Below are 56,919 nucleotides of genomic sequence, written 5' to 3'. Positions count from 1 at the left end.
ACATGGCGGTCCGGGGCCAAGCTGCCCTATCATGAGGGCTGTGCAACCGTCTTGCTTCGTCATATCCCCACCATGATTGTTAGACCCACTACTTCTTGGCTGCGCCTGTTGTTCGTCTGGCACGGCTCGGTGCTGCCGCGCATCATGCCGCGCCTGCTGTTGGTTTTCCTCATTTCCATCGTCACCGCCGCGGTGCGCGGCTGGTGGCTGAGCGAGCACGCGGATTCCGCGCTCAGCATTCCCGCCTTCACGCTGATGGGGGTGTCGCTGGCCATCTTCCTGGGTTTTCGCAACTCGGTCAGTTATGAGCGCTTCTGGGAGGCGCGCAAGCTGTGGGGCAGCCTGTTGATCGTCAATCGTTCACTGGCGCGGCAGGCGTTGTCGCTGGCGCCGGACAACGCCGACGCGCAGCGGCTGATAGATGGCTGTTGCGCCTTCGCCTACGCGCTGAAGGCGCAGCTGCGCGGCGATGACGCCGACGCCCATCTGCGCCGGCTGCTGCCGGAGGAAATACTGTCCAAGGCGCTGGCTGCGCGCTTCAAGCCGGCGCTGATCCTGGCCTGGCTGGGGCAGCTGACCGCGCGCATGCGCCGCGACGGCGCGCTGAACGACATGCAATGGCATGCGCTGGACCGCAACCTGAATTCGCTGTCGGAAGTGCTGGGCGGCTGCGAGCGCATCGCCTCCACGCCGATTCCCTTCACTTACCGGGTGCTGCTCAACCGCACCGTCACCGTTTACAGCCTGCTGCTGCCGGCCGGCCTGGTCACCAGCATAGGCTGGTTGACGCCGGCGATCGCGGTGTTCATCGCCTACACCTATCTGGCGCTGGAGGTGATAGGCGAGGAGTTGGAGGAGCCGTTTGGCAAGGAGGGCAACGATTTGCCGCTGTCCGCGCTTTGCCACGGCATCGAGGCCTCGCTGCGTGAAATGCAGGGCGAGACGGTGGACGCGCCGACGCCGGCGCCGCAGGGGATTTATCTGTATTGAGCCATTGAGCAGCAGATCGTAAACAGGCTCTTAGAACCTGTTCAAAGTCTGCTGCGCTTCGGCGGGATGGATAGAAATGGGCGTTGAAACCGGCTTCGAAATGCTCATGTACCACTTGTACATTCCGCTTTCTCAGCGGTTTTCGCCTTGTCTCGCTCTTGCTCGCGAGACTGTGAACAGGTTCTTACAGCGCGGCCAGCTCGTCTAGACGGATGACGCGGGCTATCGTCGCCAGCTGGCGCATTGAAACCTGGTGTTCTTCCTCGCTGGCGGCGGCGCAGCCGTCTTCCAGCACCAGCACTTGGTAGTCGCGGTCGTGAGCGTCGCGCGCGGCGGCCTGCACCGCCCAGGTGCTGCTGACGCCGGCCAGGATCAGGCGCTCGATGCGATGGGCGCGCAGCACCGCTTCCAGCGAGGTGGCGTAGAAGGCGCTGACGCGCGGCTTGATCACGATGGCGTCTTCCGGTCTTACGTCCAGCTCCGGGTGGAAGGCGGTGCCGGGGCCGGACAGGTCCAGCGCGCCGAATTCGTGAGCGCGGCCGAACAGCGGCGAGTGCTTCGGCTGGTCGACATAGGACGGCGCGAAGCCCACTTTCACTTGCGCCACCAGCCAGCCGCGGCGGCGCGCCTCGGCGATGGCCTGGTTGGCGGCGGCGATGACGCCGCGCTGGCTGGCGTGTTCGGCGCAGCGCGCCACCTTGCCGCCGGCCACCATGATGTCGTGAATGTAATCCAATCCGACACTGTGTTTCTGAGGGGGTGGGGTGCGGGGGTTTTGGGGGTAGTGTTCCGCGGGGGGGGGGGCTGGCCCCGCCCCCCGCGGCGGCTTATTGCGGTTTCATGCAGTTGCTCATCCAGCGGATGCCGAAGCGGTCCACCAGCATGCCGAAGCGCGCGCCCCAGAAGGCTTCCTTCAAGGGCTCGGTGATCTGGCCGCCTTGGGCCAGGGCCTGGAAGATCGCGGTCTGTTCCGCTTCATCGTCCAGCGCGATATTGAGAGTGATGTTCTCTCCGTGTTGCGGGATGCGGCCCGGCATGCCGTCTGAGGCCATGAAATGAACGCCGCCAGCCTTGAATTCGGCGTGCAATATCTTGTCCTTCGCTTCTTCCGGGCTGGGAAAGTCGGCGTCGCCAAAGCGCATCATGGCGACGACTTCGCCATTGAAGCACTGACAGTAGAAGGCCAGCGCTTGTTCGCATTGGCCGTGGAAGTTGATATAGGGTATCAGCGTTTTCATCGGAAGCTCCTGGGTGGGGCAAGGAGAGAAGGCGCGCGCCGGCTTCACGCCGGCAGGCATAGCCGCAGCGCGTCGCGGATCGCGTCCACCGATGCCGGCCGCGTCAGGCGGGCGGCTTCCTGGCCATGTTTCAGAAAAATCAGCGTGGGCCAGAGCTTGACGCGGTAGCTGCGTCCCAGCCGGCGGCCCGGCCCGTCCTCGATCTGCAGGTGACGGACCGCGCCGGCATCGGCCAGCGCCTGCTGGATCAACTCCTGAGCCGCCTGGCAGTGTCCGCACCAGGGCGCGCCGAATTCCAGCAGGGTAACGCCGGGCTGGGCGTCCAGTTCGGCGCGTTCCGGCGCGGGGTCGCGGTAAAGCTCGGGCATGGCAGGGAAACCGGGGCAAGGGTGGACTTTCAATATGCCAAAGCGATCGCGGTTTCGCCAGCGTCTTATTTGACCGGACGCCGGCGGCCGGGCTTGCCAAAAGCGGGTAAAACCGCGACGATGCAGGCCCACATCAGCCATGGCCAGGTTTTTACATCATGAAATCGCGCAACGCTTCCGGCGGCCTGGTGTATTCCACCGAATTTGGCCGCATGTGCCCGCAATGCCGGCAACCGTCAAGCCAGTGCCAATGCGCGTCGGTCGCGGCCATACCGGTCGGCGACGGCGTGGTGCGGGTGCAAAGGGAAACCAAGGGCCGCAACGGCAAGGCGGTGACCGTGGTCAAGGGCGCGCCGTTGGGCGCGCTGGAGTTGGCGCAATTGGGCAAGCAATTGAAAAACGCCTGCGGCAGCGGTGGCACGGTCAAGGACGGTGTAATTGAAATCCAGGGCGATCATTGCGATCAAGTCATCGCCATCCTCGCGCAGCGCGGCTGGGTGGTGAAGCGCGCCGGCGGCTAGGCCGGCGTCCACGCCTTGCAAGCCGGCCGGTTCGCGGCCGTCATTTCCTACAGTCTTGCCTTTTTAATTGTTTGGCATTTTTTGCCGGCAATTATCTTTTTGGCAATGCCGGTGTTTTAGGAAATTTCTTATATTCGCGCTCATAACAGCTCCAATACGATATTCAAATGGATATCAAACGTTTGGTGCTTCGGCCATGGTCAATTCTACAGCCGGCGGTTTCCAGCATGGCATGGCTATTGGCTGGGGCGCTGCTGCTGTGCGCAATATTCATTTCAATTATTCATTTGTATGTCCAGTTCAATCGCCTGGTCGCGGAGCACCGCATTGCCATCAGCGAAACGGCCTATACCGCTAAGGCGGTTCTTAATCTTCGTGAAGAATTCCTGAAACATGTGGCCGGGCCGGTATTGATCGGCCCGCCGCGTCGCGACGCCACCATGCAGGGTGGGGAACCGGTTTACCGTGAGCTCAAGCCCGGCTTCTTCCTGGCTTTGTCGCCAGCGGATCTGCGCCAGGCAAGGCGCCTGCATGTGAATCTGCTCTTCATGCTGGGCCGCGAGCAATTGACGGTCCGTCGGCTGGAAAGTGGATTTCCGGCTGAGACGCCGGTGCCGGAGCGGGTGCAGCGCCAACTGCGGGAGCGCACCGAATGCATGGAGGCGTGCGAGCCGGCGTGGCTGTCCGACCGGAGAGACCCGCTGCGCCGCATGTATATGGCACTGCCGGTGTTGCGGACCGTCGAATTGGACAAGGGCGAACAGGCTTGGCTGGCGTTGGAGTTTCAGCCGGCGGAGTTGCTGGCTAGCCAGGCCGCCAGCGGCTACGAATTCACGCTGAGCGACGCCGCAACCGGGATGGAGATTTCCGCCCCGGCGGCGCGCGATCAGGCACCCGGCTGGCAAGGCTGGCTGGGTGCTATCTTGCCCGGCGGCGGCGTGCAGGCGCTGTTCGCGCTGGAGTCGGGATGGACGCTGAGCTATCGCTATCCGGCGGCGGCGCTGCTGGGCGAAATGCGCGGCGCGGCGCTGAACAGCCTGTTGCTGCTGGGCTGCACGTTCTTGCTGCTGGCCTTGTGTGGCTTGTGTCTGCTGCGTCGTTTCGTGTTGCCGGCCCAGCGTAGGCTGCGGCAGCAGGCTGATAGCGAAGCCTTCCTGCGTTCGGTGTTCGATGCCGCGCCGGTTGCCCTGTGCGCGCTGCGGCGGCGCGATGGCCAGATGGTGCTGGAAAACCAACTCGCCCGCGACTGGTTACCCGCTGCCAAGCCGAACTGGAAATCGGCGGAGTGGGTGGAGCGGGTCTACCCGCGCGCGCGGCCGCTGCCGGCAGGCGGTGTTGGCGAAGAACTGCTCACCGTGGACGGCCGTCATTTGTTCGCCAGCCTGGTGCCCAGCCGCTACCGAGGCGAGGAAGTGCTGCTGTGCGCGCTCAGCGATATCAGCCTGCGCAAGCAGGCGGAGCAGGAACTGGAGCGTGCCAAGCAGCTGGCCGATGCCGCCAATGAGGCCAAGACCGCCTTCCTGGCCATCATGAGCCATGAAATCCGCACCCCCTTGTATGGCGTGTTCGGCAACCTGGAATTGCTTAAGCACAGCGCTCTTGATCCGCAGCAGCAAGGCTATGTGCAGGCCATTCAGAATTCTTCCGCCACGCTGCTGGGTCTGATCAACGATGTGCTGGACGTTTCCCGGATAGAAGCCGGTCAACTGCGGCTGGAGGCGGAGCCTTTCAGCCTGTTCGACCTGGTGCACGAGACGGTGCACGGCTATGCCGCCTCGGCGCTGAGCAAGGGTTTGTGGATCTATGCCTGCGTGGATCCTCGGTTTTGCCTGCCGGTGCGGGGCGATCCGCACAAAGTGCGCCAGATTCTGAACAATCTGCTCAGCAATGCGGTGAAGTTCACCGACAGCGGTCGCATCGTGGTGCGTTGCAGCGTCTTCAACGGAGAGAATGACGCCGGCTGGGCGGCGATACAGGTGGCCGATACCGGCGTCGGCATTGCCGCGGCGGATCAGGCCAGCCTGTTTCAACCGTTTTTCCAGGCGGGCGAAGGGCGCGGCAAGGCTGGCGGCGCGGGACTGGGCCTGCCGATCTGCCTGCAACTGGCGGTGCTGATGGGAGGGGATATCGATGTGGTCAGCGAACCCGGCCTTGGCAGCAGTTTTACCCTGCGCCTGCCGCTGAGCCCGGAAGCGGGTGCCGTCGCGCCGCTGCTGGCGCGGCGTTTGATCCATGTTTGCGCGCCGGTGCGGGAACTGGCGGACAGCCTGAGCGATTGGCTGAATGCGCTGGGCGCCCAGGCCGCCGTGTGCTCGGCGGAGGAGTTGCCGCGCGATGGCTGCTGCGTGGAAGTGTGCCTGGACGGCGGCCCGAGGCGGCGCGCCAACTGGCCGGGCGCGCGGGTGTGGCGCGGCGGCGAAGCGGCGCGCGCCGCCGCCGTCTGGGTTTCGCTGTACGAGCCGGCGGCCATTCTCCATGCCATCGTCGCCGAGTTGGACGGGCTGGCGGCGCGCGCTCCGCCAGCCTGGGACGCCGCGATGCCGGGCCGGCTGGAGCTGCGGGTGCTGGCGGTGGAAGACAATGAGGTCAATCGGCAGACCCTGAGACAGCAGCTGGAAATGCTGGGCTGCCGGGTGCGGCTGGCGGCGGATGGCATGGATGCCTTGCAGCAATGGAACGCGCGCGACTTCGACGTGGTGCTGACCGATATCAATATGCCGCGGATGGACGGGCTGCGGCTGACACGGGCCATCCATGAGCGGGAGCCGGGGTTTCCGGTGGTGGGCACCACGGCCAGCAATCTGCCGCAAGACCATAATCAGGCGCGCGCGGCTGGCATGGCGGCGGTGATCGTCAAACCGGTGGACTTGGCCGGCCTGTTTCAATGCCTGGGTGCATTGGAGCGCAGCACGACGCGCGGTGATCTATCGCAGCCTGCCAATTGAGGGCGGCCTGTTGTCATGACGGCCGGTATGGGCGGACGCGTCTGCGAGAAGAAATGAAGCGATGGCAAAACAGATGCGTTCCATCGACACGCTGACCCGCTTGTCCTGGCAGCTGAACGCGGGTCTGATCCTGGGTCTACTCCTGATCTGGAGCGCGCTGGCGGCCAGCTATTGGATGGCTGAGCTATGGCTGGACGAAAAACAGAACAATGCGCAGCGGCATTTCGATTGCATAAGCGGGGTGATCCGCGAGCAAGAGATCTTCCTCAGCCGTGGCGCGCGGCGTAATCCGGCGATCCCCGGCGTGAATTGGTCGGCGTTGTCGGGAGAGGGCGCGCGTTTTGACGACTACCTGGTGCAGGAGGGCCGCGGCTCGCCGTATGCGATGGCTTTCAGCATCGGCTATCCGCAGGGCTACCCACCGGCGCGGCGGGACGCGCTGGCGGCTTTGGGCGCGATGGGCGCGGATTATTTCAGCGCTTATTGGGCCTTGGCCAAGAGCGCCGCGCCGCAGACCTTCTTGCTGGCGCTGAATGAGGAAGCGGCGCTGGCGGTGCCGGCGGCCGGCCGGCTGGAGGGGGCAACGGCGCTGACGCCAGCTGATTTCCGGACCAAGGCGGCTGGCCTGCGCCGGCTGGCAAGGCAGGCCGCGCTGGCGGGCGACGGCAAGCTGCGCTGGGCCGCGGGCCGCGACGCGCCGGAACTGGGGGACTCCCTCATCGTCGCCTTGGTCCCGGCTTTTGTCGACGCGCGCTTTCGCGAACTGGAGCCGGTACTGGCGGTGTCCCTGCTGGATCCGGAGCGCGACTGCGCGGCGGAGGCGCCGGAGCTGCGTGGCTTCGATACTGTCAGCCTGATCGCGCCGGATGGCCGCGCGCTGCTGGGCGCCGTTGCGCCGGCCGGTTTGCGCGCGGGCCTGAATTTCAGCCGCCAAGGGCTGCTGTTTTACTTTCCGCCTGGGAAGGGGCAGGGCTGGTCCGCGCTTTACCGTGTGGATTACCGGCGTTTGCCGGCGACGGATCTATGGGCGCTGGCTCTGCCTTTCGGCGCGCTGCTGCTGGCCCTGGCCGGGGTGTGGGCGGCGCGCTGGCATCGCCAGCGGGTGTTGGCGCCGGCCTTGGCGCTGGCCGAGGGGGAGGCGTTCTATCGCACGCTGACACAGCGCGCGCCGCTGGCGCTGCTGGCCTTGGACGCGCAGCTGAGGCCCTTGCTGGAGAACGCGCTGGCGGCGGCGTGGTTCGAGCGCGAGCGCGACTATCCGCAGCTGGCGGCATTTTGGGACGAGGCGGCGGCCGCGGACGAGGCCGGCGGGCTCTCCGTCTGCCTGAGGTTGGGAGGCCGCTATTTGCAGGCCAGGCTGGCGCCGGCGCGTTACCGCGGCGTCGCCGTCATATTGTGTGTCTGCAGCGATGTTTCGGCGGAGCGGTTCCGCGTGATGGCGCGTCAAGCCGCCCGCAGGCAGGCGCGGCGCGCGAGCCGGGCGCGCTCCGGCTTTCTTGGCCTGATGCGCGCCCAGATCCGCGCGCCCTTGCATGGGGTGCTGGGCGCGTTGGAGTTGCTGCAGCAATCGCCGCTGAACCCGCGTCAGCGCGCCAGTCTCGATACCTTGCAGCAAGCCTCCGCGCGATTGCGGCAGGTGATAGGGCTGGCATTGGACCTCTACGGCATGGAGGCTGGCCTGGCGCAGCGTGAAGAGGTGGAATTCTCGCCCTTGCAACTGGCAGAGGCGGCGGTGCGGGCCGCGGCGGAGCAGGCCAGACGCAAGGGTTTGCGCTTGTATGTTTGCGTTGCCGTCCAGGCGCCGGAGCGAGTGCGCGGCGATGCGCGGAGCATTCGCAAAATACTGGATCAGCTACTGGATAACGGTATTCAGTTCACCGAGTCGGGTTGGGTGATTTTGCGAGTGAACGCTGTGAGGCGCGGGCAGGGGGAGGTGGAACTGGAGTGGCAGGTGGCGGATACCGGCGTCGGTATGGACCAGCGGCGTCAGCGCTTGCTGTTTGCTCCGTTTTCTGCTGACACAGCCGGTCTCGGCCTGCCAAGCTGCATGCAGCTCAGCCGGCTGCTGGGCGCGACATTGCGCGTGGTCAGCGAACCCGGCCTGGGCAGCAGCTTCAGCTTGAAGCTGTCGATGGATGTGACCGCGGCGACGGAGCCGACGCCGCACCCGGCGCTGGAACGGGCCGAGGTGCTGTTGCGCTCGCGGCAGCGGGAACTGGGCGAGAACTTGATGGAACGGCTGCGGCGGCAGGGCGCCGGCGCGCGCTGGTTCGACGCCGCCGCGCCGCCGGCGGGCACCGGCGTCGTGGTGCTGGACCTGGACCCGGTGGATCAAAGGCCACCGTCAGGCGGCGTCCGTGTATTGGCGGTGCCTGGCGGGCCGTCGCCGGCGCAGGCGCGGCTTGACGGCTGGCTGGTGGACATCCACGACGTGCAGGCGATGCTGCTGGCGGTGAGTCTGGCGCGGCAAGGGTTGCCCGGCCGGGGAGAAGAAGCGCCGCCGCCGGTTTTTCCGCGAGGATTAAAAGTGCTGGCGGCGGCGAACAAGCCCTTGAACCGCCAACTGCTGCGGCAGCAGCTGGAACAGCTGGGCTGCGAGGTCTGCATGGTGGACAACGCTCAGCAGCTGCTCCAGCACCGGCTGCTATCGGGCTGTGATCTATTGATCCGCGACGCGGACCGGCCGGCGGAGGACGCGCATCAGTTGGCGCGCGCCTTGCGCGAGCGGGGCGCGCGAGCGCCCATCGTCGTGCTGGCCGCCAGGCCTGATTGCGGCGTGACGTCCGGCGATATCGACGCCTGGCTGGCCAAGCCGGTGCGACTGGATGAACTGCGCGCCATCCTGGGTCGCCTGCTGGCGGCCGCTGCCGTGCCGCCGCAGGACGAGGCCGCGGTGCCCGCCGAGATGCGCGCGCTGTTTCTGCAAATCATGGGCAGCGACCTCGTGGCTTTGCGCCAGGCATTGGCGGCGGGTAAGGTGCGCGATGTCGCCGCGCTGCTGCATCGCATGAGCGGCGCGTTGGCGGTGGTGAGCGCCACGCGCCTGGTGCGCGACCTTCAGGCCTTGGAAACGGACCTGGCGGAGACGCTGGATTTGGAGGCGGAGCGGGCCAGGATAGAGGCGGCGGGCGAGCGCATCGCCGCCATCATGCGCCGTGCCGCCGGAGACTAGGCATGCGCCGGCGCCGAGCGCCAAAGAATTGCAAACCATGGGCAGGGAAAAGTATGAACAAGCTATCCGTATTGATTACCGATGATCATCCCATCGTGCTGATGGGCATACGTGGCATGGTGGAGAGCACCAGCCAGTTCGAGGTGGCCGGCACCGCGCACAGCGCCACCGAACTGATCGAGATGCTGACCCGGATGCAGCAGAGTTCGGTGCTGCCGCCCATCGTGGTGACCGACTACAATATGCCCGGCGACGAAACCCACGGCGATGGCATCAAACTCATAGGCTATCTGCTGCGGCGCTTCGCCAGCGTCAAGCTGCTGATCTACACCATGGTGTCCAATCCATTGATCATTGCCAGCCTGTACGACCTGGGCGTGGCCGGCGTGGTGCAGAAAACCCAGCCTTTGACCGAACTGCGCAAGGCGCTGGAATGCGTGGCGGGCGGGCGGATTTACCGGCCGGGGCTGCGCGCGACGCCGGACGCGGCGGACAAGATCAGCAGCAAGGTGGAGAGGTTGTCGGCGCGCGAGTTCGAGGTGCTGCGTCACTTCGTCGCCGGCATGTCGATGGGAGAGATCGCCAAGATGCTCAACCGCAGCGTCAAGACCATCAGCGCGCAAAAAGTGGCCGGCATGGGCAAACTGGGCGCCAGGACCGACCAGGAACTGGTGGCCCTGTGCGTGGAGCTTGGCTTGTTCCAATAAGACCCGCTAACAAAGCCACTGATCCTGCGTTGCGCTACTGTACTGCCTGCGTCGGCGCGCCTTGGCTCAGCTACGCTGCGCGGGCGGCCCTAGGCGTTGTCCGCGGCCATGAAAAAGGCCTGCGGCGCGCCGCAGGCCTGTGTGAGTGCCGAAAGCCGGCGCTCGGATCGTAAACAGGTTCTCAGAACGGAATATCGTCGTCCATATCGTCCAGCTGCTTCGGCGCCGGGCGCTGTTCCTGGCGGCGCGGCGCGGGCGGGGCTTCCTGGCGCGGGGCCGGCGCGTTGTAGCCGTAGCCGTCGTCCATGCCGCCGCCGCTCATGCCGCCGCCGGAACCGCCCATTTCATTGCGGCCGCCTTGCAGGCTGAGTTCGTTGACGCGCACGTCCGGGGACAGGCGCTTATTGCCTTCCTTGTCCTGCCATTCGCGCAGGGTCAGTTGACCGTAAACGGTCACCTGCTGGCCCTTGGCCAGGTAGTTCTTCAGCGATTCACCGCGCTTGCCCCATACCTGGCAGCTAAACCAGTTGGTGCTCTTGCGCTCGCCAAAGCCGATGTCGCTGGCTACGCGGAACGACAGTACCGGCTCACCGCTGGGGGTGTAGCGCAGTTCGGCGTCGGCGGCCAGACGGCCGTCAAAGGTGATGCTGTTCATCGATGTCTCCGAATAAAAATCTAAATATCTGGCCTGTTGCCGCGACGTGGCGGCGTTTCTTGGAGCCGTTGCTCAGAAAGTGGCCCCGATCAGGCCTTGCACCGCCGCTTCGTCCCATTGCTGTTGGGATACCTTGAGGTAGGCGACGCGGTCTGCCAGCACCACCACGGCTTCATGCACGCCGGCCACGGCGGCCAATTGCCGGGATAAGTCGCCGGCATCGCCGCGCCAATCCTCGCCGATGTGGAACATCACCGAGCGCACCGGCATCGGCGGACGCATGGCCAGCGACCACAGCAGCCAGCTTAGCATCAGCAGGCTGGTGAAGCCGAACACGCCGGTCGGGCCAAAGCGGGTGTACAACCAACCGCCTAGGGCCGCGCCCAGGAACAGGCCAAGGGATTGGGCGGTATTATACACGCCAATCGCGGTTCCCTTGGCATCCGCCGGCGCGATCTTGGAAATCAAGGACGGCAGCGTGGCTTCCAGAATATTGAAGGCGATGAAATACAGGCCCAGCCAGCTGACGATCTGCCAGAAGCTGTCCAGCGCCATCGCCATGCCCAGCTGGGCGGCGGCCATCAGCGCGATGGCGCCGACGAACACCTGCTTGAGCCGCGCCTTTTTCTCGCCGTAGATGATGGCCGGCACCATCAGCAGGAAGCCTATCACCGTCACCGGCAGATACACCTGCCAGTGCTGGGTCTTGTCCAGGTGGGCGGTCTTGATCAGCGCGAAGGGGATGGTGACGAACATCGCCATCTGGGCCGCGTGCAAGGCGAAGATGCCGTAATTGAGCTGCAGCAGCTGCGGGTCTTTCAGCACCGCCGGCAGCCGCTTGGCATTGGCCTCGGTGTCGGAGTGGAAACGGGAACTGACCGGGTCCGGGATGATCAGCCACACGCCTATCAACGCCGCCAGCGACAGCGCGCCGGTGAGCGCGAAAATGCCGTTGACGCCGATGTACTTGGCCAGCAGCGGCCCCAGCACCAGGCTGGCGGCGAAAGTGGTGCCGATGGACATGCCTATCATCGCCATCGCCTTGGTGCGGTTCTCCTCGCGGGTCAGGTCCGCCAGCAGCGCGGTGATGGCGGCGGAAATGGCGCCGGCGCCCTGGATCACCCGGCCCACGGTCAGGGTGGCGATGTCGTGCGCGCCGGCGGCGACGAAGCTGCCCAGCGCGAATAGCAGCAAGCCGCCGTAAATCACCTTCTTGCGGCCTATCTTGTCGGACAGCATGCCCAGCGGCAGCTGCAACAAGGCCTGGGTCAGGCCGTAACTGCCCAGCGCGATGCCGATCAGGGTATGGTTTTGCGCGCCGTCCAGGGTCTGGGCGTAGAGGGCGAATACCGGCAGGATCAGGAACATGCCCAGCATGCGCAGGGCGTAGATGCCGGAAAGGCCAAGGCTGGCCCGGAGTTCTGTTGCGTTCATTCTTGTGTGCGTCGTTTGCGTTGCTGACGGGCGGCGGCCGCGATGGCCGCGCCCAATGGTTCTAGTAACGACTCGGCGTCGTTCCGGATGACGCCGCGTGTAAAGACTGGTGGAGTCAGACTTGCCAAGTCAGGTATATTAACAGGTTCCCTGACCGACGGTGAGTAACGGCTCCAATATGGACAGCATTCGCATTCGCGGCGCACGCACGCACAATCTGAAGAACATCAACCTGGACTTGCCCCGCCACCAGCTGATCGTGATTACCGGCCTGTCGGGCTCTGGCAAATCCTCGCTGGCCTTCGACACCCTGTACGCGGAAGGGCAGCGCCGCTATGTGGAAAGCCTGTCCGCCTATGCGCGCCAGTTTCTGCAACTGATGGAAAAGCCGGACGTGGACCTGATAGAAGGCCTGTCGCCGGCGATCTCCATTGAGCAGAAAGCCACCAGCCACAACCCGCGCTCCACCGTGGGCACCGTCACCGAAATCCACGACTATCTGCGCCTGCTGTACGCGCGCGTGGGCGAGCCGCATTGCCCGGAGCACGGCGTGCCGCTGTCCTCGCAAACCGTCAGCCAGATGGTGGATCACGTGCTGGCGCTGCCGGAAGAGAGCCGGGTGATGATCCTGGCGCCGGTCATCGTCGGTCGCAAGGGCGAGAACCTGGATCTGTTCGAAGACCTGCGCGCCCAGGGCTTTGTGCGGGTGCGCGTGGACGGCGAAGTATTTGAAATCGACGCCGTGCCCAAGCTGGACAAGAACAAGAAGCACACCATCGAGGTGGTGATAGACCGCCTGAAAGTGCGCGCGGACATGAAGCAGCGGCTGGCGGAAAGCTTTGAAACCGCGCTGCGCCACGCCGAGGGCCGCGCCATCGCCGTGGAAATGGACAGCGCCAAGGAACACTGGTTTTCCGCCAAGTTCGCCTGCCCGGTGTGCTCCTACAGCCTGCCGGAGCTGGAGCCTCGGCTGTTCTCCTTCAACAACCCGATGGGCGCCTGCCCCAAGTGCGACGGCCTGGGCGAAATCACCTTCTTCGACCCGCGCCGCGTGGTGGCGCATCCGGAACTGAGCCTGGCCGCCGGCGCGATCAAGGGCTGGGACAAGCGCAACCAGTTCTACTTCCAGATGCTGATGGCGCTGGGCGAGCATTACGGCTTCTCCGTGGCCGAGCTCGCCTTCGAGGACCTACCGGAAAAAGTGCGCAATGTGGTGCTGCACGGCTCCGGTCGCGACAGCATCGAATTCAGCTATATGTCGGAGAAGGGCACCAAGTTCAGCCGCGCGCATCCGTTCGAGGGCATCATCCCCAATCTGGAGCGCCGCTATCGCGAAACCGACTCCTCCGCGGTGCGCGAGGAACTGGCCAAGTACCAGAACAACCAGCCCTGCCCGCACTGCCAGGGCTCGCGGCTGCGCCTGGAGGCGCGCCACGTCTTCGTTGGCGAGAAAACCCTGTACGAGATCAACCAGATGCCGTTGAAGGAGACCGCGCTCTTCTTCGCCCAACTGGCCTTCAGCGGCCAGAAACAGGCGGTGGCGGAAAAAATCGTCAAGGAAATCAGCGAGCGGGTGTCCTTCCTCAATAATGTGGGCCTGGACTACCTCAACCTGTCCCGCTCCGCCGACACCCTGTCCGGCGGCGAGGCGCAGCGCATCCGCCTGGCCAGCCAGATCGGCTCCGGCCTGACCGGCGTGATGTATGTGCTGGACGAGCCGTCCATCGGCCTGCACCAGCGCGACAACGACCGCCTGCTGGCCACGCTGATGCGGCTGCGGGACCTGGGCAATAGCGTGATCGTGGTCGAGCACGACGAAGACGCCATCCGCGCCGCGGATTACCTGGTGGACATGGGCCCGGGCGCCGGTGAGCATGGCGGCGAAGTGCTGGTGGCCGGCACCCCGGACGAAGTGGCCGCCTGCGCCGGCTCCATCACCGGCGACTTCCTGTCCGGCCGCCGTCGCATCGCGCTGGGCGGCGAGCGCCGCGAAGTGGACCCGGAGCGCATGCTGCGCCTGATAGGCGCCAGCGGCAACAACCTCAAGAACGTCACGCTGGAGCTGCCGCTGGGCATGCTGGTATGCATCACCGGCGTGTCCGGCTCCGGCAAATCCACGCTGATCAACGATACCCTGTACAAGATCACCGCGCGCGAGCTCAACGGCGCCAGCGAAGAACCGGCGGCCTACCAGGACATCCAGGGTCTGAAGCAGCTGGACAAGGTGATCAACGTCGATCAAAGCCCGATCGGCCGCACCCCGCGTTCCAACCCGGCCACCTATACCGGCCTGTTCACGCCCATCCGCGAGCTGTTCGCCGGCGTGCCGCTGTCGCGCGAGCGCGGCTACGGCCCGGGCCGCTTCTCCTTCAACGTCAAGGGCGGCCGTTGCGAAGCCTGCCAGGGCGACGGCATGATCAAGGTGGAAATGCACTTCCTGCCCGATGTCTACGTGCCCTGCGACGTGTGCCACGGCAAGCGCTACAACCGCGAAACGCTGGAAGTGCAATACAAGGGCAAGAGCATCCACGAAGTGCTGGAAATGACCGTGGAACAGGCGCTGGAATTCTTCAGCGTGGTGCCCACCGTGGCGCGCAAGCTGCGCACCCTGATGGACGTGGGCCTGGGCTATATCCGCCTGGGGCAGAGCGCCACCACCCTGTCCGGCGGCGAGGCCCAGCGCGTCAAGCTGGGGCTGGAACTGTCCAAGCGCGACACCGGCCGCACTCTGTACATTCTGGACGAGCCCACCACCGGCCTGCATTTCCATGACATCGACCTGCTGCTGCAAGTGCTGCATCGGTTGCGCGAAAGCGGCAATACCGTGGTGGTGATCGAGCATAATCTGGACGTGGTCAAGACCGCGGACTGGCTGATCGACCTGGGGCCTGAAGGCGGCGCCGGCGGTGGCCAGATCATCGCCACCGGCACGCCGGAACAAGTGGCGGCCAATCCGGTCAGCCATACCGGGCGCTATCTGCAGCCTTTGTTGCAGCGCGAGCGCCCGTGATGGCAATCAAGTACAATGCGCGGATAGGCTGCTTGCTGTTATAAAGAATGACCGGTGGCGGCAAGGGGTAGAGGGGGCGCCGCCCGGCAGGACGGCCCGCCGCCCCGCGCCGTCGCATCAAAAACAATAGAGGAAGTCATGCTGACTTTAGGCAAGATCGATCACATCCACATTCGAGTGACTGATGTGCCCAAGGCCCTGAAATGGTATCAGCGCGTGCTGGCCATGGCCCCGGACCCGCGCTACAAGCATATGCGCGAAGGGCCGCACGGCGCGGTGATGCTGGTCAACGCCAACGGCGCGGTGCGCCTGGCGGTGAGCCTGGCGGTGAACGAGGATAAGAGCGGCAATGTCAGCCACCAGGGCGCCATCGCCTTTGTCGTGGGCGGCCAGGATTTCCTGGAATGGATAGACCAGCTGGCCGGCGAGCGCGTCACCAATAGCGAAGGCCAGACCATCGCCCGCGATTCAGTGCGCGACCATCGCTTCTTCTGCTCGTTGTCCTTTGTCGATCCCTTCGGCAACCCGTTCGAGATCGTCAGCTACGACCACACTTGGCTGGTGGGCAAACTCAAGCTGAATGGACAGCTGGAGTGAGCCGCGCCGCGCCGCCGCATCCAACCGCTCGCTTGCGAGCGGTTTTTTAATGCCGGCCAGGCCGCTCACTTCTCCATCAAGAGGCCGCATCGCCATGAGCAAGGATCAAATCAGGGAAGACGAGGGCGCGGCCGGGCCGGGCCGCTTGCCCTCGCTGCGGCTGCTGGCCGGCTTTGAAGCCGCCGCGCGGCTGGGCAGCGTCTCCCGCGCCGCCGAGGCGCTGCACCTGTCGCAGTCCGCTGTCAGCCACCAGATCCAGCAGCTGGAAGCCTTTGTCGGCCAGCCGCTGTTCCAGCGTGTGGGCCGCGGCATCGAGCTGACCTTTGCCGGCCAAATGCTGCAACAAAGCGTGCGGCGCGCGCTGGACACGCTGCGGCGCGGCTTGGATCGCATCGCGGTCTACACCGATCCCGGGCTGGTGGTGCTGGTGGGACCGGCCTTTGTGCTGCATGGCTGGCTGCAGGGCCGGCTGGAACGGCTGCGCGCCGTCCATCCCGACATCGTGCCGCTGCTGTCCACCGACGAAGAACCGGGCCAGGCCGACGAAATCGATGTCGACATCGTCATCGGCCGCCAGCCGCTGGCGATGGCCGGCTGGGAAGATGCGGCCTGGCTGCGCGAAGACTGGCGCTTCGTCGCCGCGCCGGCGCTGGCGGAACAGCTGGCGGCGCTGCCGGCCGAGCGCCACCCGCAACAGGCGCGGCTGATCTGCCTGGAAAAGACGCGCATGCCGGAAGCGGCGGAAGCCGCGCTGCAAGCGCTGCTGCCGCGTTTCGGCATCGCCGCGGTCTACGACGCGCCGCAGCTGGCGCTGGACGCGGCCCTGCGCGGCCACGGCATCGCCTGCCTGCCATCGCTGGCGCTGGAGGAAGCATTGGCCGACGGCCGGCTGCGCGAACTGGCGGGCTACCCGCGCCAGCCGGGTGCGCAATGGTGGCTGTCGCGGCCGCGCGATACGCTGCGCAGCGAGGCGATGGCGAATCTGTTCGATTGGCTGCGGGCAGAGGGCGGCGCTGGGCGCTAAGAACCTGTTTACGATCTGCTGCGCGTCGTGAGACGTGACGCGGTGAGTACCGCTTCGAAATGCTCATGTAGCACTTGTACATTCCGCTTTCTCAGCCGTTTTCGCCTTGTCTCGCCTTAGCTCGCGAGATCGTAAACACGCTCTAAAACCGGCTCGGCTCGCCAGCGGTTAGGGGTGCTCCATGATTTGGTTTTGTTCTTCCTCGGACAGCCAATTCCAGACCACCTCGTAGTAAAGCTGGTGGATTTCCGGGTAGTTTTCCTCGCCAAACCTTTGAAAATTCTCCATGGTGTAATTGTCCGGCTGATGGAATAGCTGCTGGATATTCTCAAGCAAGGCATACACCCTCAGCACATCATGCGGCTTGATTTTGGGTTCCATATGGCTCCTGTTTGCGGCCTCTTCGTTGGACCGCATCGTGGCGCCGGAGGCGCGAAGCGTGGCTTGGGCGGAGGATGGCGTTCAATTCATGGGCAGTGTCGATGGATGCTCCACTGGAATGATGGCGGTGTGGGGGCCGGCTAAAATGGCCAGCTCCGCAAAAAAGAACTCCAGATCGCTGGAGAACACATCAAACGCGCCATGGCCATATTCGCCGGCCAGTTTTGCCATGCAAACATAATGGCATGAATGGGCGAGCAGTTCGTAAACCTGGCTATTGATCTCCGTTTGCGGCTCATCCAGGAAGGCGCTGAGCAGCGGTTGGGATGGCGGCTTGCTTTCACGGTGCCGAGACAGGATGGCGTGCTTCTTGAGTTCCTGCTTGAATTTCATGTGCTCGTCATGAAGCGCCTTGAATCTTCCATTCTTATCCCGGAACAGCATGCGCGGCAGATAGGCCAGCGGCGTTTTTGGCGGAGGGCAGAGCGCGTTTTGGACATTGAAGTGGAAGCAATGTGAAATCAATGCCTTGAGCAAATTGCCGCTTGCCGCGCACTGATCAAAGCCAATGCCGCCATCCTGGCTTTTAGCCATGACGAGAGCAAACTCGGCCGCATCCGGCGCGCCAATGCGCTCCGTTCTTGTGCTGGAACCATGCTTGAATTGGTCAAAGCAGGCTGTGTGATAAAGGATGCTGTAGTCAGTCATGGGCTAGGTTCTGTGTGTTTCAATCGCCTCGCTCAGGCCATCGTCCTCAACATGGCATAAGAACCTGTTTACGATCTGCTGCGCGTCGGCGATACGGCGTTGAAAACCAGCTCAAAATGCTCATGTACCACGTGTACATTCCGCTTTTTCGCTCGTTTTCGCCTTGTCTCGCCTTAGCTCGCGAGATCGTAAACACGTTCTAAGAGGGCCGGGCCCCTCCGAGGCCGGCCAAGCTTAGAGCCGCTAACAAAACCTCGCAGAGAACCTGAGCCAAGGCGTGCCGACGCAGGCAGTACAAGTAGTACGACAAGGAGGCACAACGCAGGATCAGGGGTTTTGTTAGCGGGTCTTATTGCAGATCCTTGGGGATCACCGGGTTTTGCTGGCCCGGCGGCGCTGGCGGCAGCTCCGGGTCTTTGTAGTCGCTGACGATGGGAATGCCCTGAGCCTTGAGGGTGGCTTCCTTGATATTCCGCTCTGACCTTAACTTCCTGGCAATGGGAATCCATAGCTGGCGCCAGTGATCGCGTTCCTTCTCATCCACATAGATTCTTTGCACTTCTTCATGTGGTTCTATGGTGAAGCTCATGATGTAAGCGCCGGGTTTGTTGGGGTCCAGATGATCTTGATCCCGGTCCACCGTCACGTGCATATAAGTATGATTGAGATAAAGCTCCCAGTTTAGAGAGCCATCAAGTTGCATCCATTCCGCGAAAGACAGCTTGTAGTTTGGGTCCAGAGCATCCGCGCCATAGTAGTTCAAGGCATGAATGCCACTTAGTCTGGGTTTATTAAAGGAAAATGCTGCTTTCCAGCCTAAAGCGGTGAATTTTTCAACGAGATCCAGGATGTAGAGCCGGGCTTCATCATGAGACATTGCTCCGCCGTTTTTGACTCGGGCATGGACGTTTATGCGTGTTATGCCTAGGCCACGGGTCTTGTTTTCCACTCCCATGATACTTAAGGCTTTGGGGATAACCGTCTTTACTCCGCCTGCGTCTATGGTGACCGTAGGGAGGGCATTGGCATCGAAATCGATGCTGTTATAAAAATTCAAGCCAAAGTTTCTGGTTTCAGCGATGACGGCGGTCGGGTATTGCTTTTCCCAGTCATCACCACGTTGATACAGCGCCAGTTCTATATGCACAGGATAGGCCGGCTTCGCCTGCACTTGGCGTGGCGGCTCAGCGCGGGACGTGATGCCGACGATGCCACCGATGATGGCAAGAAGTACGGCCAGTGTGATGATGGCGGTTTTACTCATATTGATCCGTAGCATCAAAAAAGACGGCCCTATCCGAGGCCGGCCAAGCTTATTGCAAATCCTTGGGGATCACCGGGTTTTGCTGGCCAGGTGGTGCTGGCGGCAGCTCCGGGTCTTTGTAGTCGCTGACAATGGGAATACCCTGAGCCTTGAGCTTGGCTTCCTCGATATTGCGTTTGGACCGTAACTCCCTGGCAATGGGAATCCATAGCTGACGCCAATGATCACGCTGCTTTTCCTCCACATTTCTTCTTTGTGTCTCCTCGTGTGGCTCTATGGTCAGGCTGATGATATAGGCACCGGGTTTATTGGGGTCCAGATGGTCTTGATCCCGGTCCACCGTCAAACTCATATAAGTATGATTGAGATAGAATCTCCAGTTGAGAGACCCTTTAAATTGCATCCATTCTGCCAGAGACAGTTTGTAGCTTGGGTCTAGTGCAAAAGAACCATAGTAGTTCAAGGCATGGACGCCACTTAGCCTGGGCTTGCTTAAGAAAAATGTGTTTTTCCAGCCTAAAGCGGTGAATTTTTCAACGAGATCCAGGATGTAGAGCCGGGCTTCATCATGAGACATGGCACCGCCGTTTTTGACTCGGGCATTGATGTCGATAATGGTTATTCCTACGTCACGATCTAGATCATCGGTAGCCATGATGCTTAAAGCATTTGGGATGACAGTCCTCACGCCGCCAGCATCCACGATGGCGGAGGGGAGAGCGTTGGATTCAAATGGCTGTGTTTTGTAAATGCTCACGCCGAAGTTTTTAATTTCCGGCGCCAGAGCCGTTGAGTATTTTTTTTGCCAATCTTCACCACGCTGATACAGCGCCAGTTCTATATGCGCAGGATAGGCCGGCTGCGCCTGCTCTTGGCGCGGCGGCTCAGCGCGGGACGTAATGCTGGCGATGACCCCGATGATGGCAAGGAGTGCGGCCAGTGTGATGAGGGCGGTTTTACTCATATTGGTCCGTAGCATCAAAAAAGACGGCCCCATCCGAGGCCGGCCAAGTTTATTGCAGATCCTTGGGGATCACCGGGTTTTGCTGGCCCGGCGGCGCTGGCGGCAGCTCCGGGTCTTTGTAGTCGCTGACGATGGGAATGCCCTGAGCCTTGAGGGTGGCTTCCTTGATATTCCGCTCTGACCTTAACTTCCTGGCAATGGGAATCCATAGCTGGCGCCAGTGATCGCGTTCCTTCTCATCCACATAGATTCTTTGCACTTCTTCATGTGGTTCTATGGTGAAGCTCATGATGTAAGCGCCGGGTTTGTTGGGGTCCAAATGGTCTTGGTCTCGGTTAATATTCAGCGTTATAAAGGTATGATTGAGGTAGAGCTCCCAACTCAGTATTCCCTTAAGCTGCATCCATTCCGCGAAAGATAGCTTGTAGTTTGGGTCCAAGGCATCCGCGCCATAGTAGTTCAAGGCATGAATACCATTCAATCTAGGTTTGTTTAAGGGAGTCACCATTTTCCAGCCCGCGATGGAGAGCTTTTCGATGATGTCTAGGATGTAGAGCCGGGCTTCATCATGAGACATTGCTCCGCCGTTTTTGACTCGGGCATTGATGTCGATAATGGTTATTCCTACGCCACGATCTTTATCATCGGTAGCCATGATGCTTAAAGCGTTTGGGATGACAGTTCTCACGCCACCTGCATCCACGATGGCAGAGGGGAGAGCGTTGGATTCAAATGGCTGTGTTTTGTAAATGCTCACGCCGAAGTTTTTAATTTCCGGTGCGAGAGCCGTTGAGTATTTTTTTTGCCAATCATCACCATGTTGGTATAAGGCCAACTCTATGTTTTTTGGATAGGTGGGAGTCATTTTTTTGCGATTCTCTTGGATTTTTTCTGGGGCTTTGAATGCGATGGCAGTGATGGCGGCGATCGCAATCAGCAAGCCCAGAATGATTTTTGTTGTCCTAGTCATTGCCGCTATGCCAGCCTGCCATGGTTTTCAATTCGGCCTCCATAAAGGTTTTCCTGGTTTCCATTAGATTATGAAAAGCTTTTGCAGCCTCCATTATCCAATTCATTCTGCTGTCATAATCCTCTAGCTTGGTGCCAGTTGGTGGGACAGACTTCAATTCCTTTTGATCTGTTTTGCAGGCATGGGTGAAGACCAGCTCGATATCTGGCAGAAGCGGGTTGAGCATGGTGTCCTTGATCATCTCCTTGCCTTCGCGCTGTAGCTTGACCCAACTCTTGAAGGCGGAATTTTCATACATTAACGGCTGCAAGATCTCTTTTTGCTCATGTACTGCAATAAATGTAAGGTGCTTCAATTGCAACTGAGCTCGAGTGCGGGGGCTGGTTTCTTGCTCTATTTGCCTAACCAGCTTAAATCCTTCGATGACACTAGGGGTGGCCGCCAGATAGTTTATTTGCGGGAGCACTTCCGCGCCTTGTTCCATGCGCTCCAGATTGTCGATGACTTGCTTGTGCAGGTTCTTGCAGCTGCGCGATGGCACGCACTTATCGAAGTGTTCCGGGTAGCGGCTGTAGTACCAGTGGAAGGGGGCGATGTCCTGGAACAGCCAGAAATTGCCCAGTGCCAGGTGGCGTCTGACAAAGTCGGTGTCGGCGGCATTGGGCAGATAAGAGAGGGATATCACCTGTCCGGCGGTGGAGTGCCAAGAGTCAATGGTGCAGGCCACGGTTTTGCTGGCGAAGGCGCCCAGGGCCATCCAGTAATAGCGGCCCTTTTTCTTGATATTGCCGTGCTCCTCAATTTCTAGATAAAAGCGGGCGTAAGTGGCGGCAATCACTCTTGCTCTGTCACCGTAATTGTTGAGGATGCGGCGTGACTCGGGGCGTTTCTGCTCTTCGGTGCTGGAAAAAATACTTGAAAGCAGGCTTGGACGCGAGACACGCAGGTAGGCGAAAGCCTGGGCCTGTGACAGCGGGGTTTTGCAGTCGGCCTTATTGGTGCAGACGGAGCCCTCGGTGGTATTGGTATTGGCTTTGTAAGCGGTGCTGTCCGCCATCTCACGGTTCTCCTTCCGGTGGCTGCATGTCTTCGGATGGCAGTATCTCATGCCATACCAGGCTGGCCTCCAGCGGTGTCGATTGTTGGGTATGGACGCGCTGGGTGCTGCCGTCCGACCTGGTGTGCTGGAGCAAGTGCTGCTGTCCGTCGCTGATGGCCAGCATCAGGCCGGACAGGGGCTTGCCGGTGGGGCCCAGAATGCGGAATTGCTCATCATAGCGTTCCGCGCTGGGAAAGCCCTGCATGTTCACGCCTATGCTGGCCGGGCCGCTCAGTTTGTGGCTGGCGCCCTTGATGCTGACTTCGCCCGGGCAGTGCACTTCGATATTGCCGCCCTTGAGCCGGATATAGCCGCCGCCGCTGGTGAGCAGGATTTCCTGACCGGCGGCGATTTCCACCTTGCCCTTGCAGGCGGTGACGGTCACATCCTTGTCCGCGGTGACCTCGATGCTGTCGCTCTGCGCTTGAACCTGCACCTTGCCCTTGGCGGCGATCAGCTTCAGCGCGATCTGGTCCTTGACCCCGGCGACGAACAGGCTGATGTGCTGGCCCACATTGTGGAGCCAGCGCCGGCCCGAGGTTTGGTTGCTGTCGCGCTGTGCCACCAAGTCCAGATTAGTGCCGGCGGCCACGGTCTGGCTTTGCTGGCTCAGACTGGCGATACCGGCCGGCGCGGACAGAACCAGCAAGGGCTGGCGGCCGGTCTGTTCCTTGGCGGTCTTGCCGTCTTTGTCGGTGTTGGAACCGGCTTCCCAGGCTTTCAAGGCGGCGGCCTGGTGTTGCAGATGGCCTTCGGTTTTCTTGGCGGCCTTGGCGTTGTCCGGGCCGATTTCCTCCGGCCCGGTTTCCATGGTGTCGGCCTGCTGGCCGCTGGCGGTGTCGCCCAGGCTTTGGCTCAGGGCCAGGGCTGCATCGAGCTGGCTTTGCGCCTGTTCGCGCGCCAGTTGTTTACCGGATGCGCCGTTCTGCGCTTCGGTGCTCAGCAGCAGGCCGTGGCCGGCACGGATCGCGCCGTGATGGTCGGTGCGCAGTTCGAAGCCATCGCCGCGCGGTTCGGCCTTGCCATTGCTGCGCGGCTGGGTGAGGAAGCCTTGATTCAGCTGGGTCTTGCCGGGTTCGGAACTCAGCTTGGCCCGAACTTCACCCGGGGTGTCGTCGAACAGCAGTTCGTTGTACAGGCCGCCCTGGTATTCCTTGGACTTGATGCCGGACAGCGTCTTGTTGGCTGGCAGCGCGCCAGCGCCGCTGAAGTCCGGGGTGGCATGGCTGCCGTTGTAGAGCACGCCGGTAATCACCGGGCGGTCGATATCGCCTTCGATGAAGTCGACCAACACTTCCTGGCCGATGCGCGGGATGAATTGATGGCCCCAGCCGGCGCCGGCGCTGGGCATCACCACCCGCAGCCAGCAGGAGGATTTATCGTCCATCCCCGCGCCGATGCTGGGGTGTTCGTCCGGCCGCTGCCAGTGGAACTGCACCTTGATGCGGCCGTGCTGGTCGGTGTGGACTTCCTCTCCTTGCGGGCCCACCACGGTGGCGGTCTGCACGCCACGAGACTTGGGCTTGGCCAGTTCGGTATGGGCGTAGGCCGGGGTCAGCGGCACGCCGCGGCGCTGGGCGTCGAAGTCAGCGCGGAAGGGTTGCGCTTCCTTGCCATCCTGGAAAGCCTTGAGATCCGCCGGCAGATTGTTGCGCGCGCTCAAGGTCTGGCGGGTGACCACGAATTCGCGCTGTTCGCTGCTGTCGCCGTCGTGGGCCGGGTGTTCGTCCAGGCGGAACCACTGGCCGGCGGCCAGGCCTCGCACCGAGCCGCCGCCGCTGAACTGTTTGGCCTTGAGGTCATGCGCCTGCTGGCGCAGCTGGGCGTAGTGGCTGAGCTGGTCGGCGTCGCCGGCGTAGTACAGCGATTGCGGGTCGTAATCGTGCAAGGACGATTGCAAGGCCTTGCCGTTCTGACCCTGGTCGATGCGGCTGTCGTCGCCGCTGTGTTGGGTCTGCACCGGCTGGTAGTCGAAGCTGGCCAAGGCCACCGTGCCGGGCACGATCTGGCGCTGCGCGTTCCACTCGGTCAGGCCGTCCTCGGCTTCGGTGGCGTCGCTGCGGTGGAAGCGCACCCGTTCCACGCCGGCCGGCGGCAGGCTGTAGGGGTCGTCGAAGGCGACCAGCTGCACCTGGGGGGTGTCACCATCGACATGATCAAAACGCCAGGCATAACCCTCTTCGTGCAGCAGCCGCACGATGAAGTCGTAATCGGATTCGCGGTATTGCAGGCAGTAGCTGCGTGGTGAGGCCGGGCCGGTCTTGAACTCCAAGGTCTGCACCCGCGCGAATACCGGGTTGGCTTGCTGATGCTCGGCCAGGATCTGTTTGACGATGTCCGGCACCGACAGGTCCTGGAACACCCGTGAGCTGACGCGATGGCGCAGCAGCGCGAACGGCGGTTCGATGGTCAACTGGTAGCGGCTGAAGCCGCCATCCGAGCCTAGGCTCTGCACCTTGGACACCACGCCGCAGCGCAGGCTCTCCGCGCCGGCGGCATCGAGAATGCCGAGGCGGGCCGGCAGGCCGAGCAGGGTCTTGAGTTCGATCGCGCCGTCCGGGGACAGACACACCAACTGGTAGGCGTAAGGCCGGGACACGCCTTCCTCGCCGGCCAGGCTCAGCGGCAGCAGTTGCTCGGCCGCCACGCTGCCGTCGCCCAGGCTGAGGGTGAGCAGGCGCTGGTCTTGGTTGAAGGCGGAGGCGAAGCTGGCGAGCAGGGTGCTGAGGTCCATGGCGGTTTCCAAACGCAAAAATAAAAGCACCCCCATGAGGGGGTGTCCGAGAGATGCTTTCGGCTCAGAGAAGCTGTTTACGATCTGCTGCGCGTCGGCGATGCATCGCCGGCGCGCAGCAGACTTTGAACAGTTTCTTAAAGATAGATAGTGGCGGGATTCTATGGCCTGTGCGGGCGGGCAACAAGACGCAGAAGGCTCTGAACAGGGGTTTGGCGGGTTGCACCTGTTCTAATTGCCAGCTAATGACGGGGCGAGGGCTGCTTCATCGTCAGCCGCGTTTGCTGGGAGCTTGAGTTGAGTGCGGTTGCAATATGCTCATCTAGCGGAGGCGCGAGCCGCCTTTGCCGTGGCTTGCCATGCCTTGCGCTCGCTAGGCGTTGAACCGGTGTTCACTCCGTGCTGATCTTGTATTTCGTTTTCAGCCCATCGAGTTGTCCCGATGCCCTGATCGTCTCCAGGCCGGTGTTGATCGCCCGGACCAGGGCGTGAGCGTTGGGATTGCTCCTGCCCACGCCGATGACGATGGTCAGCGCTTGCTCCAGGCAACCGGCTTTGCGCAGGCTGCCGTCCACCCGCATCACGGCAATCAAGTGATTCATCACCGTCTCATGCTCCAGCAGGATGGAATACCGCTTCAGTAACAGCTTTTTGATATTGGTGCTGCCGGCGGTCTGGCCAATATTGGACTCAATGTGAAAACCTTGCGCCTTGGCGGTAAGGAGCCAGTCATCGAAAGCGCCGCCGTCGTAGCCGTAGTCTGCGATCAGCCCTAGCGATTGATGGGCCAGGGATGGCAAGCCGTGGTAGCGCCAATTGCTGTCCTTGAGGGTATAAAAGCAGGCACGTGAATAAGCCATCGGCTTGCTCAGCAGCAGGCGCTGATCCAGCGCCGGCGCATAGATGCCATCGATAACGCCTTCCTCGGTCATCTTCATCGCGCGGTTCAAGGGCAGGAATATAGCCTCCACTTGATACCCCTGCGAGTTCAGCGCCTGATCCGTCAGCTCCACCAAATAACCGCCGATGATCCGGCTTTGATCCGCGCAGATATAGGGACACCAGTCGTCCGACGCGATTTTGACCACGGAGGCGGCGCTGGCGGCCGGCGGCCAGCCTAGCATGCCCAGGCAAATCAGTATTGCGATGACGAGAGCGGGCATATTCAGGCTCCTCAAGACGATAGGCGCTGCCGGCAAATCCCTTGATGTCACATGACTTAATCCACTAGCGGCAACGGAAGACGCCGCTTTCTTTGTCGTTGCCTTGGCCTTGCTTTTAACGGGTGAGATGTTGAACCGGCGCTAAGTCAGCGGGCGGCCGTGTCTTCACCCCATCATTCTATGCCACCACCAGCGCCAGCGTGCCATCGGCTTGCCGTCCGCGTTCAGCGGCCGGCCGTCGTCGGCGAAGCGTTCGGGCGGCCCCAGCGGTTTGCCCTCGATGAAGTTCTGCCGTTCCGCCAGCGCGCCGTTGGGGTGGTAGCGTTGTTGCAGGCCGTGCTTGAAGCCCTTGCGGTAGACCGCTAGCTCCGCCGTTTGGCCGTTGGGAAACAGGGTGCGGGTTTCGCCGTGCGGCAGGCCGTGGCGGTAATGAGCCTGGCGTTGCAGCGCGCCCTCCGGCGACCAGTACTGCGCGGCGCCGTGCAGCTGGCCGCGCTGGTAATGCAGCTGGGCGGAGGGCTGGCCGCCGGGGTGCAGCAAGGTGGCCGGGCCGTGCAACTGGCCGTCCTGGTAGTGGAAGCGCGCCAGCGGCGCGCCGGCCTGGTCGATGCGCGCCGGGCCTTGCAGCTTGCCGTCGCCCAACTGGCCGACGAAGCGCTGCTGGTCTTGCTGGATGTCTATCGGTTCCGCCATCGCATCAGTTCTGCTGGATCAGCCCGCCCTTGAGGGTGAGCATGCCGCCGCCGTCCACGGTCTGGCTGGCGCTGGCCTTATTGGTCAGCGACACCCCGGCGTCGTTGGTCAGCGTGGTGCCGGCTTTATTGGTCAGCTCGGTGCCCGCCTGGTTGGTGAGCCCGGTGCCGGCCTTGTTGGTCAGGCTGGTGCCGGCCTGGGCGGTGTAGGCGGCGTCGCTCTTGGCGGTGAAGGCGCCGCCGCTTTGCAAGGTAATGGTGCCCGTCACCTTGAGCGTGAGGTTGCCGTCCACGGTCAGGGTATAGTTGCCGCTGACCTTGTGCTCGTGATTGCCGCCGGTGCTGTGGCTCTGGTCGCCCTCCACCTTGACCGTGCGCTTGCCCTTGACGTTGAGGGTTTCATTGCCGGTTTTCACTTCCACGGTGCGGTTGCCCTTGTCCACGCTGAGGCTGTCGTTGCCTTCGGTGACGCTGCGCTTGCGCTCGTTCTTCACCACCAGGGTTTCGTCGTGGCCCACGTCGGCGGCCGCGTCGTTGAGCACTTTCACCGTGTAGTCCTTCTGCGCCTGGAAGAACACTTCCTCCTTGTCCTTGCTGTCGTCGAAGCGCAACTCGTTGAAGCCGCCGCCGCCTTTTGTCGAGTTGGTCTTGAGGCCGGACTGCGCCTGCTTGGCCGGCAGTTCGTAAGGCAGCGCGTTGTCGCCGTTGTAGACGCAGCCGCTGACCAGCGGCTTGTCCGGGTCGCCGTCGATGAAGCTGACAATCACTTCCTGGCCGATACGCGGGATGAACTGCATGCCAAAGCCCTTGCCGCTCCACGGCTGCATCACCCGCAGCCAGCAGGAGCTGGATTCGTCGTCCTTGCCGTCGCGGTCCCAGGGGAATTGCACTTTGACGCGGCCGTATTTATCGGTCCAGATCTCCTCGCCGGCCTTGCCCACCACCTTGGCCACCTGCGGGTGCATCACCGGCTTGGGAGTGAGCCGCGGCGGGCGGTAGGGGGTGGCCTTGGGAATGGCGGCGAAGCGGTTGCGGTAATGCTGCTGGCCGGCCTCGTGGCTGACGCGGGTCACCACCCAGGCGATATTGCAGGCCGGGTCCGGGTGGCCGCTCAGGGTGAAGCAGTGGCCGGGAATCAGCCAGCGGCAGTCGCTGTCGCCCACCAGTTCCACTTCCTCGGCGCGCAGGCCGTCGCTGCGTTGCTTGGCCAGCGCGTCGCCGTCGGCCTTCTTGGCGTAGCCGCCCGGGTATTGGTAAAGGTTGGGCAGGTCGGATTTGGCCAGCGCCTGCGCGTACAGCGAGGCGCTGGCGGTGGTGAATTCGTAATCGCCGGCGCGGTAGCCGCCGGCCACCGCCTGGCGGCTGATGCCGGCGCTGCGCACGCCTTCCAGCTCGCGCCCGCCCAGGTCCTGGCCCAGGTAGGGGATCTTGGCGTTATTGGGGCAGTCCGGGAAATGACTGTTGCCGTCCGCCAGCACCAGGGTGTGCTTGCCGTCGGCGTGGGTGAAGAACCAGAAGATGCCGGCGTCTTCCAGCAGCCGCATCACAAAATTGAGATCGCTCTCGCCAAACTGCACGCAGTACTCGCGCTTGGGGTAAGTCGTGTCCAGCTTCAGCTGGTAGTCGCTGAAACCGTGGCCGGCAAATACCGCTTTTACGATGTCCGGCACGCTCTGGTTCTGGAAGATGCGGTTGTTGCCGGCCAGGCTCAACCACCACAGCCAGGGCCGCAGCGTCACGCTGTAGCGGTCCGCGGTGGCGTCGCCCGGCAGCTGGCGTATCGCCGCGCACAGGCCGTCTAGCGGCCGGGTGTTGTCGTCGCGGCGCAGGCTCAGCGTCAGGTGGGAGGCCACCGCCTGGTCCAGCGTCAGCGCGCTATCGCTGAAGCCGGCCAGAGTGAAGCTGCCCAGCGCGTTCAGCGCCTCGTCGCCGGACAGGCTGTCCGGGTACAACTCTTTCAGCGCCGAGGCGCTGAGCGAGAGCGGGGTAGTTTTGTCGGAGGGGCGGGGCATGGCGGTTTTATTTCACATGGTTTAACGGCAAAGGTGATCTAATAATTAATGCGGTAACTGTTGGGCTGCAATGTGTTTAATTAAAGTCGAGTTTTGGAGTGGTATAATTAATGTTGTTGTTGCGATGTTTTGGATTTTCATGGTTTTGTTTTTTAGTTAGCCTGATGTGAATTCAAGTCTTGCATCACGTGCCCTGATTAGTTTTTCAACAATTCCTTCTGGGGTGGTGGTTTTTATCGTGCCAACTTTGCTGCCATTTTTTATGGGTGCTACAACTGCAAATTTTGTGTCAGTGTGTTCATTGTATCTATTAGCGCGTAAAGTATAACTGTATCCATAAACTCTACATTTGAGAAATCCCTCTTTTTTTAATGCTAAGTATACTAGGGTGGCTAGTGCGGGGTTGCCATTTCCTTCGGCTCCACTACTGCAAATCCATAATTTTATTTTGCCACAGAAGTCATTGGCTAGGCCATTTAGCTTTAGTGATTGTACTAGTTGCTCTGCTGTCATGTTTTCACCCGTCTCGAAGTGTGGTATTTCAGCGGATTCTCCTATTCTTATTCGATTCATGCCAGGAGCTCCATGCCCTACTATATAAAGACTTTGTTCAGATTCGTTGGGTAATTTTGATAGTTTGTTTTTTCCTGGTTTATGGGTTCCTTGTATGATTTCTATATCTTTGCATATGAATGGGTCGCTGGGATTTGAGTCAAATTGATTGGCTATCTTTGCCATCGTGACTTGATGGAATTGTTGCTTGGTTTCAGGTATGAATACATACATTTTCTTGGTCACTTTTTTCTTTCCTAGGGTTGGATTGTATTGGTGGTTTTGGGCTGTTTTTTGATCGAATGCTTTGTCAGGTGTTTTTCCTATTGCGCCAATTTTCTGTCACTTTTTCCAATAAATATTATTACTCATTCATGCCTATGTATTCTGACGGCGGGTTAGCTTCACTTGAGCAATATTTAGGTAAAATAAAATGTCTTGCTGGTAGTGGTGGTGCCGTTTTTATAATTTCATGTATGAAATTGGTTAATTATGGTGTCACCTAGCATGCAATTTACGGTCTTGACTACTAGTGTGAGCGCCTCATCGCTAGACATGAGGGGAAGGTAGGGTACTGTTTTTTTAGTGCTGAAGCGCTTGGTGGGCGCGAGTAGGTTTTTTCAGCGGGGTGGGGCATGGTAGTCAGCTAACTCATGATGGTGACAGTCAAATTTTTTTTCCTTAGGAACTAGTCATAGGTTGAACCAGTATCCACCTTGGTAGCCGGCCCTATAAATGAATGCCTTAAATTGCCATCTATTATTAATGGGGTTTAAATAGCCGCAGACGATGGATCGACTTTCTTGCAGCCCATACCAGCCATAGCTTAACGATCCGGAGTTGACCTCTCCTATGGAAGCGCTACTGCCGGTTATCGAGAGTTTTCTGCGACGAGATGGAGTAGGGCCAAGCGTGCTTTCTTTATAGTCGCGAGCTGCGCTTTGGCTGTAGGAGGCAGGGCCAATCGCTTGCCAGTAGGCAATATGGGCAACTCCGTAAGAGTCGATAACGAAGCGGCATCCGGAGAACTCTGAAGTTAGAAAGCAGCGGCAGCCAGACTGATAGAGCTGTCTCCATGTTACTGCTGTTATTTCGTTGTGCTGCCATGGGAGCCAGTACACTAAAGCGCATGGTCCTGGTGATCCAAGGATGTCAGATAGAACAACATGATTTCCCCATGGATAGTCGAAAATATAGCGAGGACCTATTCTGGATGTGTTGACATGGTTTTGTTGTAATAAGTCTCCTTGTAGTGAGATGTTGTAAGCAACAGGGCCATTGAAATACGGGAGAGTGTCCCAAAAAGGCATGCTTTTCTCCTTTTAAGGCTGTCGGCGGTAGACATGCAGTCATGTGAGAGTAAAGAAAATTAACCATGCTTAATCATCAAACTGACCTAGTGCATAGGGAACGCGATCTTTTACTTGCCATGCATCTGCATTCACTCTGATGATTGCAGATCCGTATACATGCCATTGTCCCCCTCTTTTGACACAGATGATTGTGTGCTCATAGCCGCCGACATTATCCATGTCTGGTCCGAAATAACGGCGGCAGCGCTCTTGTGTTGTATTTTCTGGCCCTGAGTAATCGTCATTTGATACACGAATTTTCTGCGCGCCCACCACAATTCCACCCATGGAATTGCCGTCAGAATCATGAAAGAATCGATTCCCAGTAGCTGTCGCATGTACAGCCAGTGCGCAACCATTCATGGGGAAAGTCACAACCAAAGTGCCGTCTGGTTGACCGCTGGGAACATCGCAATATCGCGCTTCACCTTGATTGAATGGAATGTACCAATCTGGGCCGCCAGCGGTTGCCGTGATCTGGTAGATGCTCGACTGGTTGTATCGCGCGCAAGCAAGTGTGCATCCTCCTCCCACTGCATTGCGTAGGATGGCTCCCCTTACAATAAATCCCCACGCGCTGATTGCAACATTGGGTTGGTCGCGGAGCAAAGCTAAAACTTCATTGCCTGGTTTCATGTTTTGTGCTTCCGCGTCCTAAATAATAAGTTGAAGGATATTTTCAGCAGTTAATCATCGTCTCAGTTTTTGGAATGATTATTCCAACACCCACTCCGCCAACTTCCCGGTCACCTGTTCCATCAATACATTCTCGATATCCCGCGCGCCAGCAGAGCTGCATTTGGCCAATACCGCTTTCACAATGGCCGGGTCGAAATCGAATTGTTTCCCTGTCGCCGCCTTATAGCGGGCTTGCAGTTTTTCCAGCTTGTTGATCACGATGTTTTCCAATGTGCGTTCCGCCAACGGCGGATAGGGCACCACGGTCATGCGGGCGAGGAAGGCGGGGCGGAAGGTTTGTAGCAGCGTCTTGCGCAGGCGTTCGTCGAACAACTGGGTGGCGAGCTGTTCGCCTGGCGTGGTTTGCAATAGCTCCGCCCCCACATTGCTGGTGGCCAGGATGATGGTGTTGTTGAAGTCCACCGTCAGGCCGGTGCCGTCTTCCATGACTCCCTTATCGAACACGTTGTAGAAGGCTTCCAGCACGTCCGGGTGGGCTTTCTCGATTTCGTCGAGCAGCACCACGCTATACGGCTTGCGCCGCACCGCTTCGGTCAGCACGCCGCCCTGGCCGTAGCCGACATAGCCGGGCGGCGCGCCCTTGAGCTGGCTGACGCTATGGGCTTCCTGGTATTCCGCCAGGTTGACCACGATCAGATTGCGTTCGCCGCCATAGAGCGCGTCGGCCAGCGCGTAGGCGGTTTCGGTCTTGCCCACGCCGGTGGGGCCGAGCAGCAGGAAGACGCCCACCGGCTTGCCGGGGTCGGTCAGGCCGGCGCGGTAGGCCTGGATGCGTTGGGCGATCTTGCCCAGCGCTGCCGGCTGGCCGATCACGCGCTGGCCCATGCGCTGGGCCAGGGTGCGGATGGCGTAGGCTTCGTCGGCCAGCATCTTGCCCACCGGGATGCCGGTCCAGCCGGCGATGACGGCGGCCACCGCCTTGGAGTCCACGTGTTCCGGCACCAGCGGGTCGTCCTGGCGCAGCGCGTCCAGGCCGGCTTCCAGCCGCGCCAGTTGTTCCGCCAGCCGCAGCGCCGGGTCCGCGGCTTCGTCCTCGTCGGCGGTCGCGGTCCCGTCTTCGGCTTCTTCCAGCAGCAGCGGCGGTTCGCCGGCGGGCAGCTCGGGCTCGCTGGCCAGGAAGTCCAGCAGTTGCTGGCGGGTGCGCAGGATTTCGCGCACCGCGCGCAATTCGTCCTGCCAGCGCACGGTCAGTTCGCGCATGGCTTGCAGCTGGCGCGCGCTGTCTTGGCGCAGCGCGGCGATGCGGGCGGCGTGGTCCAGGCCGGTGGCCTGTTCGTTCAGCAGCCGCTCCAGTTCCTCGTCCAGCATGGTCTGGCGATGGCGCAGGTTTTCCAGCTGCGGCGGCTGGTCGTGTTGGGCCAGCGCCACGCGGGCGCAGGCGGTGTCCAGCACGCTGATGGCCTTGTCCGGCAGCTGGCGGCCGGAGATGTAGCGGTGGGACAGCTTGACCGCGTCGTGGATGGCGGCGTCCAGGATGCGCACGCCGTGGTGTTGTTCCAGCCGGGCGGCGACGCCGCGCAGCATGGCCACGGCGCGGTCTTCGTCCGGCTCTTCCACTTGCACCGGCTGGAAGCGCCGCGCCAGCGCCGGGTCGCGTTCGAAGTATTTCTTGTATTCCTGCCAGGTGGTGGCGGCCACGGTGCGCAGCTCGCCGCGCGCCAGCGCCGGCTTGAGCAGGTTGGCGGCGTCGCTGTGGCCCTCGGCCGCGCCGGCGCCCACCAGGGTGTGGGCTTCGTCGATGAACAGGATGATGGGCCGGGCGGCGGCGCGGATGTCGTCCATCACGCTTTGCAGCCTTTGTTCGAACTCGCCCTTGAGTCCGGCGCCGGCTTGCAGCAGGCCCAGGTCCAGCGCCAGCAGGCCGACGCCGGCCAGCGCCGGCGGCACTTCCTCGTGGGCGATGCGCAACGCCAGGCCTTCCGCCACCGCGGTTTTGCCCACGCCGGGCGCGCCCACCAGGATGGGGTTGTTCTGGCGGCGGCGCAGCAGGATGTCCAGGCATTGGCGGATTTCGCCGTCGCGGCCGACGATGGGATCGATGCGGCCGGCGCGGGCGTCGGCCACCAGGTCGTGGGTGAAGCGCGCCAGCGCGCCGGCCGGTTCCGCCGCCGCGGCGGACGGGGCTTCGCGCGAGGCGGCGGCCCAGGCGTCCAGTTGTTCGCTCAGCGGCTGGCGCGGCGCGCGCAGCAGGCAGGGCGCGCCGATCAGCAGCAGATTGCGCAGCTCGTCGCGCTCCAGCAGGGTGAGCAGCAGCAGGCCGGAGCGGATGCTGGCCTGCTGGCGCAGCGTGGCCAGCAGCAGCGCTTCCTTGAGCCAGGCCACGGTGTGGCTGGAGAAGGCCGGGGCGCGGGTTTCGCCGCGCTTGAACTGGTCCAGGCTGCGGCGCAGCTCCGCGCTCAGTTGGTCCGGGCTCAGGCCCAGCTTGGGCAGCAGCAGCGGCAGGTCGCCGTTGGGCAGCTCCAGCAGCTCCAGCAGCACGTGTTCGATTTCCACGTAGTAGTGGCTTTGCTGCAGGCAGCGCTGCGCGGCTAGCTCCAGCGCCTTGCGGCAGCTGGGATTGAGGCGGGCCACCAGTTCGGACAGTTCGGCGCTCATGCCGCGTCCTCGCCGGCCGGGGGCGGCCGTTGCAGCCGGGTGTCCAGCCGCCGCGCTCCGCCGGGGCCGCCCAGCCAGCTGTCCCAGCTCAGCCGCGGCGCGGCGCGGGCTTGCAGCTTGAGCGCGGCGGCCGGCGCTTGCCACAGCAGGCTGAGCTGGATGTCCAGATCCGGGCCAAAGTAGAAGTCCGCCAGCGCGGCCAGCGCGCGGTGGCGTTCGCCGTCGGGCAGGAAGGCGCGGTAGCCGGCCGGGTCCAGCGGGCCCACGGTCAGGCGGATGCCGGCGTGTTCGTCCCAGGCGCGGCGGCCGGCCAGCGCGCCCTGGCCGAGCGCGGCGTTGCGGCCCTTGGGGCCGATGCTGGTGCGGCTGGCCGGGGGGATCTCGCGCCAGCCGCCGGCGTAGGGGCTGGCTTGCACCGGCGCGGCCAGGTGGCGGCTGGCCAAGGCGGCGAAGCCGGCCAGCGAGCGGCGGCGGTCCGCCAGCAGGGCGGCGCGGGCCAGCAGCGCGGCGTCCGGCACCGCCTGGCGTTGTTGCAGGCCGGCGGGCAGCAGGCCGCACAGGCTGAGCAGCAGCGGCCGCGCCGGGCTGAGCCGCGGCGCGGCGAAGCTGGGCGCCAGCCGGTATTTGCGCTGGGCGCGGTAGAGCAGGGCCAGCAGCCGGTGCTGGAACAGTTGCAGGAATTCCGCTGGCGCGTGGTCTTTGTCCTGGCGGCGTTGTTGCAGCCATTCCTGGTAGGCGTAGGGCAGCGGGCCGTCCGGGCCGCCCAGGCCGAAGGATTCGACATCGAGTGCCGGCTGGCCGTCCCGCGCGTCGCCGCCCAGCGCGCCCGGTTCCAGCGCGCTCAGTTCGCTGGCGGCGAAGGCGGGCAGCAGCGGGCCGCGCAGCCGCAGCGCCTCGCGCGCCGGGTCCGCGCCCTGGCCCAGCGGCGCGGCTTGCGGCGTCAGCCGTTCCAGCAGCATCACCGCCTGGGCGAATTCGAAGCCCTGCGGCCGCGTCAGCAGCCGCTCGGCTACAGAACCAGGCTGGGGCCGGGCGGCGGCTGCCATGTCTGGATCTCCTGTTGCTGGTGGACGAGTCGGGTGCGCACGAAGCGGTTGGCGTGGGCGTAGAGGGCGAAGAAGTGGGCGAGCACGGCGGCGAACAGCACGCGGCTGCCGCCGGCGAAGCAGGCCGGGTCCAGCTCCAGCGTCAGCAGCAGGCCGTTGCGCCAGCCGCGCCAGGCGTCGGCGCCGACGTGGTCGACGATGCGTTCGCTGCCGAGCGCGGTTATGCCTTCGATCTGGCGGCGCGCGGCCGGCTGTTCGCCCAGATTGTGCAGCGCCAGCATTTCGCGCAGCGCGGCCAGCGCCTGCGGGCCTTCGCTCAGCGACAGGTGGTTGAGGCTGAGCTGGGACACCAGTTTCCAGCGCGAGGCGCCGTCCAGCGCGGCTTCGGTTTGCGGCCGCGGCGGGCGCAGCAGCCGCGCCTGGCCCACCGGGCCGGGCAGTTCGAACATCAGCGGCGCGCCGGCCGGCAGTTGCTCGGCCAGGTGGCGGTTGGTGCACAGCAGTTCGGCGGTGAGGCTGAGCTCGCTGGCGGCCAGCGGGTCGAAATCCGCGTCCACCAGGGTCAGCAGCATGTCGCTGCCGGGGCGCAGCCGGTTGAGGCCGCGCACGCGGCGCGCGTGCCAGTAGCGGCCGTCACCGCCTTCGCCGTGGCTGCAGGCGAAGTAGGGGGCGATGCGGCGCGCGCCGTCCGGCCCGGCGGCGCGCAGCTGGCGGATGGAGTGGATTTCCACGCTGTGGTCGCGGTGGGCGTCGGCCACCAGCAGGTATTCGCTGCGGCTGCCGTCCGGGCGCAGCGGCTCCGAGGTGTGCGGAAACAGATTGATCACCGGCGCGCAGCCCAGCGCGATGTCGCCGTGATGGATGCCCAGGCGGCCGGCCGGCGCGCGTTCGAAGGCGATGACGATTTCCAACTGCCGCTCCGCTTGGCGCGGCAGGCTGAGCGGCAGGTCGAAGAAGGCGAATTTTTCCGGGCAGGCGAAGTATTCCGCCAGCAGCGCGTGCGCCGGATGCACGCCGTCCTCGGCCGGCAGCAGCGCTTCGTCGGCGCCGAAGCCGCAGGCGCGCGGCAGCGCGCCGGGGCGGATGGAGGGCGCCAGGCCGGGCCGCTCCGGCAGCCGGCAGCTGATTTGCAGGCTGTGGGCGGACAGCAGGTCGTAGAGCGCGGCGGCGTTGAGCGGCGAGCCGGCCAGGTGGATGCGCAGGCTGTGCAGCGGCAGCGCGCCCAGCGGCTCCGGCCCCAGTTTTTCCAGCCGCAGCACCAGGGCGGCGCGCGCCTGGGCCAGGCCGCTGGCGGCCTGGGCTTCGTCCTCGGTCAGCAGGCTGGCGGCGGCGAGCCGCAGCGGCCACAGGGTGACGGCGGCGCTGGTGCGGAAACGCAGGCTGTCGCCGGCGGTGGTGGCCACGAACAGCGGGGTGCCGCGCTCGATGCGGTAGCCGGCGTCCAGCTTGCCCTTGTCCGGGTCCGGCTCGAAGCGGGCGATGGCGCAGGAGGGCATGGGCCGCAGCGCGTGCGGGTAGAGCTGCTCCAGCAGCGCGTCGGTGAGTTCGGAGTAGTCGTCGTCCAGCCGGCGTTGCAGCCGCGCGCACAGCAGGGCGAAGCCTTCCAGCAGCCGCTCCACTTGCGGGTCCGGGCATTCGCCGTCGCTCAGTTGCAGGCGGTGCGCCACCTTGGGGTAGCGGTGGGCGAATTCGCCGCCGGCGTGGCGCAGGTAGGCGAGTTCGCGTTGGTAGTAGTCCAGCAGGCGCGGGTCCAGCGATTCCATCAGCCGGCGTCCTCGCAGGCGGTGAGCCGCGCGCCGGACGGGTCCAGCTCGGCGACGAAGGCGGCCGGCCAGCGGCTGCCGTCGGCGTGGAGTTCGCCGTCTATGCGCACACTGAGGAGCAGGCCGCGGCCCGGCACGGTGTCCACGCTGACGCGCGGCGCGGCCAGCCGGGGTTCGAAGCTGCGTATTGCCTGGCGGATCTCGCGCGCCAACTGCTGGCGGTCTTCGGCGCGCTCAGGGTGCAGCGCGCTCCAGTCCGCCACGCCGTAATCGATGACGCTGAGTTCGGCCAGGTAGGGTTGGGCCGCGCGGCGGCTGGACAGCAGCCGCGCGAGTTCCGCCCGCACCGATTCCTGCAACTGGCGGCGGTCCACCCGCAGCAGCGGCTCGGCCTCCAGCCGCTGGCGCGGTTCGGCGTCGGCCAGCAGTTCGAACAGACCCGGGCGGAACTGGGCGGGCTGGCGCATGGTTTACTTGGAGTACTTGTTGGCGGCCAGGTCCCACACCGCGGCGGCATTGCCGTCCTTGGCGCCGGTGTCTTTCTGGGTGGTCAGCTCCCACTTGATCTTGGTGAAGTTGAGCGAGAGGTTTTCCACCGGCTTGCCGCCGGTGCCGCCGCTGACGCTGACATTGGACAGGATGGCGTTGGTCAGGGTATAGACGATGTAGGGCAGCACCTTGCCGCTGCTGTCCGCCGCGTTGCGGCCTATGGTGATCTTGACCTCGGGGATGTTCTTGCCCTGGCAGCAGTAGGCGTTGAGTTCCGGCGTGGATTTGTCGGTGAACTTGGTCAGGCTGAATTCGCCGATATGCGGCTTGCCGGAGGTGCGTTCGGTGTTGCTGACGTCGTTGGTCACCTGCATGGCCACGTTGTGGCTGTAGGACAGCACTTCGATCTTGTCGGTGTAGCCTTCCAGCTTGCACTCGCCCTTGATGTCGCTGCCCAGGTCCAGAATGATGGCGTCCATTGCTTTGCTTGCTCCTTGGAGGGTATCGGTTCAGGCCCGCCGCGCGGCGGGCCCTTGGTGTGGCGTCAGGCGGCGGCCGGCGGCGGCAGCTCCGCCACCAGGCGGATGGACGCGGTCAGTTCTTCCAGCTGGAAGTGCGGGCGCAGGAAGACGGTGGCGCGGTAGGCGCCGGGCTTGCCCGGCACTTCGGTCACGTCCACCCGCGCTTCGCGCAGCGGGTACTGGGCCTTCACCTCCTGCGGCGCGTTGTCGTTGACCAGCACGTAGTCCGCTATCCAGTTGTTCAGATAGGTTTCCACATTGTCGCGGGTCAGGAAGCTGCCGATCTTGTCGCGCATGATCACCTTGATGTAGTGGGCGAAGCGCGAGGCGGCCAGCACATAGGGCAGCATCGCGGAGATGCGCGCATTGGCGTTGGCGGCGTTGGTGTTGTAGACCTTGGGCTGGTTGGCGCTCTGGCCGCCGAAGAACACCGCCAGATCGGTGTTTTTCTTGTGGCACAGCGCGATGAAGCCCAGGCCGTCCAGCTCTTTCTCGCGGCGGTCGGTGATGGCGATCTCGGTGGGGCATTTGAGCGCGATGTCGCCGGACACGGTGCCGAAGGTATGGGCCGGCAGGCCTTCCACCGCGCCGCCGCCTTCCACGCCGCGGATGGCCGCGCACCAGCCGTATTTGGCGAAGGCGTCGGTGATGCGCTGGCCCAGCGCGTAGGCGGCGTTGCCCCACAGATATTTGCCGTGGTCGGTGCCGTTGACGTCTTCCACGTAGTTCATGCCTTCGGTGGGCTTGGTGTCCGGGCCGTAGGGCAGGCGCAGCAGGATGTGCGGCAGCACCAGGCTGACGTAGCGGGAGTCCTCGCTGGCGCGGAAGGAGCGCCATTTGATCAGCTCGGCGCTTTCAAAGGCTTTGGCCAGGTCGCGCGGCACCGCCAGTTCGGTGAAGCTGCTCATGTCGAACAGCCGCGGGCTGGCGGCGGAGATCAGCGGCGCGTGCGCGGCGGCGGCCACATTGGACAGCTTCTCCAGCAGCGCCACGTCCTGCGGATGGCGGCCAAATTCGTAATCGCCGATCAGCAGGCTGATGGGGTGGCCGCCGAAGGTGCCGTACTCTTCCTCGTAAATCTTCTTGAACAGCGCGCTCTGGTCGAATTCCACCGCCTTTTCCAGGTCGTTCTGCAGCTCGTCCTTGGTGGCGTTGAGCAGGCGCAGCTTCAGCCGGCTGCTGGTCTCGGTGTTCATCACCAGGTAGTGCAGGCCGCGCCAGGAGGCTTCCATCTTCTGCACGTCCGGGTGGTGCAGGATGTTGTTGAGCTGCTTGCTCAGCAATTGGTCGATGATGGCGATGCGGTGGTTGATCATCGCCACGGTGTCTTTGTCGATGGCCATGCCTTCGTCCAGCACCTGGGTGGCGAATTCGGACAGCAGGTCTTTGGCGTATTCCTGCTGGATGTCGTCGTGGGCCATGCGGCCTTCTTGGATGATGCGGTCCAGCAGCGACAGCGAGGCGGCGTCGCCGCTGGGCGCTTCGGCTTGGGTTTTTGCCATGAGGTGTCTCCGGTATCAGGGGGTCGGGCGGGGCGTCAGGCGGCCGGCGGCGCGTCCGGCGCCGGCGCGGCTTCCGCGGCGGCCGGGGCCTCCGGGCGGGCGCTCTTGATCTTTTGCAGTTCCTCGGTGTTGGCCACCACGTCCTGCAACAGCTTGTCCAGTTCGTCGTTGCCGTCCAGCTTGGTCAGCAGGTCGCGCAGCTTCTGGCGCGCCTCGTACAGCCGGCGCAGCGGGGTGACTTGCTTGACGATGTTGACCGGGTCGAAGTCGTCGAAGTGGTTGAACTTCAGCTCCACGTTGAGCTTGCTGCCGTCGTCGGACAGCGCGTTGTCCACCTGGGCGGTGACGCGCGGGCTCAGCGAGGCCAGCACCGCGTTGAAGTTGTCGCGGTCTATCTCCACGAAACGACGCTCGCTGAGCTTGGGCAGCGGCTGCTCCTGCTTGCCGGCCAGGTCCGCCAGGATGCCAACCACCAGCGGCAGCTCCCGTTTTTCCAGGGCGTTGCCGATTTCCACGTCATACGTGATTTGCACGCGCGGCGGACGAATCCGGTCCAGCTTGTGCTGAGTGCTTTCTGCCATAACAGACCTCGATCGGTGAGTTGACGCCAATGGCGGACTCGGCGCTTGCGCCCGGTGCCCGAATTGGCTTGTTGCTGGATTGTCTGACCATTGACGAGTTTGATGGTCCCGGCTTCTTTTTTCATTGATGCCGGTCCTGAACGCCGCATGGAAGCCTTTTTTGCTGACAAATGCTTGCAATTTGCATTTTTCAATGCCCTCGGCTTAACAATTCCTATAGAACTGACGGCGTTTTTTTGCCAATATTATTTGCAATGGATAACGGCGTTTGGGTGATGCGGATGCGCAACGGGTATCTGGCCGGGCTGTGCTGCTGTCTGGTTTTGGGCTTGGGCGGATGTTCGTCCCTGGGCTTCGGCCCATCGGTGAAATTGCAGGCGGCCATGCTGGACGTGGTCAGCATGGCCAATGACGACACGCCGCTGGCGGTGGATTTCGTCGCGGTCAAGGACCCGGAGCTGCACAAGCTGCTGCTGGGGCTGCCGGCGGCCAAGTGGTTCGAGCAGCGCGAGCAGCTGCGGCGCGACTATCCGGTGGACCTCAAGGTATGGGAACTGGAGCTGGTGCCGGGCCAGCACCTGGAGACCGAGGACGTGCCGATACGCGGCGAGTCGGCGGCCGGGCTGCTGGTGTACGCCGGCTACGCCGGACCCGGCATGCACCGGCTGAGCCTGGATACGCGCAAGAAAGTCTGGTTGCGTTTTGAAAGCAAGAATATGCGGCTGATGGAGCCGTAGCGGGGGGAGAGCGGTTTGAAAGCAGTGCCACAGGCGGTGTGTTGGTACGAGGGGATGCAGTTGCTGCCCCAGCATTTTCAATGGCAGTCCCTGCGCGCGGATGGGGTGGCCGCGGCGCTGGCGGCGGCGGCCCAGCCGCTGTACTGGGGGGTGTTGGAGCTGGAGCTGGACGAAGCGGCGCTGGCCGGCGGCGTGGCGCGGGTGTCCACGCTGGAAGCGGTGCTGCCGGACGGTCTGCCGCTGCGCTTCGACGCCGGCGACGGCGCCGAGCTCAGCTGCGACGTGACCGCGGCCGCGGCGGAAGCGCCGGGGCGCACGGTGACGGTCTACCTGGCCTTGCCGCCCTTGTGGCGCGCCGGCCGGCTGGACGCGATGACCGGCCGCTACCGCTCGGAAAACAGCGAGGCGGTGCCGGATTTGAGCAGCGGCGAAAACCCGGCCAGCCTGACCTTGTGGCGGCCGGACATCCGCCTGGTCACCGAGGCCGAGCGCGCCGACATGATCTGCCTGCCGCTGCTGCGCATCGCCCAGCAAGGCGGCGGCTTTGCCCGCCGCGCTTACGCGCCGCCGTCGCCGCGGGTGCTGCCGGACAGCCCGCTGGGGCGCAAGGTGGCGGCGCTGTGCGCCAAGGCGCGCGAAAAATGCGTGTTCCTCAGCGGCCGGCTGCGTCAGGCCAAGGACGCCGGCAAGGACGACGATATCGATGAAATCCGCCGCCAGCTGGCGGCGCTGTGGGCGCGGTTGCCGGAAGTGGAAGCCGCGCTGGGCAGCCGCGTGGCCCATCCCGCCGCCTTGTTCGGCCTGCTGGCCGGCATGGCCGGCGCGCTGACCGCGCTGGACCCCGGCGCCGGCGCGCCGGTGTTTCCCGCCTTCAACTATCAAGAGCTGCTGGCCTGCTACGAACCGCTGCTGGCCTGGCTGTCCGCCGCGCTGGACCGGGTGCGCGCCGGCTACCGCAGCCTGCCGTTCAACCGCGACGCCGACGGTTTCTGGATTCTGCTGCCGGAGGCCGCGCGCGACATCGAGCGGCTGATCATTGGCCTGCGCATGCCCGGCGGCGCGCCGGATTCCGCCGCCCAGCAATGGCTGGGCCAGGCCATCATCGCCTCCGAATCCCATGTGGCCACGCTGGCGCGCCAACGCATGCGCGGCCTGGTGTTCCAGCCGCTGGACCGCGCCGAGCAAGTGGCCTACAGCGTGGGCGACGATACCCGGCTGTTCGCGCTGCTGGCGCGCGGCGACTGGCTGCAGCCGGAGCAGCCGCTGCGCATGACGCTGCCGGCCGGCGGCGTGGCGCTGGAACCGTGGGAAGCGCTGCTCTTCGTCGCGGACCCGCAAGACGAGGCCGATGGAGAACGCCATGCAGGATAACGCCGCCCTGCAGCCGCTGGGCGCGCTGGCGCAAGCGCCGCTGGGCTCGGCTTTCGAAGACGCTTACGCCGAATGGCTGCAACTGTTCCGGGAACTGGCCGGCGGCGGCCACAAGGCCGAAACCGCCGCCGAACTGGCGGCCGAGCAGGGCGGGCTGCTGGCGCGGCGGCTCAGCCGCACCGCCGGCGCGCGCGTGGGCGCGGCCGGGCAAAACCAGATCGAAGCCCTGCAATACCTGTTCGTCGCGCTGATAGACGAGCGCCTGCTGTTCGACGACTGGCCGGGGCAGAGCCTGTGGCAGGCCACGCCGCTGGAACAGCGCTTGTTCGGCAGCCGCGCCGCCGGCGACAAAGTGCCGGCCTTGATCGAACAAGTGCTGCGCGAGCGCGACCCGGCCGGGCGCGATCTGGCTAATGTCTGCCTGCAAACACTGACCCTGGGCTTCTACGGCCGGCTGCGCGGCCCCGGCGGCCTGGCCCAGCACGAGGAATGGCGGCGCGAACTGTTCGCCTTCGCCTACCAGCGCGATGCCGACATGCGCAGCCTGGCGCCGGCGCTGGAACGCAGCAGCGCCTTGCCGCCGCAGCGGCTGAGCGTGCGGCGCATGCTGCCGGACGGCTTCCGGCTGGCGCTGGGCGTGGCCGCCATCCTGCTGGGCATGTCGGTGGTGGGGCACGTGTTCTGGCATGACATCGTGTCGCGGGTGGAACCCATGCTGTACCACGGGACGGATGGGGACGGACAGAATAAATGACGATTCAGACCATAGCCGGCATCGTATTGCTGGCCCTGCTGTTCGCGCTGGCGCTGGCGGCGCTGATCTGGTGGCTGCGGCGCGAGGCGGACCCGGCGCGGCGCAGCTTCCGCGGCTCGGTGCGCCGCTTTGAGCGCGAACTGGGCGCCGAAGACCGCTACCAGACCCCCTGGGTGCTGGCGGTGGGCGATCGGGTGCGCAATGTCGAGGCGCTGTGCGCCTCGCTGCAACTGCGGCATGAAGGCGAAGCCAACTGGTTCGGCCGCTGGTGGTACGGCGGCGACGGCGCGGTGCTGGTGATCCCGGACGATATGTTCAGCCACCCGGAAGGCGCGCTGGCGCCGCTGTCCGCCTGGCGGCGGCTCTTGAGCGTGCTGCTGCGCAGCCGCGCCGGCCGGCCGCTGGACGCGCTGATCTGGACCGTGTCCGCCGACAAGCTGTGGAGCGAGAACCTGGCGGTCAGCGCCGGCCTGGCCGCCGGCAAGAAGTTTTACGACCTGCAGCAACGGCTGGGCCTGAGCCTGCCCATCTACCTGGTGGTGACCGAAACCGAGCAGACCCCGGGCTTCCTGGAGCTGGCACAGGCGCTGCCGCGCGAGGCGCGCGACGCGATGCTGGGCTGGTCCTCGCCCTATGCCGCCGGCACCGCCTATCAATCCGACTGGATAGAACAGGCGCTGGAAAAACTGCGGCTGACCCTGAGCGAAACCATCGCCGAGATCGGCGCCTTGCAAGGCCAGGCCTCGGCGGACCTCTACCTGCTGCCGCGCAGCTTCGAAGACGCGCGCGCCAATCTGCAAGCCCTGTGCGACCCGGTGTTCCGCGGCAACGCGCTGGGCGAGGCGCCGCAGTTGCGCGGCATCTACTTCACCGGCGCCCAAGCCGCGCCGCAAGGCGAGCTGGACGAAGTCGCGCCGCCGCCGGCGCTGCCGCTGTTCGCCGGCCGCCTGCTGCGCCAGCGAGTGCTGGCGGAACAGGGCCTGGCCCAGCCGGTGCCGCGCATCCTGCTGCTGCGCCAGCGCTGGCACCGCTGGACCCTGGCCGCCATGGCCCTGTTCGCCGCCTTGTGGCTGGCCGGCATCAGCTGGTACTGGCACACCGTCACCGCGGATGCCGACGCGCTGGGCCGCCAGCTGCGCATCCTGCAACTGGAGCGCGGCGGGCCGCGGCCGGAACTGAGCAACGACGCCGCCGCGCGGCAGAGCATCACCGCCTTCTGGCGCGCGCTCAAGGACGCGCCCTCGCGCCGCTTCGGCACCCTGCTGCTGCCCACCTCGCTGTTCTCCCCGGTGGACGGCCGCATCGACGACACCATCGAATACGCGCTGCGCCGCGCGGTGATGCAGCCCTTGCAACAGCGGCTGCTGCGCGACGCGGAACAACTGCGGCGCTTGGGCGAAACCGGCTCCGACAGCGTCAGCGACGACACCGCTACCCCGGAAAAATGGCCGGCCTACTTGCTGGCGCGGCAGTTGGCCGGCGACGCCGGGCGGCTGGAACAGCGCGTCAGCCAGTTCAACCACGCGGTGAACGACGGCAACGCCACGCTGGACGAAGCGGCGGAATTGGCCAACGGCCTGTTCGGCCTCGGCCTGCGCGCGCCGCAAAACGCCCAGCGCGACAATCTGCGCCGCATCCTGCTGGCCAGCGACCAACTGGTGGCCGCGCCGATCGACCTCGCCAAGATCCGGCCGCAAGTGGGCGACCACTTCAGCGCGCTGATGCAAGCCTGGCTCCGCCAGCTCTATACCAATCAAACCTTCGACCTCACCGCCCAGCAACTGCAAAAGCAACTGCAAATGCTGGAATCCGGCCAAGGCAACACCCTGGCGGACCTGGACAGCATCGCCGGCCACATCGGCCTGCTGCAAAGCCTGGTCAACGCCACCAACAGCGCCTGGAGCCGCGCCGCCGGCCAGGACCTGGTGCCCGGCTACAGCGCGATGCTGGACGGCGCGCGCCGCTCCAGCCTGATAGGGCGCGACGCGGTGGCGCGGGTGGTGGACTACTCCGCGGTGGCGCGCCAGGAGTTCCGCAAGCGTTGGCTGGGCGGCGTGGGCGCGTCCTCGGCGCTGCTGGCGCAAGGCCCGTCCGGCGGCCTGGAACTGCAAGACCAAGTGCTCAAGCTGAACGTGACCCTGGCCTCGCTGCTGAAGCAGGACGCGGTGGCCGGCGCGCGCGCGCTTGACGACGACGGGCCGGGAGCGGAAGGGCTGAAGCGCATGGACGCCGAAGCGATGACGACGGCGCTGCGCTATTACGACGGCTACCAGAAATACCTGGCCGGCAGCGCCACCCAAATGCCGCCGGCCTACCGCAAGGGCCTGGAACGCGCCTTGCAGGACAGCGCGGCGAAAGTGATGTGGCACCAGTTGATCAGCCGCCACGCCGAGCCGGCCACCGGCCTGGTGGGCGGCTCGGTGGAAGAGGGCAGCGCCTTCGAGGCTCAGGCCAAGGCGGTGGCCCCGCTGCTGGCGGCGCTGGAAGACCTGGAACAGCCGGCGATGCGCGAGGGCGTGCTGCGCGAAATGGACCGGCGCGCGCTGCAATCCCTGCGCCACGCGGAGCGCAGCCTGCAAGGGCTGGCGGTCTACCAGCCGCTGCAAGGCAGCTTCCGCTGGTGGGACGGCTCGCGCAACGCCGCCGCCCGCGCCTTCCGCGCCGGCGGCGCGCGCGAACTGCAGCAATACCTGGGCTCGCAGCTGGAACTGATAGGCACCCTGGCCCAGGCGCAAGCGCCAACGCTGAGCTGGCTGCTGGCGCACAAGAGCGAGATGTCGGTCAGCGACCAGCAACTGGTGCAGCGCTGGCAAAGCGCCACCAACGAACTGCGCCACTACAAGGAAAAAGCGGCCAATAGCGCGCCGTCGGTGCTGGAAACCATGATCAGCAAAGACCTGAACGAAATGGACGTGGGCAATTGCCGCGCAGTGCTGGACCAAGTGGAACTGCCGGCCGCCGGCAATATCTTCGCCGAGCGCGCCCAAACCCTGGTCAGCCTGGCCAGCGACCGCTGCGGCGTGCTGCGCGGCCAGGCCGGCGCCGCCGCCTATCAAAAACTGGCGGCCTTCTTCAATCAATACCTGGCCAACCGCTTCCCCTTCGCCGCCAAGCTGCCGGCGCCGGACGCCGCGCCGGAACGGGTGGCGGAATTCATGCGCCTGATGGACGACAACGGCGTGCTGGCCGCGGCCGGCCTGCAAGACCTCAAATCCGGCCAGGCCCAGGCGGCGCGGCGCTTCCTGGACGCGGCCAAGTCCGCGCGCGCCTGGCTGGGGCCGATGTTCATCCGCGACAACGGCGGCCCATGGCAGGGCGTGGACCTGGAAGTGCGCTGGCGCACCGACCGCGAACACGAGCAAGCGGCGGACCAAGTGATCGAATGGACGCTGGCCAGCAGCGGCCAGCGTCTGCGCTACCCCAGCGGCGACGGCCAGCGCCTGCACTGGAACGTGGGCCAGCCGCTGACGCTGACCCTGCGCTGGGCCAAGGAATCGCAACAAGCGCCGGTGGAAGACCCGGCGCAAGGCGGGCTCACCGTGTTCGAGCGCCTGGCCAGCTGGAACTACGGCGGCCAATGGGCGCTGCTGCGCCTGCTGCGCGAAAACAGCTCGCCGCTGCGCTCCAGCAGCCTGGACGGCTTCAACGACGTCAGCGTGATGCTGGCGCTGCCGGTGCGCAACCCGGCCGGCCTGGGCAGCGGCAACGCGCAAATGTTCATGCGGCTGAGCCTGCAAGCGCCGGGCGGCAAGAGCGGGCTAAGCGTCAGCGGCCTGCCTTACACCGCGCCGCCGTCGCCGTTCCGCGCCGCCGCCAACCCGCGGCTGGCCGCGATAGAGGGCAGCTGATGCGCGCTTTGACCACCATGAGGACCGCACCATGAGCGCCACCGTCAGCCTGGACGCGCTATTGCAAGCCATCGCCGCGGACAGCCCCGGCGGAGAACCGCTGCGCTACGCGCCGGAATACGATCAACTGCGCGAACTGCGCCGCGAAGACGACCCCAGCCTGCCCACCGGCATCTGGGAAAGCGATTTGAAACGGGCGGACTGGCCGGCGGTGGAACGCATGGCCGCCGCGCTGCTGGCGGAACGCAGCAAGGACCTGATGGTGATAGCCTGGCTGGGCGAAGCCTGGCTGCACCTGCAAGGTCTGCCCGGCCTGGAGGCCGCGCTGGCGCTGACCGCGCAAAGCTGCGAACAATTCTGGGACAGCCTGCACCCGCTGCCGCAGCAAGACGATGTCAGCTTCCGCACCGGGCCGCTGGAATGGCTGGCCAAAACCTACGCCGCCACGCTGGCGGCTCAAGTGCCGCTGCTGGACGCGCCGCCGCCGCAAGAACGCGCGCCGCTGACGCTGCGGCAATGGCAAGACCTCAACCGCCGGCTGCTGGCCAGCGGCGACGACGGCAAGCTGGAGCGCGAGCAGGCGCGCCACGAACAGCAGAAACTGAACGACTGGCTGCGCGCGCTGCCGCCGGCCACGCTGGACGCCAGCCGCGGCGCGCTGGCGCGCAGCCGGCAATGGCTGGCGCGCTTACAGGCCTGGTGCGATCAGCATATGGGCGCCGACGCGCCATCCTACGCGCCCTTGAGCCAGGCGCTGGAACAGGCGACGCTGGCCTTGCAGGAACTGGCCACCCAGCATCCCGGCCCGCAGCCGGAGGCCGCTGTGCTTGAGCGCACGGAAACCGCCGCGCCGCCAGCCGCCGTCGAAGCGGGCAACAGCGCGTCGGCGCCCGTTGTGGCCGCGGCCGTCTTCGCTCAACGCGAACCGCAGGGCCGGGAAGACGCCTACCGCCAGTTGCGCGGCATCGCCGACTACCTGGCGCGCACCGAGCCGCACAGCCCGGTGCCCTATCTGATCTACCGCGCGGTGGAGTGGGGCGAAAAGCCGCTGCGCGAACTGCTGGCGGAGCTGATAGACAGTGATGCCGAGGCGCGGCGGCTATGGTCGCTGCTGGGGGTGCTGCCATAGCGGGGGGCTTTTCTAGGAACGGGCGCTCTCCGGCGCCGGCGCCCCCACCAGGGCCTGGCGCGCCAGCGCCATCGTGCTGAACCCCGCCTGCCGATAACACAGCCGCGCGCAAGTATCGCGGTTGCTCCACGCGCCGGACGCCCACATCGCCAGGATGGCGGCGCGGGCGTATTCCTGCTCGCCATGCCGTTGCTGCCAACGGCGAAACTCGGCGAGCACCAGCTGAATCTCCTGAAGAATGGCCGTGGAATTGGCCGGATGGGCCGGGCAGTCGTCCGTCAAGGCAACTACGCCGCTGCGCGCCTCATAGACAATGAGCAAACGCGCGGCGCGCTTGAGCGTGTCATTGTGCTGCTTCAATAGCTTCATCATGGCAATGCTCCCCATCCGACCGATCAAAACACGCGATTGATGCGCTGCAGCCCCAGCTGCAAACGCTGCTGCACCGGCTCCAGCAAGGCCAGCGCTTCCTCGCTGCTGAACAGCAGCGGCTCGTCACGGCCTTGCAGCAGGGTGAGCAAGGCTTGCAAGCCCAGATGGGCGGCGCGCAGATCGATCGTGCCTTGCAAGAGCAGGGCATCCAGCTCGGCGTGGCAGCGGCTCAACTGCCGGCCCAGCGCGCCCAGCTCAACGAGATTGCCAGCGGCGGCCGGCAGTTGATGCAGGCATAGGCGCAGTTGTTCCAGCGGCGCGGCGGCGATTTCTTCTGAATCCGGTGGGGGAATACCAGGGGGAAAGGTAGGAAAGGTCATCACGGTCTCCATGTCAGTTTGGAAACCTGCCTAGGCGAGGCTAGGGCAGGCACGTGACAAGGTTGCAGGACCGGCTAACTCTACCAAAAACCGGTAGCCCTAAGGCTCCCTGCCACGGCCCGCCCCGAATGGGTACGGCGTGGCAGCAGACGTAACGGCGCCAAAGCGGACCGTTGTATCTGCGGGAGAGTTAAATGATGGGCCTGCAAACCCTGCGCCGCGTGATTGAGCACGGCGCGGAGCAAAGCCTAAACAGCCTGGCGATGGGCGTCAAGCCGGCGGTGGCGGGGAAAGCCGCGAGGCTGGTGTTTGCAGCAACGGCGTTGGCGCGGCGGGTTGTGCGGCTTTGGGAGCGCTGAGCTTAGGCAAGCGCTCCCTTTTTATTCAGGTTCTTTTGAGGGTTTTTCTCAGTCCGGCCGATCTTAGCCAGACTTGGGCGCGCCATCGACATGCGGCAGTTCCAAGCTGTTGATCATGACTTGGCAACACATCCATTTAACATTTTAAGTTGTGTTTGGGCCCAATAATGAACTCCTATTTCAAACTTGGCACGTTGAGCGCGATATTGCTGTCGCTGTCCGCGGCAAGCTATGCGCGTGATATTGAAGTCATCGTCAAGGTCAAGAAAACCGTATCGGACCCTTTGACCCGATCCGAGAAAAACGTCGATCCACAGCAGGCCGCGCGGCAACTGCAAACCTCGGGCCTGCAACTGGCAACGCTTTTTGAACTGCCGGACCCGGCGCGCGACTGGCGCATGACTAAAACCGATTCGCTCAAAACGGTTGAAGCGATGCAACGGCATAATCTGGATCGCTACTTTCAAATCAGCAAACCGCCCGCGACAGAGCGGGAGGCTCAAGCCTTGGTAGAAAAGCTAAAGCAAAACCCCTTGGTGGAAACCGCCTATGTACGCCCGGAAGCGGTTTCCATTGGTGAACCGCCGTTGCCGGAAGAAAGCGCGGCCACCCGTAGCGTACCCAATTACGCCGACTGCGACGCGACGCCCATCAGCAGCTGCCAGTATTATCTCTATCCGGATATCGCTAAATCACCTTATCGCATGGGCGGGCTCAATGTGGTGGAAGCCCATAAGCGTTATGCGAATAAAGGCGAATTATCCCGTATTGTTTCAGTCGAAATTAATCACTGGAACTACGACCATCCCAATCTGCCCAAACCCTTTCTTAAACACTGGGATACCAGTCAACATAAAGTGGATAGCCATGATACCTCCAGTGCCGGTGTAATGTTTTCAAAAGACAACGGTATTGGCACCATCGGGATTGCGGCTAGAGCACAAGCAGGCTATAGCAAGTATGGCGCGGGCCCCCAGTTGCTAGACCTGGCCAAGCAATTAAAGGCAGGTGATGTGGTACAGGTCGGCATACACATACACTTATGTCAATGGATTGCCTGAATACGGCTGCAAAATCAACTGCTATATGCCGGTTGAGCAAGCAGAAGATGTGTTTGACGCCATCTCTTATATGACCGCAGAAAAAGGCATTCATGTGGTGATTGCCACCGCCAATGGCAATATCAATCTGGATCACCCCAACTTAAAGCGGAAATACGATAGAAAAATCCGAGACTCCGGGGCCATTTATGCGGGTGCCGCCGACCCAAAGGACGCCAAACGCGCCAGCTTTTCACAATATGGCGTCCGAGTGGACTTATTCAGCTGGGGCAGGAATGTCACCAGTACCTCCTGGTCAGCACAAAATCCTAATGGCTATACGACGACATATAGCGGCACCTCTTCCGCCAACCCGATTATTGCCGGCAGCGTAGCCTTGCTGCAAAGTATTGCACGGGCCAATAACCTAGGTGATATCCCACCCCAAAAAATGCGTGATATTTTGGTGAGAAGTGGTCAGCCCTTACGTTATCCTGATCCGGCGGCGCCCATCGGGATGCAACCGGACTTGGTTAAAGCGGCTGACATTATGCTGCAAGATGCCGGCGGCGGCTGGCAACCGGCCCCCGTTGCCGTTATCAGCGGTGACAACGACGTGCCCGCAGGTAGTCAGGTGACGTTATCCGCCGCTAAATCGACAGGCGATAATTTAAAGTATGCCTGGTCTATTCAACCTGCTTTGCCCTTAAACACCAATGGCAGTGAAGTCAGTTTTTCTATTCCCAATCTGCAAAAAGACACTCAGTACCTGGTTAAACTGAAGATTACGGATGCGAAAAACCGTACATCAGAAGACTCCATGGAATTATGGGCGCGTGGGCAAGAGAATGGAGTCCTGCCAGACATCAACATCCATGGCGATAAAGAAGTGGTTGCTGGAGATGTGGAGGAAGGGGCGATAATAGAGGCTGATATGCCTGCCGGGAAAAAACTGCGTTTTGAGTGGAAAAATACATCTGGCTTAACGCTTCATCCAAATTTTAACCAGTTACTGATCTTTGCCGACAAAGGTGTCCCGTCTAGAACACATACCATCCATCTCGAGGTCTTTGACGGTGCTAAAAAAATTGGCAAGGGCCGTCACACCATCACCGTGAAAGATGAAAATACTGGTGCCCTTCCTCCTAAAGCCGTCATTAGCGGTGGCTCCAATCTGGAAGAGGGGAGCGCGACAGGGATTATGTTATCGGCACAAGCATCAACCGGCACGGGTTTAAGTTATCAATGGGCCAATAATAGCGGGTTAACGCTACTTCCTAATCAGGATCGCGCCATCGTTAGCGCGCCGCAGGGTGTCAAGGCCGGTAAACATGAGATTATGCTAACGGTTACCGACAACAAGGGCCAAACCGCTCAGGCTAGCCACGCGATTACCGTCAAGGCAATGGAGAATGGCGTGGTCTTGCCCCAGGCCAATATTACTGGTGGAACAGAACTCACCATCGCGGCGGCGGGAGGGCTTCAGTTGTCGGGTAAATCATCCATCGGCACGCAGTTGCGCTTTACTTGGAGCAATGCCAGCGGCCTTGTATTGCAAGCCAACGGTGATCAGGTTTTGGTTCGTGCCCCCCAAAATACTAAGCCCGGTAACCACGAAGTTAAACTGCTGGTGACGGATAACAAAGGCAACACAGCCCAAAGCACTCATGTGCTGCGTGTGAAAGCGGCGGAAACCGGTGGAGCGGAGGGCGATATAGCGGACTATCGCCCAGGCGTAAGCTACAAGGCGGGCGACAAAGTGAAGAATGTCGGTAAGGTGTTTCAATGCAAGCCCATGCCTTACTCGGCCTGGTGCGGCCAATCCGCGGCGCACTACGCGCCCGGTACCGGCTCGGCCTGGGGGCAGGCTTGGACGCAAATTAAATAATCAGGTCGGTTTTTAAATTTACCGCGCTGATTCAATATGCCTCGTATGCGAATACGAGGCATGTTTTTTTACGGTCTTTGGTGCTTGGCTTCTTAGAGCCTGTTCAAAGTCTCGCGAGCAAGAGCGAGACAAGGCGAAAACGAGCGAAAAAGCGGAATGTACAGGTGGTACATCAGCATTTCGAAGCGGTACTCACCGTGTCACGCTTCGCGACGCACAGCAGATTATAAGAGTCGCTAACAAAACCGCGCAGCGTAGCTGAGCCAAGGCGCGCCGACGCAGAAAACGAAGTTTCTGCGAAGCTACAGTACAAGTGGTACGACAAGGAGGCGCAACGCAGGATCAGGGGTTTTGTTAGCGAGTCTAAAAGGGTTCTTAGTCCAGCGTATCCATATAGTCCTTGGCGCGCAGCCGTCCGGTCTGCGCCCATGGCAGCGGCTGGCCGGCGGCCAGCGGGCGGATCTCCACGCGTATGCTTTCGCGGTAGCGCCCGTCCTGCGAGCGCGATTCCACTTGCAACGGCATCGCCCAGCGCGTGCTCCATTGCAGTTGCTTGCTGTGGCCATTGGCGGTTTTGCGGTACCAGCGGCTGCCGTCCGCGCCGGGGCTGACGGTAAAGCCTTTCAGTTTGGCGATGTCCACGATCTGGCTGGCTTGGGTCCAGGAGCCGTCGAAGCCCACATCGCTCCATTCGCGTTGGCCCACTTGCACCAGCAGGCCTTGTTGCGGCACGGCGAATTCCAGCCGCGGCTGGCCCTTGGCGTCCAGCCATACATGGCGGTTGGCGGCGGGGTAGTCGATGTGGTCGTGGCCGTCTTCCGCGCCATGCTCGTGGTCGTGGCCGCCGGCGCGCGCGTTCAGCCGTTCGCGCCAGACATGCTTGCCCTGGCGGGTCAGTTTTTCCTGGTAGCGTATGGTTTTTTCCACGCCGTCATTGCCGATGGTGACGGTTTCATAGCGCAGGGTGGCCACCAGGTCCGGCGCGGCGGCGGCGTGCAGCGCCGGGGACAGGGCCAGCAGGGCCAGCGGCAGCAGGGTTTTCATCGCGGTCTTTCTTCATGCGGAAAAGTAGGCTTGCCCGTGGGCAAGCCGAATGGAGTGAATCCGTGGCCGCCGCGCCGGGCCTGGAGAAGGCGCCGACGCGGTGGCGGGGGTTTAGAGCCTGTTTACGATTTCGCGAGCTAGAGCGAGACAAGACGAAAACGAGTGAAAAAGCGGAATGTACACGTGGTACATGAGCATTTTGAGCGGGTACTCACCGTGCAACGCTTCACGACGCGCAGCAGATCGTAAACAGGTTCTTACAGGCCCAGCGCGCTTTTCACCAGGCCAAACACCTTGGTGTTGTCCATCACGCCCTTGAAGCCCTTGGAGCCGGCGCCGCTGGACATCAGCATCACGTCGCCGCCGCCATGGGTTTCGCTGGATAGGCGCACGCCGGTTTCTTGCTGGTAGTCGTCGCCCATCGCGGTGGCGGAATCCACCGACACGCGGCTGGCCTTGCGGTTGGGGCCGTTGCCGAACACCAGCGCGGTATAGGTGGCGCCGTCGGCGTCCTTGGATTCCTTGCCGTCGGCGTAGCCGCGCACGATGTCGTGGATGGGGTTGCCGCGCTTGGCGTAGCCGTTGATGGTCATGGTGTGGTCATGATCCGCGGTGACCACGATCAGGGTGTTGTTGAGGTCCACCTTGGCCAGCGCGGTCTTGATGGCGTTGTCGAAGGCGATGGTGTCTTCCAGCGCGCGCTTGGCGTTGGTGCCGTGCAGCGCGTGGTCGATGCGGCCGCCTTCCACCATCAGCACATAGCCGTTGCCGTTGCGGGACAGGGTGTCGATGGCCTTGGCGGTCATGTCGGCCAGGCTGGGCTGGTTCAGGCTGTTCTTCACCCGGTCCAGCTCGTAGTCCATGTGGTCCTTGTTGAAGATGCCCAGCAGCTTGCCGCCGGATTGCGGGTTGAAGGCGGCCAGTTCGCTGCCGCTGCTGACCAGGGTGTAGCCCTTGGCCTGCATTTCGGTCAGCAGGTTGCGGCCGTCCGGGCGCTTGCCGCCGGAGGCGGTGGGCAGGAAGAATTTGCTGCCGCCGCCCATCAGCACGTCCAGGCCGGTGCCCAGCTTGGCGTTGTAGCCGGCGCCGCCCGGCACCGCCTGGGCGGCGATGTCGGATTCGGCGTCGCGGTGGCACACGTGGGAGTAGGTGGCGGCCGGGGTGGCGTGGGTGACGCGGGTGGTGGTCACCGCGCCGATGGCCTTGCCCTTGGCCTTGGCCAGTTCCAGCAGGGTGGCCACCGGCTGGCCGTTGCCGCTGCCGCAGTTGCCGGTGCCGTTGCTATTGGGGTCGATGGCGCGGGTGTCGGCGGACATGGAGATGACTTCGTTGTTCATCTTCACGCCGGTCATGTAGGCGGACATGGACGGCGCGCTGTCGGTGGTTTGCGCGTCGTTGGAGAAGGTCTTGACGCGGGCGGTGCGGGACAGCTGTTCCATGTTCAGCTTGCCGGCTTCGCCGTATTTGTAGATGCGCGAGGCGGTGACGGTGGTGGGGCCCATGCCGTCGCCCAGGAAGAAGATCACGTTCTTGGCTTCGCCCGCGGCCTGGGCCGGCAGCGCGTGCAGGGCGGCGGCCAGCGCGGCGACGCTCAGCAGCGGTTTCATCATCGGTTTCATTGCGTTTCTCTTGTATGGGTTTATGTAGCGTTTGGGGGGGGGCGGCTCAGAACCTGTTTACGGTCTGCTGCGCGTCAGCGATACGGCGTTGAAAATGTCTTCAAAATGCTCGTGTACCGTGTGTACACTCCGCTTTTTCAGCCGTTTTCGCCTTGTCTCGCCCTTGCTCGCGAGATCGTAAACAGGTTCTCAGAGCGCGGCCGCTTTCTTCACCAGGCCAAACACGTCGATGTTTTCCAGGAAGCCGTGGAAGGCGTCCGCGCCCTGGCCGATGGCGCCGATGTAGACATCGGTGCCGCCGTGGGTTTCGCCGCCGGCTGGCATGCGCACCGCCGCTTCCTGGTGGTAGTCGTTGGCGGAGACCACGGCGTCGGTCAGCGCGGCGGCGGCGTTGCGGTTGCCGTTGACGCGGTTTTCACCGTTGCCGAAGCCGATGATGGAGTAGGGCATGCCGTCGGCGTCGGTGGCCACGCTGCCGTTGCTGTAGTTCTTCACCAGGCCCAGCACGCCGGGGTTGCTGGCCGTGGTCTTGCCAGTGCGCTGGGCGTAGCCGTTGAGCACCAGGGTGTGGTCGTGGTCGGCGGTGACGACGATCAGGGTGTTTTTCAGGTCCGGATCGCGCTGTTTCATCGCGTCGATGGCGGTCTTGATCGCTTGGTCGAAGGCCACGGTGTCCTGCAACGCTTTCTTGGCGGTGGTTTCATGCAGCGCGTGGTCGATGCGGCCGCCTTCCACCATCAGGAAGAAGCCTTGCTTGTCCTTGCGGTCCGCCAGCATGGAGATGGCCTTGGCGGTCATCTCGGCCAGGCTGGGTTCCTTGGAGGCGTCGCGGTCCAGGTCGTAGCTCATGTGGCTGCTGGTGAACAGGCCCACGGCGCGGGTGGTCTTGGCCGGGTCCAGCGCGTTGAAGCCGGTTTTGTCCGCGGCGTAGCCATAACCCTTGGCTTTCAGCTCCGCCACCAGGTCGCGGCCATCGGCGCGCTTGCCGCCGGCGGCCTTGGGCAGGAAGAACTGGCGGCCGCCGCCGAACACCACGTCCACGCCGTCTTGCAGCTTGGCGTTGTACAGCGCGCCGCCCGGCACCAGTTGGGCGGCGATGTCGGATTCGGCGTCGCGGTGGCAGACATGGGAGTAAGTGGCGGCCGGGGTGGCGTGGGTGACGCGGGTGGTGGTGACCACGCCGGTGGCCTTGCCGCCGGCCTTGGCCAGTTCCAGCAGGGTGCTGACCGGCTGGCCGTTGCCAGTGCCGCAGTTGGAGGTGAAGTCCGCGGTGGGGGATTTGGCCTGGGTATTGCTGGACATGGAGATGACTTCGTTGTTCATCTTCACGCCGGTCATGTAGGCGGACATGGACGGCGCGCTGTCGGTGACTTGGGCGTCGTTGGAGAAGGTCTTGACGAAGCCGCTTTCCGGCAGCGTGTCCATGGTCAGCTCGCCGTCCTCGCCCACGGAGTAGATGCGGGCGGCGGTGGTGGTGTTGATGCCCATGCCGTCGCCCAGGAAGAAGATCACGTTCTTGGCCACGGCGGGGCGGTTGCCTTGGTTGTTGTTGGCGGAGCCGCTGGCGGGACCGCCGTTGCTGCCGCAGGCGGCCAGGCCGATGGCGGCCGTCACGGCCAGGGTCAGGCTGAGGATGCGCATGGTGTATATGTTCCGGGCATGAAAAAAACCGGGCCAGCATAGTGCGCGCATGTTGCGGACAGGAGAGGTTTTGATGAAGCTTTTGTTGCGCGGTCAACCGGACGGGCGGCTCGGGCGTTGCCGGGCGCGCGGCCGGCTCGATGCCGCCGCTTGGAATAAAACCATATAAGCATAAGCAAACATGCCACTACAGCCGCGCCGGGTTTTGTATTAAAATACGGCTTCCGCGTTGTTTGCCGCCCTTCATCCGTCATTTCCAGCTTTCATGCTCCACGCCCGCTCGCCGTGTCTCGCGCCGCGCATCGGCGTCATTGACTGTTTCCGGGGGGCCGCGCCGCCATATTGAATGTTGCGTCCTGGAGTTATTGAATGAGTTTCGCCACCCTATTGCTGTACATCGTCGCGGTCAGCGCGGTGATGATCACCCCCGGCCCGTCCATGCTGTTGGCGCTGAACAACGGCGCCAGCCACGGCATGCGCATCGCCAGTTACGGCTTTGCCGGCGCGGTGCTGTCGGATCTGCTGCTGATCGCCGCCGTCGGTTGCGGCCTGGGCGCCTTGCTGCAGGCGTCGGAACAATTGTTTTCCATCGTGAAATGGGGCGGTGCCGCCTATCTGGTTTACCTGGCCTGGATGATGTGGCGCGCGCCCACTCAGGCGCTGGCGGCCAGCGAGCAGGGCGGCGAGGCCAGCGGCCGCGGCGCTTTCTTGCGTTCCCTGGTGGTGGGCCTGTCCAATCCCAAGGGCCTGCTGTTCTTCACCGCCTTCTTGCCGCAGTTCATCCGCCAGGAGCAGCCGGTGGTCACGCAGTACATGATCCTGGCCGTGGTCACCGCCTGCGTGGATTGCACCATGATGTTCATCTACGCCTACGGCGGCCGCCACGCGATGCGCAGTTTTTCCGCCCGGGCGATGGCTTGGATCAACCGCAGCTGCGCCGGCATGCTGGCGGTGCTGGCCATCGGTCTAAGCCTGTACCGTCGCAGCGA

Annotated in this window: 49 protein-coding genes (1 of these 49 cut by a window edge); 18 read left to right on the top strand and 31 right to left on the bottom strand. The window is 63.5% G+C overall.

Annotated elements, in window-relative coordinates; genetic code table 11:
* The first annotated feature begins 72 nt into the window (after positions 1-72).
* Positions 73-990, top strand: a complete 918-nt coding sequence (locus tag ACE3QM_RS02860) for a bestrophin family protein (RefSeq protein ID WP_048411407.1) — start codon at positions 73-75, stop codon at positions 988-990.
* A gap of 184 nt (positions 991-1,174) precedes the next feature.
* Here ACE3QM_RS02860 and ACE3QM_RS02855 read toward each other — a convergent pair whose 3' ends face one another.
* The 3 genes from ACE3QM_RS02855 to ACE3QM_RS02845 form a co-directional block, all read right to left on the bottom strand.
* Entirely contained in the window at positions 1,175-1,726 is a 552-nt protein-coding gene (locus ACE3QM_RS02855) for a cysteine hydrolase family protein (RefSeq protein WP_374420088.1), read from the bottom strand.
* A 91-nt stretch (positions 1,727-1,817) separates the two neighbouring features.
* The gene (locus ACE3QM_RS02850; RefSeq protein ID WP_231464944.1) at positions 1,818-2,228 is read right to left on the bottom strand and encodes a VOC family protein; all 411 of its coding nucleotides are present in this window, start codon (positions 2,226-2,228) and stop codon (positions 1,818-1,820) included.
* A 44-nt stretch (positions 2,229-2,272) separates the two neighbouring features.
* Positions 2,273-2,596 carry a thioredoxin family protein gene (locus tag ACE3QM_RS02845; protein WP_231464942.1) on the bottom strand — a complete coding sequence of 108 codons (324 nt, stop codon included), beginning with the start codon at positions 2,594-2,596 and terminating at the stop codon, positions 2,273-2,275.
* A gap of 158 nt (positions 2,597-2,754) precedes the next feature.
* On the opposite strand from ACE3QM_RS02845, the gene ACE3QM_RS02840 reads away from it, so the two are divergent.
* Positions 2,755-3,117 (top strand): translation initiation factor Sui1, encoded by a 363-nt coding sequence (locus tag ACE3QM_RS02840; RefSeq protein ID WP_231464940.1) that lies wholly within the window; start codon positions 2,755-2,757, stop codon positions 3,115-3,117.
* A gap of 275 nt (positions 3,118-3,392) precedes the next feature.
* Here the strand turns inward: ACE3QM_RS02840 and ACE3QM_RS02835 are convergent, their stop codons facing one another.
* Positions 3,393-3,650, bottom strand: coding sequence for a hypothetical protein (locus tag ACE3QM_RS02835; RefSeq protein WP_231464937.1), 258 nt, complete (start codon positions 3,648-3,650; stop codon positions 3,393-3,395).
* Between ACE3QM_RS02835 and ACE3QM_RS02830 the strand changes: the two genes are divergently transcribed.
* The 3 genes from ACE3QM_RS02830 (at position 3,651) to ACE3QM_RS02820 (ending at position 9,941) form a co-directional block, all read left to right on the top strand.
* Entirely contained in the window at positions 3,651-6,062 is a 2,412-nt protein-coding gene (locus tag ACE3QM_RS02830) for a response regulator (protein ID WP_374420083.1), read from the top strand. It abuts the gene before it with no gap.
* A 61-nt stretch (positions 6,063-6,123) separates the two neighbouring features.
* Positions 6,124-9,234, top strand: a complete 3,111-nt coding sequence (locus tag ACE3QM_RS02825) for an ATP-binding protein (RefSeq protein ID WP_374420081.1) — start codon at positions 6,124-6,126, stop codon at positions 9,232-9,234.
* A gap of 53 nt (positions 9,235-9,287) precedes the next feature.
* Entirely contained in the window at positions 9,288-9,941 is a 654-nt protein-coding gene (locus ACE3QM_RS02820) for a response regulator (protein WP_231460923.1), read from the top strand.
* Positions 9,942-10,122: 181 nt separating this feature from the next.
* Here the strand turns inward: ACE3QM_RS02820 and ACE3QM_RS02815 are convergent, their stop codons facing one another.
* On the bottom strand, positions 10,123-10,596 hold the full coding sequence (locus ACE3QM_RS02815; RefSeq protein WP_107800189.1) for a single-stranded DNA-binding protein: 474 nt from the start codon (positions 10,594-10,596) through the stop codon (positions 10,123-10,125).
* Positions 10,597-10,668: 72 nt separating this feature from the next.
* Positions 10,669-12,030, bottom strand: a complete 1,362-nt coding sequence (locus ACE3QM_RS02810; RefSeq protein WP_048409717.1) for an MFS transporter — start codon at positions 12,028-12,030, stop codon at positions 10,669-10,671.
* A gap of 178 nt (positions 12,031-12,208) precedes the next feature.
* On the opposite strand from ACE3QM_RS02810, the gene uvrA reads away from it, so the two are divergent.
* From uvrA to ACE3QM_RS02795, 3 genes are all read left to right on the top strand, one after another.
* A complete protein-coding gene (gene uvrA / locus ACE3QM_RS02805) occupies positions 12,209-15,040 on the top strand; it encodes an excinuclease ABC subunit UvrA (RefSeq protein WP_231460924.1) in 2,832 nt (943 codons plus the stop codon).
* 138 nt (positions 15,041-15,178) lie between these two features.
* On the top strand, positions 15,179-15,637 hold the full coding sequence (locus tag ACE3QM_RS02800) for a VOC family protein (RefSeq protein WP_231460925.1): 459 nt from the start codon (positions 15,179-15,181) through the stop codon (positions 15,635-15,637).
* A 94-nt stretch (positions 15,638-15,731) separates the two neighbouring features.
* Positions 15,732-16,661, top strand: coding sequence for a LysR family transcriptional regulator (locus ACE3QM_RS02795; protein ID WP_374420076.1), 930 nt, complete (start codon positions 15,732-15,734; stop codon positions 16,659-16,661).
* A gap of 168 nt (positions 16,662-16,829) precedes the next feature.
* Here ACE3QM_RS02795 and ACE3QM_RS02790 read toward each other — a convergent pair whose 3' ends face one another.
* The 20 genes from ACE3QM_RS02790 to tssB all read right to left on the bottom strand — a co-directional run bounded on the left by ACE3QM_RS02790 (position 16,830) and on the right by tssB (position 39,748).
* On the bottom strand, positions 16,830-17,042 hold the full coding sequence (locus tag ACE3QM_RS02790; protein ID WP_374420074.1) for a hypothetical protein: 213 nt from the start codon (positions 17,040-17,042) through the stop codon (positions 16,830-16,832).
* Between the two features lie 81 nt (positions 17,043-17,123).
* Positions 17,124-17,750 carry a hypothetical protein gene (locus tag ACE3QM_RS02785; protein ID WP_374420072.1) on the bottom strand — a complete coding sequence of 209 codons (627 nt, stop codon included), beginning with the start codon at positions 17,748-17,750 and terminating at the stop codon, positions 17,124-17,126.
* A 349-nt stretch (positions 17,751-18,099) separates the two neighbouring features.
* Entirely contained in the window at positions 18,100-19,014 is a 915-nt protein-coding gene (locus ACE3QM_RS02780) for a hypothetical protein (RefSeq protein WP_374420070.1), read from the bottom strand.
* Between the two features lie 49 nt (positions 19,015-19,063).
* Positions 19,064-19,978, bottom strand: a complete 915-nt coding sequence (locus tag ACE3QM_RS02775; RefSeq protein ID WP_374420069.1) for a hypothetical protein — start codon at positions 19,976-19,978, stop codon at positions 19,064-19,066.
* Positions 19,979-20,027: 49 nt separating this feature from the next.
* Positions 20,028-20,948, bottom strand: a complete 921-nt coding sequence (locus ACE3QM_RS02770; protein WP_374420067.1) for a hypothetical protein — start codon at positions 20,946-20,948, stop codon at positions 20,028-20,030.
* The gene (locus ACE3QM_RS02765) at positions 20,941-22,005 is read right to left on the bottom strand and encodes a DUF2515 family protein (RefSeq protein WP_374420065.1); all 1,065 of its coding nucleotides are present in this window, start codon (positions 22,003-22,005) and stop codon (positions 20,941-20,943) included. Before ACE3QM_RS02765 ends, ACE3QM_RS02770 begins: the two co-directional genes overlap by 8 nt.
* A gap of 1 nt (position 22,006) precedes the next feature.
* Entirely contained in the window at positions 22,007-24,781 is a 2,775-nt protein-coding gene (locus ACE3QM_RS02760) for a type VI secretion system Vgr family protein (protein ID WP_374420062.1), read from the bottom strand.
* A 392-nt stretch (positions 24,782-25,173) separates the two neighbouring features.
* On the bottom strand, positions 25,174-25,944 hold the full coding sequence (locus ACE3QM_RS02755) for a transporter substrate-binding domain-containing protein (RefSeq protein WP_374420060.1): 771 nt from the start codon (positions 25,942-25,944) through the stop codon (positions 25,174-25,176).
* Positions 25,945-26,109: 165 nt separating this feature from the next.
* Entirely contained in the window at positions 26,110-26,637 is a 528-nt protein-coding gene (locus ACE3QM_RS02750; RefSeq protein ID WP_374420058.1) for a toxin-antitoxin system YwqK family antitoxin, read from the bottom strand.
* Positions 26,638-26,641: 4 nt separating this feature from the next.
* A complete protein-coding gene (locus ACE3QM_RS02745) occupies positions 26,642-28,648 on the bottom strand; it encodes a type VI secretion system Vgr family protein (protein ID WP_374420056.1) in 2,007 nt (668 codons plus the stop codon).
* A 156-nt stretch (positions 28,649-28,804) separates the two neighbouring features.
* Positions 28,805-29,446: a hypothetical protein gene (locus ACE3QM_RS02740; protein WP_374420054.1), complete on the bottom strand. Its 642-nt coding sequence runs from the start codon at positions 29,444-29,446 to the stop codon at positions 28,805-28,807.
* A 446-nt stretch (positions 29,447-29,892) separates the two neighbouring features.
* Positions 29,893-30,510: a hypothetical protein gene (locus ACE3QM_RS02735; RefSeq protein WP_374420052.1), complete on the bottom strand. Its 618-nt coding sequence runs from the start codon at positions 30,508-30,510 to the stop codon at positions 29,893-29,895.
* 69 nt (positions 30,511-30,579) lie between these two features.
* On the bottom strand, positions 30,580-31,188 hold the full coding sequence (locus tag ACE3QM_RS02730) for a hypothetical protein (protein WP_374420050.1): 609 nt from the start codon (positions 31,186-31,188) through the stop codon (positions 30,580-30,582).
* 78 nt (positions 31,189-31,266) lie between these two features.
* Positions 31,267-33,846 (bottom strand): type VI secretion system ATPase TssH, encoded by a 2,580-nt coding sequence (tssH, locus tag ACE3QM_RS02725; protein ID WP_374420048.1) that lies wholly within the window; start codon positions 33,844-33,846, stop codon positions 31,267-31,269.
* On the bottom strand, positions 33,843-34,892 hold the full coding sequence (tssG, locus tag ACE3QM_RS02720; protein WP_374420046.1) for a type VI secretion system baseplate subunit TssG: 1,050 nt from the start codon (positions 34,890-34,892) through the stop codon (positions 33,843-33,845). Before tssG ends, tssH begins: the two co-directional genes overlap by 4 nt.
* Positions 34,856-36,655, bottom strand: coding sequence for a type VI secretion system baseplate subunit TssF (gene tssF / locus ACE3QM_RS02715; RefSeq protein WP_374420044.1), 1,800 nt, complete (start codon positions 36,653-36,655; stop codon positions 34,856-34,858). The genes tssG and tssF overlap by 37 nt, the downstream gene beginning before the upstream one ends.
* On the bottom strand, positions 36,655-37,122 hold the full coding sequence (gene tssE / locus ACE3QM_RS02710; RefSeq protein ID WP_374420042.1) for a type VI secretion system baseplate subunit TssE: 468 nt from the start codon (positions 37,120-37,122) through the stop codon (positions 36,655-36,657). Before tssE ends, tssF begins: the two co-directional genes overlap by 1 nt.
* A 3-nt stretch (positions 37,123-37,125) precedes the next feature.
* Positions 37,126-37,623 (bottom strand): Hcp family type VI secretion system effector, encoded by a 498-nt coding sequence (locus ACE3QM_RS02705; protein ID WP_048409970.1) that lies wholly within the window; start codon positions 37,621-37,623, stop codon positions 37,126-37,128.
* Between the two features lie 65 nt (positions 37,624-37,688).
* On the bottom strand, positions 37,689-39,167 hold the full coding sequence (tssC, locus tag ACE3QM_RS02700; RefSeq protein ID WP_374420039.1) for a type VI secretion system contractile sheath large subunit: 1,479 nt from the start codon (positions 39,165-39,167) through the stop codon (positions 37,689-37,691).
* Between the two features lie 35 nt (positions 39,168-39,202).
* Positions 39,203-39,748, bottom strand: a complete 546-nt coding sequence (tssB, locus tag ACE3QM_RS02695) for a type VI secretion system contractile sheath small subunit (RefSeq protein WP_048409968.1) — start codon at positions 39,746-39,748, stop codon at positions 39,203-39,205.
* A gap of 90 nt (positions 39,749-39,838) precedes the next feature.
* Between tssB and ACE3QM_RS02690 the strand changes: the two genes are divergently transcribed.
* The 6 genes from ACE3QM_RS02690 to tssA are packed head-to-tail and all read left to right on the top strand — an operon-like array spanning position 39,839 to position 47,587.
* On the top strand, positions 39,839-40,024 hold the full coding sequence (locus tag ACE3QM_RS02690) for a hypothetical protein (RefSeq protein WP_374420035.1): 186 nt from the start codon (positions 39,839-39,841) through the stop codon (positions 40,022-40,024).
* 5 nt (positions 40,025-40,029) lie between these two features.
* Complete coding sequence (locus ACE3QM_RS02685; RefSeq protein ID WP_374420033.1) at positions 40,030-40,485, top strand: hypothetical protein; 456 nt, start codon at positions 40,030-40,032, stop codon at positions 40,483-40,485.
* Between the two features lie 24 nt (positions 40,486-40,509).
* Entirely contained in the window at positions 40,510-41,856 is a 1,347-nt protein-coding gene (gene tssK / locus ACE3QM_RS02680) for a type VI secretion system baseplate subunit TssK (RefSeq protein WP_374420099.1), read from the top strand.
* Positions 41,846-42,610, top strand: a complete 765-nt coding sequence (locus ACE3QM_RS02675) for a DotU family type IV/VI secretion system protein (protein ID WP_374420031.1) — start codon at positions 41,846-41,848, stop codon at positions 42,608-42,610. Before tssK ends, ACE3QM_RS02675 begins: the two co-directional genes overlap by 11 nt.
* A complete protein-coding gene (locus ACE3QM_RS02670; protein ID WP_374420029.1) occupies positions 42,607-46,458 on the top strand; it encodes a type VI secretion protein IcmF/TssM N-terminal domain-containing protein in 3,852 nt (1,283 codons plus the stop codon). The genes ACE3QM_RS02675 and ACE3QM_RS02670 overlap by 4 nt, the downstream gene beginning before the upstream one ends.
* Before the next feature lie 31 nt (positions 46,459-46,489).
* Entirely contained in the window at positions 46,490-47,587 is a 1,098-nt protein-coding gene (gene tssA / locus ACE3QM_RS02665) for a type VI secretion system protein TssA (protein ID WP_374420026.1), read from the top strand.
* Positions 47,588-47,599: 12 nt separating this feature from the next.
* On the opposite strand, the gene ACE3QM_RS02660 is transcribed toward tssA, so the two are convergent.
* Positions 47,600-47,959 (bottom strand): hypothetical protein, encoded by a 360-nt coding sequence (locus tag ACE3QM_RS02660; protein WP_374420024.1) that lies wholly within the window; start codon positions 47,957-47,959, stop codon positions 47,600-47,602.
* A 23-nt stretch (positions 47,960-47,982) separates the two neighbouring features.
* Positions 47,983-48,339, bottom strand: a complete 357-nt coding sequence (locus ACE3QM_RS02655) for a DUF1484 family protein (RefSeq protein ID WP_374420022.1) — start codon at positions 48,337-48,339, stop codon at positions 47,983-47,985.
* A gap of 194 nt (positions 48,340-48,533) precedes the next feature.
* On the opposite strand from ACE3QM_RS02655, the gene ACE3QM_RS02650 reads away from it, so the two are divergent.
* The 3 genes from ACE3QM_RS02650 (at position 48,534) to ACE3QM_RS02640 (ending at position 51,626) form a co-directional block, all read left to right on the top strand.
* Positions 48,534-48,698 (top strand): hypothetical protein, encoded by a 165-nt coding sequence (locus ACE3QM_RS02650; protein ID WP_374420020.1) that lies wholly within the window; start codon positions 48,534-48,536, stop codon positions 48,696-48,698.
* Between the two features lie 167 nt (positions 48,699-48,865).
* The gene (locus ACE3QM_RS02645) at positions 48,866-49,759 is read left to right on the top strand and encodes a hypothetical protein (RefSeq protein ID WP_374420019.1); all 894 of its coding nucleotides are present in this window, start codon (positions 48,866-48,868) and stop codon (positions 49,757-49,759) included.
* Positions 49,752-51,626, top strand: a complete 1,875-nt coding sequence (locus tag ACE3QM_RS02640; protein ID WP_374420016.1) for a S8 family serine peptidase — start codon at positions 49,752-49,754, stop codon at positions 51,624-51,626. The genes ACE3QM_RS02645 and ACE3QM_RS02640 overlap by 8 nt, the downstream gene beginning before the upstream one ends.
* 375 nt (positions 51,627-52,001) lie before the next feature.
* On the opposite strand, the gene ACE3QM_RS02635 is transcribed toward ACE3QM_RS02640, so the two are convergent.
* From ACE3QM_RS02635 to ACE3QM_RS02625, 3 genes are all read right to left on the bottom strand, one after another.
* Positions 52,002-52,670, bottom strand: a complete 669-nt coding sequence (locus tag ACE3QM_RS02635; protein WP_374420014.1) for a hypothetical protein — start codon at positions 52,668-52,670, stop codon at positions 52,002-52,004.
* 257 nt (positions 52,671-52,927) lie between these two features.
* Positions 52,928-54,289, bottom strand: coding sequence for an alkaline phosphatase (locus ACE3QM_RS02630; RefSeq protein WP_374420012.1), 1,362 nt, complete (start codon positions 54,287-54,289; stop codon positions 52,928-52,930).
* Positions 54,290-54,478: 189 nt separating this feature from the next.
* The gene (locus ACE3QM_RS02625; RefSeq protein WP_374420010.1) at positions 54,479-55,930 is read right to left on the bottom strand and encodes an alkaline phosphatase; all 1,452 of its coding nucleotides are present in this window, start codon (positions 55,928-55,930) and stop codon (positions 54,479-54,481) included.
* A gap of 369 nt (positions 55,931-56,299) precedes the next feature.
* On the opposite strand from ACE3QM_RS02625, the gene ACE3QM_RS02620 reads away from it, so the two are divergent.
* On the top strand, positions 56,300-56,919 hold the 5' portion of the coding sequence (locus ACE3QM_RS02620; protein ID WP_374420008.1) for a LysE family translocator. It continues 10 nt past the right edge of the window; 620 of the gene's 630 nt are visible here — the first part of the coding sequence; it begins with the start codon at positions 56,300-56,302; its stop codon lies beyond the right edge, outside the window.

Source organism: Chromobacterium sp. (assembly GCF_041912965.1).
Classification (GTDB): Bacteria; Pseudomonadota; Gammaproteobacteria; order Burkholderiales; family Chromobacteriaceae; genus Chromobacterium; species Chromobacterium aquaticum.
This window is presented reverse-complemented; position numbering and strand designations above follow the sequence as displayed.

Bases quoted from the DNA above. Each gene is read 5' to 3' on its own strand.
- ACE3QM_RS02645 (WP_374420019.1), top strand. From the start codon at position 48,866: ATGAACTCCTATTTCAAACTTGGCACGTTGAGCGCGATATTGCTGTCG.
- ACE3QM_RS02775 (WP_374420069.1), bottom strand. From the start codon at position 19,978: ATGAGTAAAACCGCCCTCATCACACTGGCCGCACTCCTTGCCATCATC.
- ACE3QM_RS02770 (WP_374420067.1), bottom strand. From the start codon at position 20,948: ATGACTAGGACAACAAAAATCATTCTGGGCTTGCTGATTGCGATCGCC.
- ACE3QM_RS02635 (WP_374420014.1), bottom strand. From the start codon at position 52,670: ATGAAAACCCTGCTGCCGCTGGCCCTGCTGGCCCTGTCCCCGGCGCTG.
- uvrA (WP_231460924.1), top strand. From the start codon at position 12,209: ATGGACAGCATTCGCATTCGCGGCGCACGCACGCACAATCTGAAGAAC.
- ACE3QM_RS02670 (WP_374420029.1), top strand. From the start codon at position 42,607: ATGACGATTCAGACCATAGCCGGCATCGTATTGCTGGCCCTGCTGTTC.
- tssF (WP_374420044.1), bottom strand. From the start codon at position 36,655: ATGGAATCGCTGGACCCGCGCCTGCTGGACTACTACCAACGCGAACTC.
- ACE3QM_RS02790 (WP_374420074.1), bottom strand. From the start codon at position 17,042: ATGGAACCCAAAATCAAGCCGCATGATGTGCTGAGGGTGTATGCCTTG.
- ACE3QM_RS02765 (WP_374420065.1), bottom strand. From the start codon at position 22,005: ATGGCGGACAGCACCGCTTACAAAGCCAATACCAATACCACCGAGGGC.
- ACE3QM_RS02825 (WP_374420081.1), top strand. From the start codon at position 6,124: ATGGCAAAACAGATGCGTTCCATCGACACGCTGACCCGCTTGTCCTGG.
- ACE3QM_RS02810 (WP_048409717.1), bottom strand. From the start codon at position 12,030: ATGAACGCAACAGAACTCCGGGCCAGCCTTGGCCTTTCCGGCATCTAC.
- ACE3QM_RS02660 (WP_374420024.1), bottom strand. From the start codon at position 47,959: ATGATGAAGCTATTGAAGCAGCACAATGACACGCTCAAGCGCGCCGCG.
- ACE3QM_RS02705 (WP_048409970.1), bottom strand. From the start codon at position 37,623: ATGGACGCCATCATTCTGGACCTGGGCAGCGACATCAAGGGCGAGTGC.
- ACE3QM_RS02780 (WP_374420070.1), bottom strand. From the start codon at position 19,014: ATGAGTAAAACCGCCATCATCACACTGGCCGTACTTCTTGCCATCATC.
- ACE3QM_RS02625 (WP_374420010.1), bottom strand. From the start codon at position 55,930: ATGCGCATCCTCAGCCTGACCCTGGCCGTGACGGCCGCCATCGGCCTG.
- ACE3QM_RS02675 (WP_374420031.1), top strand. From the start codon at position 41,846: ATGCAGGATAACGCCGCCCTGCAGCCGCTGGGCGCGCTGGCGCAAGCG.
- tssB (WP_048409968.1), bottom strand. From the start codon at position 39,748: ATGGCAGAAAGCACTCAGCACAAGCTGGACCGGATTCGTCCGCCGCGC.
- ACE3QM_RS02735 (WP_374420052.1), bottom strand. From the start codon at position 30,510: ATGCCTTTTTGGGACACTCTCCCGTATTTCAATGGCCCTGTTGCTTAC.
- ACE3QM_RS02630 (WP_374420012.1), bottom strand. From the start codon at position 54,289: ATGAAACCGATGATGAAACCGCTGCTGAGCGTCGCCGCGCTGGCCGCC.
- ACE3QM_RS02785 (WP_374420072.1), bottom strand. From the start codon at position 17,750: ATGACTGACTACAGCATCCTTTATCACACAGCCTGCTTTGACCAATTC.
- tssA (WP_374420026.1), top strand. From the start codon at position 46,490: ATGAGCGCCACCGTCAGCCTGGACGCGCTATTGCAAGCCATCGCCGCG.
- ACE3QM_RS02650 (WP_374420020.1), top strand. From the start codon at position 48,534: ATGATGGGCCTGCAAACCCTGCGCCGCGTGATTGAGCACGGCGCGGAG.
- ACE3QM_RS02800 (WP_231460925.1), top strand. From the start codon at position 15,179: ATGCTGACTTTAGGCAAGATCGATCACATCCACATTCGAGTGACTGAT.
- ACE3QM_RS02815 (WP_107800189.1), bottom strand. From the start codon at position 10,596: ATGAACAGCATCACCTTTGACGGCCGTCTGGCCGCCGACGCCGAACTG.
- ACE3QM_RS02755 (WP_374420060.1), bottom strand. From the start codon at position 25,944: ATGCCCGCTCTCGTCATCGCAATACTGATTTGCCTGGGCATGCTAGGC.
- ACE3QM_RS02745 (WP_374420056.1), bottom strand. From the start codon at position 28,648: ATGCCCCGCCCCTCCGACAAAACTACCCCGCTCTCGCTCAGCGCCTCG.
- ACE3QM_RS02835 (WP_231464937.1), bottom strand. From the start codon at position 3,650: ATGCAGGCGCCTTGCCTGGCGCAGATCCGCTGGCGACAAAGCCAGGAA.
- ACE3QM_RS02730 (WP_374420050.1), bottom strand. From the start codon at position 31,188: ATGAAACCAGGCAATGAAGTTTTAGCTTTGCTCCGCGACCAACCCAAT.
- ACE3QM_RS02750 (WP_374420058.1), bottom strand. From the start codon at position 26,637: ATGGCGGAACCGATAGACATCCAGCAAGACCAGCAGCGCTTCGTCGGC.
- tssE (WP_374420042.1), bottom strand. From the start codon at position 37,122: ATGCGCCAGCCCGCCCAGTTCCGCCCGGGTCTGTTCGAACTGCTGGCC.
- ACE3QM_RS02760 (WP_374420062.1), bottom strand. From the start codon at position 24,781: ATGGACCTCAGCACCCTGCTCGCCAGCTTCGCCTCCGCCTTCAACCAA.
- tssH (WP_374420048.1), bottom strand. From the start codon at position 33,846: ATGAGCGCCGAACTGTCCGAACTGGTGGCCCGCCTCAATCCCAGCTGC.
- ACE3QM_RS02685 (WP_374420033.1), top strand. From the start codon at position 40,030: ATGCGCAACGGGTATCTGGCCGGGCTGTGCTGCTGTCTGGTTTTGGGC.
- ACE3QM_RS02795 (WP_374420076.1), top strand. From the start codon at position 15,732: ATGAGCAAGGATCAAATCAGGGAAGACGAGGGCGCGGCCGGGCCGGGC.
- tssG (WP_374420046.1), bottom strand. From the start codon at position 34,892: ATGGCAGCCGCCGCCCGGCCCCAGCCTGGTTCTGTAGCCGAGCGGCTG.
- ACE3QM_RS02850 (WP_231464944.1), bottom strand. From the start codon at position 2,228: ATGAAAACGCTGATACCCTATATCAACTTCCACGGCCAATGCGAACAA.
- ACE3QM_RS02840 (WP_231464940.1), top strand. From the start codon at position 2,755: ATGAAATCGCGCAACGCTTCCGGCGGCCTGGTGTATTCCACCGAATTT.
- tssC (WP_374420039.1), bottom strand. From the start codon at position 39,167: ATGGCAAAAACCCAAGCCGAAGCGCCCAGCGGCGACGCCGCCTCGCTG.
- ACE3QM_RS02845 (WP_231464942.1), bottom strand. From the start codon at position 2,596: ATGCCCGAGCTTTACCGCGACCCCGCGCCGGAACGCGCCGAACTGGAC.
- ACE3QM_RS02655 (WP_374420022.1), bottom strand. From the start codon at position 48,339: ATGACCTTTCCTACCTTTCCCCCTGGTATTCCCCCACCGGATTCAGAA.
- ACE3QM_RS02820 (WP_231460923.1), top strand. From the start codon at position 9,288: ATGAACAAGCTATCCGTATTGATTACCGATGATCATCCCATCGTGCTG.
- ACE3QM_RS02860 (WP_048411407.1), top strand. From the start codon at position 73: ATGATTGTTAGACCCACTACTTCTTGGCTGCGCCTGTTGTTCGTCTGG.